The organism is Halococcus sediminicola (genome assembly GCF_000755245.1).
In the GTDB taxonomy this organism is placed as follows: domain Archaea; phylum Halobacteriota; class Halobacteria; order Halobacteriales; family Halococcaceae; genus Halococcus; species Halococcus sediminicola.
On record NZ_BBMP01000006.1, the window covers coordinates 1 to 55723 of the forward strand.

Annotated in this window: 67 protein-coding genes; 39 read left to right on the forward strand and 28 right to left on the reverse strand. The window is 52.5% G+C overall.

Going from position 1 to position 55723, the window contains the following annotated elements:
* Positions 1–48 precede the first annotated feature (48 nt).
* Positions 49–645 carry an AsnC family transcriptional regulator gene (locus ACP97_RS02895; RefSeq protein ID WP_049996343.1) on the reverse strand — a complete coding sequence of 199 codons (597 nt, stop codon included), beginning with the start codon at positions 643–645 and terminating at the stop codon, positions 49–51.
* A 241-nt stretch (positions 646–886) separates the two neighbouring features.
* On the opposite strand from ACP97_RS02895, the gene ACP97_RS02900 reads away from it, so the two are divergent.
* Positions 887–1225 carry a cytoplasmic protein gene (locus tag ACP97_RS02900; RefSeq protein WP_049996344.1) on the forward strand — a complete coding sequence of 113 codons (339 nt, stop codon included), beginning with the start codon at positions 887–889 and terminating at the stop codon, positions 1223–1225.
* A gap of 23 nt (positions 1226–1248) precedes the next feature.
* Here the strand turns inward: ACP97_RS02900 and ACP97_RS02905 are convergent, their stop codons facing one another.
* Genes ACP97_RS02905 through ACP97_RS02925 form a run of 5 tightly spaced genes read right to left on the reverse strand, consistent with a single transcriptional unit; the run spans position 1249 to position 4840 of the window.
* The gene (locus ACP97_RS02905; RefSeq protein ID WP_237561078.1) at positions 1249–1692 is read right to left on the reverse strand and encodes a hypothetical protein; all 444 of its coding nucleotides are present in this window, start codon (positions 1690–1692) and stop codon (positions 1249–1251) included.
* A 54-nt stretch (positions 1693–1746) separates the two neighbouring features.
* Positions 1747–2979, reverse strand: a complete 1233-nt coding sequence (locus ACP97_RS02910) for an ornithine cyclodeaminase (protein WP_049996345.1) — start codon at positions 2977–2979, stop codon at positions 1747–1749.
* A 39-nt stretch (positions 2980–3018) separates the two neighbouring features.
* A complete protein-coding gene (locus tag ACP97_RS02915) occupies positions 3019–3399 on the reverse strand; it encodes a hypothetical protein (RefSeq protein WP_049996346.1) in 381 nt (126 codons plus the stop codon).
* Between the two features lie 50 nt (positions 3400–3449).
* Positions 3450–4052 carry a hypothetical protein gene (locus ACP97_RS02920; RefSeq protein WP_049996347.1) on the reverse strand — a complete coding sequence of 201 codons (603 nt, stop codon included), beginning with the start codon at positions 4050–4052 and terminating at the stop codon, positions 3450–3452.
* The gene (locus ACP97_RS02925; protein WP_049996348.1) at positions 4049–4840 is read right to left on the reverse strand and encodes a DsbA family protein; all 792 of its coding nucleotides are present in this window, start codon (positions 4838–4840) and stop codon (positions 4049–4051) included. Before ACP97_RS02925 ends, ACP97_RS02920 begins: the two co-directional genes overlap by 4 nt.
* A 143-nt stretch (positions 4841–4983) precedes the next feature.
* Here ACP97_RS02925 and ACP97_RS02930 point away from each other — a divergent pair, with 143 nt between their 5' ends.
* Positions 4984–5682 (forward strand): SOS response-associated peptidase, encoded by a 699-nt coding sequence (locus ACP97_RS02930; protein WP_049996349.1) that lies wholly within the window; start codon positions 4984–4986, stop codon positions 5680–5682.
* A gap of 464 nt (positions 5683–6146) precedes the next feature.
* Here the strand turns inward: ACP97_RS02930 and ACP97_RS02935 are convergent, their stop codons facing one another.
* Entirely contained in the window at positions 6147–6662 is a 516-nt protein-coding gene (locus ACP97_RS02935) for a gamma carbonic anhydrase family protein (protein WP_049996350.1), read from the reverse strand.
* Between the two features lie 91 nt (positions 6663–6753).
* Between ACP97_RS02935 and ACP97_RS02940 the strand changes: the two genes are divergently transcribed.
* On the forward strand, positions 6754–7470 hold the full coding sequence (locus tag ACP97_RS02940; protein ID WP_049996351.1) for a fumarylacetoacetate hydrolase family protein: 717 nt from the start codon (positions 6754–6756) through the stop codon (positions 7468–7470).
* A 5-nt stretch (positions 7471–7475) separates the two neighbouring features.
* On the opposite strand, the gene ACP97_RS02945 is transcribed toward ACP97_RS02940, so the two are convergent.
* Entirely contained in the window at positions 7476–8036 is a 561-nt protein-coding gene (locus tag ACP97_RS02945) for a metal-dependent hydrolase (RefSeq protein ID WP_049996352.1), read from the reverse strand.
* Between the two features lie 60 nt (positions 8037–8096).
* Positions 8097–8489 carry a cupin domain-containing protein gene (locus ACP97_RS02950; RefSeq protein ID WP_237561079.1) on the reverse strand — a complete coding sequence of 131 codons (393 nt, stop codon included), beginning with the start codon at positions 8487–8489 and terminating at the stop codon, positions 8097–8099.
* A 75-nt stretch (positions 8490–8564) separates the two neighbouring features.
* Here ACP97_RS02950 and ACP97_RS02955 point away from each other — a divergent pair, with 75 nt between their 5' ends.
* The 4 genes from ACP97_RS02955 (at position 8565) to ACP97_RS02970 (ending at position 11794) form a co-directional block, all read left to right on the forward strand.
* On the forward strand, positions 8565–9059 hold the full coding sequence (locus ACP97_RS02955; RefSeq protein WP_049996353.1) for a hypothetical protein: 495 nt from the start codon (positions 8565–8567) through the stop codon (positions 9057–9059).
* A gap of 2 nt (positions 9060–9061) precedes the next feature.
* Positions 9062–10084: a tyrosine-type recombinase/integrase gene (locus ACP97_RS02960; RefSeq protein WP_049996354.1), complete on the forward strand. Its 1023-nt coding sequence runs from the start codon at positions 9062–9064 to the stop codon at positions 10082–10084.
* A 148-nt stretch (positions 10085–10232) separates the two neighbouring features.
* Positions 10233–11129, forward strand: coding sequence for a DUF6610 family protein (locus tag ACP97_RS02965; protein WP_079977532.1), 897 nt, complete (start codon positions 10233–10235; stop codon positions 11127–11129).
* A gap of 50 nt (positions 11130–11179) precedes the next feature.
* A complete protein-coding gene (locus tag ACP97_RS02970; RefSeq protein WP_049996356.1) occupies positions 11180–11794 on the forward strand; it encodes a poly-gamma-glutamate hydrolase family protein in 615 nt (204 codons plus the stop codon).
* A gap of 8 nt (positions 11795–11802) precedes the next feature.
* Here ACP97_RS02970 and ACP97_RS02975 read toward each other — a convergent pair whose 3' ends face one another.
* Genes ACP97_RS02975 through ACP97_RS03000 form a run of 6 tightly spaced genes read right to left on the reverse strand, consistent with a single transcriptional unit; the run spans position 11803 to position 17460 of the window.
* Positions 11803–12405 carry a transglutaminase-like domain-containing protein gene (locus ACP97_RS02975; RefSeq protein ID WP_049996357.1) on the reverse strand — a complete coding sequence of 201 codons (603 nt, stop codon included), beginning with the start codon at positions 12403–12405 and terminating at the stop codon, positions 11803–11805.
* Positions 12406–12407: 2 nt separating this feature from the next.
* A complete protein-coding gene (locus tag ACP97_RS02980) occupies positions 12408–12929 on the reverse strand; it encodes a hypothetical protein (protein WP_049996358.1) in 522 nt (173 codons plus the stop codon).
* Entirely contained in the window at positions 12919–14532 is a 1614-nt protein-coding gene (locus tag ACP97_RS02985; protein ID WP_049996359.1) for a hypothetical protein, read from the reverse strand. Before ACP97_RS02985 ends, ACP97_RS02980 begins: the two co-directional genes overlap by 11 nt.
* Positions 14532–15806, reverse strand: a complete 1275-nt coding sequence (locus tag ACP97_RS02990) for a hypothetical protein (protein ID WP_049996360.1) — start codon at positions 15804–15806, stop codon at positions 14532–14534. Before ACP97_RS02990 ends, ACP97_RS02985 begins: the two co-directional genes overlap by 1 nt.
* A gap of 2 nt (positions 15807–15808) precedes the next feature.
* Positions 15809–16294 (reverse strand): hypothetical protein, encoded by a 486-nt coding sequence (locus tag ACP97_RS02995; protein WP_154019923.1) that lies wholly within the window; start codon positions 16292–16294, stop codon positions 15809–15811.
* Positions 16294–17460, reverse strand: coding sequence for a hypothetical protein (locus ACP97_RS03000; RefSeq protein ID WP_049996362.1), 1167 nt, complete (start codon positions 17458–17460; stop codon positions 16294–16296). The genes ACP97_RS02995 and ACP97_RS03000 overlap by 1 nt, the downstream gene beginning before the upstream one ends.
* A gap of 150 nt (positions 17461–17610) precedes the next feature.
* Here ACP97_RS03000 and ACP97_RS03005 point away from each other — a divergent pair, with 150 nt between their 5' ends.
* Positions 17611–18099: a hypothetical protein gene (locus ACP97_RS03005; protein ID WP_049996363.1), complete on the forward strand. Its 489-nt coding sequence runs from the start codon at positions 17611–17613 to the stop codon at positions 18097–18099.
* Between the two features lie 22 nt (positions 18100–18121).
* On the opposite strand, the gene ACP97_RS03010 is transcribed toward ACP97_RS03005, so the two are convergent.
* From ACP97_RS03010 to ACP97_RS19680, 3 genes are all read right to left on the reverse strand, one after another.
* Entirely contained in the window at positions 18122–18667 is a 546-nt protein-coding gene (locus ACP97_RS03010; RefSeq protein ID WP_049996364.1) for a hypothetical protein, read from the reverse strand.
* 520 nt (positions 18668–19187) lie between these two features.
* Positions 19188–19445: a hypothetical protein gene (locus ACP97_RS03015; protein WP_049996365.1), complete on the reverse strand. Its 258-nt coding sequence runs from the start codon at positions 19443–19445 to the stop codon at positions 19188–19190.
* Positions 19446–19494: 49 nt separating this feature from the next.
* Positions 19495–19755 carry a hypothetical protein gene (locus ACP97_RS19680; protein ID WP_154019924.1) on the reverse strand — a complete coding sequence of 87 codons (261 nt, stop codon included), beginning with the start codon at positions 19753–19755 and terminating at the stop codon, positions 19495–19497.
* 87 nt (positions 19756–19842) lie between these two features.
* Here ACP97_RS19680 and ACP97_RS19685 point away from each other — a divergent pair, with 87 nt between their 5' ends.
* The 8 genes from ACP97_RS19685 (at position 19843) to ACP97_RS03045 (ending at position 26391) form a co-directional block, all read left to right on the forward strand.
* A complete protein-coding gene (locus tag ACP97_RS19685) occupies positions 19843–20229 on the forward strand; it encodes a hypothetical protein (protein ID WP_154019925.1) in 387 nt (128 codons plus the stop codon).
* A gap of 35 nt (positions 20230–20264) precedes the next feature.
* A complete protein-coding gene (locus ACP97_RS19690; protein WP_154019926.1) occupies positions 20265–20483 on the forward strand; it encodes a hypothetical protein in 219 nt (72 codons plus the stop codon).
* 41 nt (positions 20484–20524) lie between these two features.
* Positions 20525–21103, forward strand: coding sequence for a hypothetical protein (locus ACP97_RS03020; protein WP_202593544.1), 579 nt, complete (start codon positions 20525–20527; stop codon positions 21101–21103).
* 128 nt (positions 21104–21231) lie between these two features.
* Positions 21232–21993, forward strand: a complete 762-nt coding sequence (locus tag ACP97_RS03025; RefSeq protein WP_049996366.1) for a DNA-methyltransferase — start codon at positions 21232–21234, stop codon at positions 21991–21993.
* Between the two features lie 55 nt (positions 21994–22048).
* Positions 22049–22423, forward strand: a complete 375-nt coding sequence (locus tag ACP97_RS03030) for a hypothetical protein (RefSeq protein ID WP_049996367.1) — start codon at positions 22049–22051, stop codon at positions 22421–22423.
* 84 nt (positions 22424–22507) lie between these two features.
* Positions 22508–23179, forward strand: coding sequence for a class I SAM-dependent methyltransferase (locus tag ACP97_RS03035; RefSeq protein WP_049996368.1), 672 nt, complete (start codon positions 22508–22510; stop codon positions 23177–23179).
* Positions 23180–23299: 120 nt separating this feature from the next.
* Positions 23300–25015: an SIR2 family protein gene (locus tag ACP97_RS03040; RefSeq protein WP_154019927.1), complete on the forward strand. Its 1716-nt coding sequence runs from the start codon at positions 23300–23302 to the stop codon at positions 25013–25015.
* A 158-nt stretch (positions 25016–25173) separates the two neighbouring features.
* Positions 25174–26391 carry a hypothetical protein gene (locus ACP97_RS03045; protein WP_049996370.1) on the forward strand — a complete coding sequence of 406 codons (1218 nt, stop codon included), beginning with the start codon at positions 25174–25176 and terminating at the stop codon, positions 26389–26391.
* A 303-nt stretch (positions 26392–26694) separates the two neighbouring features.
* Here ACP97_RS03045 and ACP97_RS03050 read toward each other — a convergent pair whose 3' ends face one another.
* Positions 26695–26922: a hypothetical protein gene (locus ACP97_RS03050; RefSeq protein WP_049996371.1), complete on the reverse strand. Its 228-nt coding sequence runs from the start codon at positions 26920–26922 to the stop codon at positions 26695–26697.
* Positions 26923–26955: 33 nt separating this feature from the next.
* Here ACP97_RS03050 and ACP97_RS03055 point away from each other — a divergent pair, with 33 nt between their 5' ends.
* The 4 genes from ACP97_RS03055 to ACP97_RS03075 all read left to right on the forward strand — a co-directional run bounded on the left by ACP97_RS03055 (position 26956) and on the right by ACP97_RS03075 (position 31119).
* Positions 26956–27633 carry a hypothetical protein gene (locus tag ACP97_RS03055; protein ID WP_049996372.1) on the forward strand — a complete coding sequence of 226 codons (678 nt, stop codon included), beginning with the start codon at positions 26956–26958 and terminating at the stop codon, positions 27631–27633.
* A gap of 13 nt (positions 27634–27646) precedes the next feature.
* On the forward strand, positions 27647–27892 hold the full coding sequence (locus ACP97_RS03060) for a hypothetical protein (RefSeq protein ID WP_049996373.1): 246 nt from the start codon (positions 27647–27649) through the stop codon (positions 27890–27892).
* A gap of 67 nt (positions 27893–27959) precedes the next feature.
* Positions 27960–29396 carry a hypothetical protein gene (locus tag ACP97_RS03065; RefSeq protein ID WP_049996374.1) on the forward strand — a complete coding sequence of 479 codons (1437 nt, stop codon included), beginning with the start codon at positions 27960–27962 and terminating at the stop codon, positions 29394–29396.
* 673 nt (positions 29397–30069) lie between these two features.
* Positions 30070–31119 carry an endonuclease/exonuclease/phosphatase family protein gene (locus ACP97_RS03075; protein WP_049996376.1) on the forward strand — a complete coding sequence of 350 codons (1050 nt, stop codon included), beginning with the start codon at positions 30070–30072 and terminating at the stop codon, positions 31117–31119.
* 126 nt (positions 31120–31245) lie between these two features.
* On the opposite strand, the gene ACP97_RS03080 is transcribed toward ACP97_RS03075, so the two are convergent.
* The 6 genes from ACP97_RS03080 to ACP97_RS03105 form a co-directional block, all read right to left on the reverse strand.
* Positions 31246–31569, reverse strand: a complete 324-nt coding sequence (locus ACP97_RS03080) for a hypothetical protein (RefSeq protein ID WP_049996377.1) — start codon at positions 31567–31569, stop codon at positions 31246–31248.
* A 616-nt stretch (positions 31570–32185) separates the two neighbouring features.
* On the reverse strand, positions 32186–35692 hold the full coding sequence (locus ACP97_RS03085; RefSeq protein ID WP_049996378.1) for a toprim domain-containing protein: 3507 nt from the start codon (positions 35690–35692) through the stop codon (positions 32186–32188).
* Complete coding sequence (locus ACP97_RS03090) at positions 35685–36056, reverse strand: hypothetical protein (protein ID WP_049996379.1); 372 nt, start codon at positions 36054–36056, stop codon at positions 35685–35687. Before ACP97_RS03090 ends, ACP97_RS03085 begins: the two co-directional genes overlap by 8 nt.
* Positions 36057–36453: 397 nt before the next feature.
* Complete coding sequence (locus ACP97_RS03095; protein ID WP_049996380.1) at positions 36454–36693, reverse strand: hypothetical protein; 240 nt, start codon at positions 36691–36693, stop codon at positions 36454–36456.
* A 101-nt stretch (positions 36694–36794) separates the two neighbouring features.
* Positions 36795–38141, reverse strand: a complete 1347-nt coding sequence (locus ACP97_RS03100; RefSeq protein WP_049996381.1) for an ATP-binding protein — start codon at positions 38139–38141, stop codon at positions 36795–36797.
* Positions 38142–38245: 104 nt separating this feature from the next.
* Entirely contained in the window at positions 38246–38608 is a 363-nt protein-coding gene (locus ACP97_RS03105; RefSeq protein ID WP_049996382.1) for a helix-turn-helix domain-containing protein, read from the reverse strand.
* A 9-nt stretch (positions 38609–38617) separates the two neighbouring features.
* Here ACP97_RS03105 and ACP97_RS03110 point away from each other — a divergent pair, with 9 nt between their 5' ends.
* Positions 38618–42211, forward strand: coding sequence for an Eco57I restriction-modification methylase domain-containing protein (locus tag ACP97_RS03110; protein ID WP_079977536.1), 3594 nt, complete (start codon positions 38618–38620; stop codon positions 42209–42211).
* A 231-nt stretch (positions 42212–42442) separates the two neighbouring features.
* Here ACP97_RS03110 and ACP97_RS03115 read toward each other — a convergent pair whose 3' ends face one another.
* Positions 42443–43732, reverse strand: a complete 1290-nt coding sequence (locus tag ACP97_RS03115) for an RNA-guided endonuclease InsQ/TnpB family protein (RefSeq protein WP_049996384.1) — start codon at positions 43730–43732, stop codon at positions 42443–42445.
* 279 nt (positions 43733–44011) lie between these two features.
* On the opposite strand from ACP97_RS03115, the gene ACP97_RS03120 reads away from it, so the two are divergent.
* The 8 genes from ACP97_RS03120 to ACP97_RS03150 all read left to right on the forward strand — a co-directional run bounded on the left by ACP97_RS03120 (position 44012) and on the right by ACP97_RS03150 (position 47777).
* Entirely contained in the window at positions 44012–44230 is a 219-nt protein-coding gene (locus ACP97_RS03120; RefSeq protein WP_049996589.1) for a histone, read from the forward strand.
* Between the two features lie 990 nt (positions 44231–45220).
* Positions 45221–45376 carry a hypothetical protein gene (locus ACP97_RS19695; RefSeq protein ID WP_154019928.1) on the forward strand — a complete coding sequence of 52 codons (156 nt, stop codon included), beginning with the start codon at positions 45221–45223 and terminating at the stop codon, positions 45374–45376.
* A 6-nt stretch (positions 45377–45382) separates the two neighbouring features.
* The gene (locus tag ACP97_RS03125; RefSeq protein ID WP_049996385.1) at positions 45383–45811 is read left to right on the forward strand and encodes a hypothetical protein; all 429 of its coding nucleotides are present in this window, start codon (positions 45383–45385) and stop codon (positions 45809–45811) included.
* Entirely contained in the window at positions 45808–46020 is a 213-nt protein-coding gene (locus tag ACP97_RS03130; protein ID WP_049996386.1) for a hypothetical protein, read from the forward strand. The genes ACP97_RS03125 and ACP97_RS03130 overlap by 4 nt, the downstream gene beginning before the upstream one ends.
* A gap of 6 nt (positions 46021–46026) precedes the next feature.
* Positions 46027–46374, forward strand: coding sequence for a hypothetical protein (locus tag ACP97_RS19700; RefSeq protein ID WP_154019929.1), 348 nt, complete (start codon positions 46027–46029; stop codon positions 46372–46374).
* Between the two features lie 73 nt (positions 46375–46447).
* A complete protein-coding gene (locus ACP97_RS03135; protein ID WP_154019930.1) occupies positions 46448–46636 on the forward strand; it encodes a hypothetical protein in 189 nt (62 codons plus the stop codon).
* The gene (locus tag ACP97_RS03140) at positions 46633–47001 is read left to right on the forward strand and encodes a hypothetical protein (RefSeq protein WP_154019931.1); all 369 of its coding nucleotides are present in this window, start codon (positions 46633–46635) and stop codon (positions 46999–47001) included. The genes ACP97_RS03135 and ACP97_RS03140 overlap by 4 nt, the downstream gene beginning before the upstream one ends.
* A gap of 344 nt (positions 47002–47345) precedes the next feature.
* Positions 47346–47777 carry a hypothetical protein gene (locus ACP97_RS03150; RefSeq protein ID WP_049996390.1) on the forward strand — a complete coding sequence of 144 codons (432 nt, stop codon included), beginning with the start codon at positions 47346–47348 and terminating at the stop codon, positions 47775–47777.
* 841 nt (positions 47778–48618) lie between these two features.
* On the opposite strand, the gene ACP97_RS03155 is transcribed toward ACP97_RS03150, so the two are convergent.
* Positions 48619–49188: a hypothetical protein gene (locus tag ACP97_RS03155; protein ID WP_049996391.1), complete on the reverse strand. Its 570-nt coding sequence runs from the start codon at positions 49186–49188 to the stop codon at positions 48619–48621.
* Between the two features lie 117 nt (positions 49189–49305).
* Between ACP97_RS03155 and ACP97_RS03160 the strand changes: the two genes are divergently transcribed.
* Genes ACP97_RS03160 through ACP97_RS03170 form a run of 3 tightly spaced genes read left to right on the forward strand, consistent with a single transcriptional unit; the run spans position 49306 to position 51195 of the window.
* The gene (locus ACP97_RS03160; RefSeq protein ID WP_049996392.1) at positions 49306–49635 is read left to right on the forward strand and encodes a hypothetical protein; all 330 of its coding nucleotides are present in this window, start codon (positions 49306–49308) and stop codon (positions 49633–49635) included.
* 54 nt (positions 49636–49689) lie between these two features.
* Positions 49690–50748, forward strand: a complete 1059-nt coding sequence (locus ACP97_RS03165; RefSeq protein ID WP_049996393.1) for a hypothetical protein — start codon at positions 49690–49692, stop codon at positions 50746–50748.
* A 9-nt stretch (positions 50749–50757) separates the two neighbouring features.
* Positions 50758–51195 carry a hypothetical protein gene (locus ACP97_RS03170; protein WP_049996394.1) on the forward strand — a complete coding sequence of 146 codons (438 nt, stop codon included), beginning with the start codon at positions 50758–50760 and terminating at the stop codon, positions 51193–51195.
* Positions 51196–51328: 133 nt separating this feature from the next.
* Here the strand turns inward: ACP97_RS03170 and ACP97_RS03175 are convergent, their stop codons facing one another.
* Positions 51329–51709, reverse strand: coding sequence for a hypothetical protein (locus ACP97_RS03175; RefSeq protein ID WP_049996395.1), 381 nt, complete (start codon positions 51707–51709; stop codon positions 51329–51331).
* 63 nt (positions 51710–51772) lie between these two features.
* Here ACP97_RS03175 and ACP97_RS19705 point away from each other — a divergent pair, with 63 nt between their 5' ends.
* From ACP97_RS19705 to ACP97_RS03195, 7 genes are all read left to right on the forward strand, one after another.
* Positions 51773–51910: a hypothetical protein gene (locus ACP97_RS19705; RefSeq protein ID WP_154019932.1), complete on the forward strand. Its 138-nt coding sequence runs from the start codon at positions 51773–51775 to the stop codon at positions 51908–51910.
* A gap of 91 nt (positions 51911–52001) precedes the next feature.
* Positions 52002–52286 carry a hypothetical protein gene (locus ACP97_RS03180; protein WP_154019933.1) on the forward strand — a complete coding sequence of 95 codons (285 nt, stop codon included), beginning with the start codon at positions 52002–52004 and terminating at the stop codon, positions 52284–52286.
* A complete protein-coding gene (locus tag ACP97_RS03185; protein ID WP_049996397.1) occupies positions 52283–52555 on the forward strand; it encodes a hypothetical protein in 273 nt (90 codons plus the stop codon). Before ACP97_RS03180 ends, ACP97_RS03185 begins: the two co-directional genes overlap by 4 nt.
* Positions 52555–52785 (forward strand): hypothetical protein, encoded by a 231-nt coding sequence (locus tag ACP97_RS19710; protein ID WP_154019934.1) that lies wholly within the window; start codon positions 52555–52557, stop codon positions 52783–52785. The genes ACP97_RS03185 and ACP97_RS19710 overlap by 1 nt, the downstream gene beginning before the upstream one ends.
* A gap of 17 nt (positions 52786–52802) precedes the next feature.
* Positions 52803–54530: a helicase HerA domain-containing protein gene (locus tag ACP97_RS03190; protein ID WP_049996398.1), complete on the forward strand. Its 1728-nt coding sequence runs from the start codon at positions 52803–52805 to the stop codon at positions 54528–54530.
* 231 nt (positions 54531–54761) lie between these two features.
* Complete coding sequence (locus ACP97_RS19715; protein ID WP_154019935.1) at positions 54762–55112, forward strand: hypothetical protein; 351 nt, start codon at positions 54762–54764, stop codon at positions 55110–55112.
* Complete coding sequence (locus ACP97_RS03195; protein WP_049996399.1) at positions 55113–55439, forward strand: DNA replication complex subunit Gins51; 327 nt, start codon at positions 55113–55115, stop codon at positions 55437–55439. It abuts the gene before it with no gap.
* The last annotated feature ends 284 nt before the right edge of the window (positions 55440–55723 follow it).

Below are 55723 nucleotides of genomic sequence, written 5' to 3' on the forward strand. Positions count from 1 at the left end.
GGGTGGTTAGGCGGTTCGGTTGCACGAACCGCTCGTCCCCTACGGGGGCTATTCACTCGCGGCCTGCTGGAGGGCGTCGTACTGGTCTTTGATTTCCGAGGCACACGACGAACAGCAGACCTCGTAGGTACGGTCGCCGAGAGCGACGGATTCGTCGCTGCCCTCGACGGACTTCCCACAGACGACGCACTCGATGGCGAGGGTTTCCTCGTCGAGTCGCGGCTCCCACGTGCGGTCGCTGACCAGCCGCACGCGGTACTCCCTGACCCGTTCGTCGCCGAGCGTCTCCGAGAGCAGTTCCTCGACGTCGCGCTCGTTGGCGTGGGCGACGAACACGACTGCCGCATCGACCGTCCGGATGACGTGTTCGACGGCCGGCGCGTCGGTGAGATCCTCCACAACCGTTGCCTCGCTGCCCGGTTGGACCGCGAGGTCGACCAGCACCGTGGGACCCTCGACCAGCCGCGACCGGTCGACGTCGAGGGTGAACCGCTCGATGACGCCCACCTCGGTGAGGCGCTCGACGCGCTCGGAGACCGTCGGCGGTGATCGGCCGACTTCCTCCGCGATGTCGCGATACGAACGCCGTGCGTCGTCCATCAGCAGTTCCAGGATCCGATAGTCCACGTCGTCGATACCGGTCATAGTAGACGAAGGCGACAGCCCGTCAAACCCCTTTCCCCGTCGGTCGAAAGGCCACTCGAACCGTTCGTGATGTCATTCACACACCGATTTTCGATTTTCGAGCGCGCTGGGCCGGTCTTTTGATCTCGTTTCGTGGTTCCCCCCGGCGGTTCGTGTTTCGATAGCCGAGATCTGGGCGACTGCTGGTCGAAGGTCGTTACCCGGAACGGCAAAAAACGAGCCACCCATCGATATGAGTGCAATGGCAGTCCAACAGATCGGTCTGAGCGACGAGATGGAAGCGTGCGTGGATAGCTGTACCGAGGCCGCCCAGGTCTGTGAGTGGTGTGCCGACGAGTGTGCGGACCACGGCGAGGATATGGCCGAGTGCATTCGGCTCTGTCGGGACGTCGCCGACCTCGCGTCGCTGTGTGCACGCCTGTGTGTCCGTGATTCGGCGTTCAACTCGCAGATCGCCGAGGCTTGCGCCGACGCCTGCGAGGCGTGCGCCGAGGAGTGCGAACAGCACGACCACGACCACTGTCAGGCCTGCGCCGAAATCCTGCCTCAGTGTGCCGAGAGCTGCCGGGCGATGGCCTGAATCGGTCGAACGAGCCCTCTTTTTCAGAGCACAGCGGTTCCGTCGAGAACTCGCTGCATGGCTCGCTCGGCGAGCAGCGTCGTCGATCCGCTGCCGCAGGTACAGCCGCTGAGGAGCGTCACCGTTCCGGCGGCCGCCACGCCGAACGCCACGGCAACCGGGAGACTCCACCACCGGCCGGTCAGGCCGACGGCGACGCCCGCGAGACCGAGTACGACACTACCGACCGTGAGATACAGCCGCTCCATCCCGACGCCGAGATAGCCGATCACGAACAGTCGATCCGCGCCGGCCACAGCCAGCGCGATCGAGCCGAGCGCCGGTTCCAGCGCGACGACCGGCCCGTGCGTGCCGAGCCACACGAACAGCCCGCCGGCCGCGAGCGCACCGGCAGTCACCGCCAGCACGGCCACGCCGAACGCCGTTCCCGAGACCCGTCCGCCGAAGTGCGACCGGGCGGATGCCATACCGATCGAAACGGCTCGTCGGCCTTCTATCCGTCGGCCGCTGGCCGCCGGTAGTCACGCCTCGCACAGCTGTTCGGCGAGCATCGGCACGAACGTCCCGATGTCGGTGACCATGCCGACCGCCTGTGCGCTCCCGCGGTCGAGCAGTTGGGTCACGGTGGCGGGGTTGATGTCGACACAGACGACCCGCGTCGAGGAGGGCAGGCAGTTGCCGACCGCGACCGAGTGGAGGAGGGTGGAGAACATCAGCACCATGTCCGCCTCGTGGGCCTGCTCGCGGATGGCGTCCTGCGCCTCGACAGAGTCGGTGATGGTGTCGGGGAGGGGCCCGTCGTCGCGGATCGACCCCGCGAGCACGAACGGGCGGTCGTTGGACACGCACTCGTACATCACACCCGATTCCACGAGTCCCGCCTCGACCGATTCCTCGATGCCGCCGGCGCGGATGATCTCGCTGATGGTGTAGATGTGGTGTTTGTGGCCCTTGCGTGGGTGGTCGAGCGTCTCGGTGTTCATCCCGAGGGATGTGCCATACAGATCGCGTTCGAGGTCGTGGACCGCGAAGCCGTTGCCCGCCGACAGCATGTCGATGTACCCCTCTCGGACCAGTTCGGCGAGCGATTCGCGCGCGCCGGAGTGGACGAGCGCCGGGCCACAGACGGCGAGGACCGACCCGCCCTCGCGTTTGGTCTCGGCGATGGCGTCGGCGATCTTCGTGATGGTCGACTCGGATGGTCGCTCGGAGGAGACGCCGCCCTGCATGAAGCCGAACGCTCCCTCACGATTTCTGGGGCGTTCGGGCGGACGAACCCGAATCCCGGTCTCGCCGGTCACGACCAGTTCACCCTCCTCGATGGCGTTGAGTACCTTCGTGTACGCCCGTGGCTCGTCGTCTTCGCCTTCTTCAACCACCACGGCACAGTCCATCTCGATGCGCTCGACGGGCACCCACTCGCCGTCGTAGCGGATGTCGGTAGGGTGGTTCGTCGTCGAGTAGAACTCCGGTGGAACGACCTGGTCGTCGGGTGCGGGTTCGAGCGTCGCGTCCACAGGGTGGGAAGGGGTCGCGCCGTTCTGGTGGAGTTCGTGAACGATGGATCGGAGTTCGCCCTCGGTGTCGGCCAGGACGGTGAGGCGGGCGTACGATTCCTCGACCTCGCTCCGGCCGATCCGGAACTCCTCGACCTCGAAGGACCCCCCCAGATCCATGATGGCACCGAAACAGGCCTGCATCATCCCCGAGTCGATGATGTGCCCCGAGAGTTCGACCTCGCGCGAGACGGTCATACTCGGGGATGTCGTGGGGTGAATAAGTCCGTTGTGGGTTCAGGCGTCGGTGGAGGATTCGACGACCCAATCGTGGCCGCTTCGTTCGGCGAGACGGCGATAGAGCGCGCGCAAGCCCTTCGGAGTGGTCTCTGGCAAGACGTGGAACTCGATGTTCCCATTTCGAACAGACACCCGGAAGACGTCGCCGGTCTCGGTGTCGTGGACGAGATACAGCGCCATCGGCAGGTCGAACCAGTCGCCGTAGGTGTAGCTCTCGCCGTCGAGCACACTTCTGAGAAGTTCGTCCAGCGCGGGGTCACCGAGGTCGCTCGTGGGCGACAGCGAAAAGACGGTGGTTCCCTCGTATTCGAGGCCCGCATGGCGCGAGTAGCGCCGTTCCGGATGGTGAGGAATGGCGAACGAGGGCTCGTCCGTCATGGCTATGCCGAATACGGCGCTCCGATGTTTATACCTACGGGCGCTCTCGATCAGTCGAACTCGACCGGACAGCCGTTGATCTCGCCGCCGCGCATGCCGCGTGCGAGCCAGAACACCGACAGGACGAGCGCGACGAGCGCGAGCGCCGCGAATTCGAGTCCCTCGAACGGAAGGACGGTGAGCGAGGCCGTCACCCCAAAGAGCGAGAGCACGCCCGCGAGCACCGCCGAGCCACAGGCCGCACAGCCAGCGCCGACGGTACCCAGAAGGACGCCCGCGGCGCTCGTGGTTCCCTGTGCGGCCGACAGCGCGTGCTCGCGGAGGTGATAGACGACCATCGCGGCGTTGATTCCGATGAGCAGCGCAGTCACGACGAGCAGCACCCCCTGAAGCGCGCCGTAGTTCGTCCCGAGGAAGGGGTACTGTTCGGCGAGAATCACGAACCGACTACCGAGCGGGAGCGCATCCGAGAGGAGAAAGCCGGCGAGCGGGAGGTTCTGTGAGAGCACGAACAGGGTGAGACCGACGAGCGAGGCGACGAGCGCGAGGATCGTGTACAGCGGAATGGTGACGACCAGCCTCACCGTGCGGGCCATCAGTCGCCAGTCGCGGGCGCGCGTCGGCAGGCGAATCGAGCGCGAGCGGGTGCTCATTTTCCTCCCAGCGCCTGTGCGAACACCTGATAGCTCTGTGCGCCGCGGATCTCGGTCAGGAACTGTCCCTCGCGGAAGAGATAGAACGTCGGTGTGCTCACGACGCCAGCGGCGTCGCCGGCGTCGGCGTCGCGCTGGAAGGCCGTATCGAACTTCTTCGCCTCGGCGTCCGCGACGACCGCGGCGGCGTCCACTTCTGTCTCGGCTGCGAGGAACTGTCGGGTGCGGTCGAGGACGTTCTCGTCCGTGAACTCGTCCTGGGTGGCGAAGTAGTGGTGTTCGAGCGCCCAGAACGGTTGCTCGCCGCGGGTGAAGGTCGCTTCGAGCGCCTGCATCGCGGGCTTGCCCCATTCGAAGGCGTGTGGGAAGTTCCGATAGACGAAACTCGCCTTGCCGGGGTCGATGAGCTTCGATTCGAGTTCCGGGAACGTGTTCTCGTTGAAGCGTCGGCAGTTGTGACAGGAGGGGTCCTCGAAGGCGATGATCGTCGCGCCGGCCGTTCCGGGTTGCGGGCCGCGAAACGGCTGGCCGGCGAGGGCCGTGGCTGCGGGATGGTCGAGGTTCGAAACAGCCGTCCCCGTGGCCGCCCGTGACTCGCTCGATTCGTTTCGAGTGGTCGAATCGGCATCGGTCGTCGAACCTTGTCGGTTCGATCCGCCCGCATCACCCGTTTCGCTGGCCGCTCCATCCGAGTTGCCGGCCGAACCCGAGCTTCCGCTTCCGAGACAGCCGGCGAACGCACCGGCCGCCACGGCGCTTGCGAGAAAGGCCCGTCGTCGTAGTTTCATGTGCCTACCCAAGGTCTCAGCGGGCATAGCCATCGCCCGAACATGCACGGTCCGCGCACGAGCGTCGGCCGTCCTGGGACGTGAATGGGATGGTGGATTGGAACGGCCGACGGCGTTATTCCGATCGCACCCTTCTTCGGGCCATGTGTGGACGATACACCCTCTTCACGCCGCCGGCCGAGATCGAGGAGCGCTTCGGCGCGACCTTCGAGCAATCGCCGAAGCCGCGATACAACGCCGCACCCCGACAGTCCCTTCCCGTCATCACGAACGACGCACCCGAGACCATCGACGCGTTCGAATGGGGTCTGATTCCCGGCTGGGCCGACAGCGCGAGCGGGAATCGTCCCATCAACGCCCGTGCCGAGACCGTCGCCGAGAAGCGCAGTTTCCGCGACGCCTACGAGAACCGGCGCTGTCTCGTGCTCGCCGACGGGTTCTACGAGTGGACCAGTACGAACGACGGAAAGCAGCCCTATCGCGTGACGCTCGACAGTCGGGAGCCGTTCGCGCTGGCCGGCCTGTGGGAGCGCTGGCAGCCACCCGAAAAACAAACCGGACTGACGGAGTTCGGCGATGGCGAACCCGACCGCGAGGCGGAGGTCGTCGAGACGTTCACCATCATCACGACCGAGCCGAATCGGGTGGTGGGTGAACTCCACGACAGGATGGCGGTCGTTCTCTCCGCCGAGGACGAACGGCGCTGGCTCGCGGATGGCGGTGCGGACCTGCTCCAGCCGTACCCCGACAACGAGATGACGGCCTACCCGGTCTCGACGGCGGTGAACAACCCCTCGAACGACTCGCCGGAACTCGTCGAGGAGGTCGATGCGGCTGTTTGAGGTCGATTTGCAGGCGATTTGGAGAGCGGCTCAAGCGACGACCAGCCACGACTGCGGTAGCGGTGCGGTCCTCGGTGTCTCAGCGAACAGAGTCGTTCGAAACGGCGAAGCCGTTTCGTGATGACGAAAGACGCTTTGCGTCTTTCGAACCATGAGCCGAGGCTCAGGAGAGCGACGCTCTCCTGGTGGATGAAGGGCGAGCGCGACCACCGGAGCACGCTTCGCGCGCTCCGAGCACCCGTTCACCTGTGGTTCACGGGAACGCCGGGAGCGCGAGGGCTTCGACGGTGCTGTGCAATCGCGGGATGGTGCTGGGTGGTTTGCGGAGAGCGGCAGCATCCGCGCGAACGGATTGAGCGCGGTTCGCCGTGAACGAGCGCCGCAGGCGCGAGTGAGCGGGAGTTTTTAGCGTAGCTTTTTGCAAGCGGGGGGTCGCCGCAGGCGACCCTCCGCAGTAAAAGGTCCTATTTGAAGAGGTCCTCGTGGCGCTCGGCGAGATCGGTGTAGGCTCCCGAGGAGTGGGCCTCAAAGATCGCCTCGGGGTCGAGCGTCGTCTCGGAAAGCGGCGTGACGGTTGCGGGGACGCCGCGGACGAACGATTCCGGTGGAATGTCGTAGCCTTCCGGGACGGTCGTACCGCTCGCGACGACGCTGCCGGCCCCCACAGTGACGTCGGAGTTGACCGTCGCGTTGAAGCCCACGAGCGCGCCGTCGCCGACGGTGGCGTCGTTGAGTACCGCGCCGTGACCGATCATCACCCGCTCGCCGACCTCCGAGGCGTGGAGGACGGCGTTGTCGCCGACGTGCGAGTGGGCACCGATCGAGACTGGGGCGACATCTCCACGAAGCACGACGCCCGGCCAGACGCTGGCGTGCGCCTCGACGGTGACGCTTCCGACGAGCGTCGCGCCGTGACTCACCGAGGCGTCGGCATCGACGTCCGGTGTCGTTCCCTCGAAGGCGTACTGGTTGCCCGCCATACAGGATGCACGCAGTCCTCGGATATACATCTATGGGGGCTGCTGACGGGACAACGCAAGCGATATGCCCGCCCCGCCGGGCGAGTGAGCCATGCAACTGGCGCGCATTCGTACGCCCGACGGCATCGTCACCGGCGAACACAGAGATGGCATCGTCCATACCGACCACGGGACACATCGACTCGCCGACGGCGATATCGAACTGCTCGCACCGTGTGCGCCGTCGGCGTGCTACTGTGTGGGCCGCAACTTCGCGGCGACGCTCGAACAGATGGACTACGAGCGCCCCGAGCGCCCGGATTTCTTTATCAAGCCACCCGTCTCGGTGCTGCCGCCCGGCCGCGAGATCAGGTATCCGAGTTTCACCGAGGAGTTCACCTACGCGGGCGAACTCGCGGCCGTCATCGACGACTCCTGTACCGACCTCGCACCCGAGGAAGTGTCCGATGCCGTACGCGGCTACACGATACTGAACGACCTCGACGCGCTCGATCAGGACGGTCGCACGGCCAGAAAGGCCTTCGACGGCTCCGCACCGCTCGGTCCGTGGCTAGAGACCGACCTCGACCCCCGCGGCATCGACATGAAAACCGAAATCAACGGCGAGGTCCGTCAGGAAGCGAACACCGACCGGATGCTGTTCGGTCCGCACGACGTGATCTCGTTTCTCTCCGAACGGTTCACGTTCCAGCCCGGCGACGTGATTTCGTTTGGGAGTCCGGCCAACCCAGGACTCATCGAGCCGGGCGACGACATCGAGATCACCTACGAAGGTGTCGGCACGCTCAGGAACTCCGTGGTCGACTGAGTGGGTCAGTCCGGCTTGCCGATGCGATAGCGCGTCTCGATCGGATAGCGCTCGTGGCGATAGAGGAGGACGTGAACCGCGAGCGCCACGGTCAGCAGGCCGAAGTTCCAGAGCGGCGAGTCGTAGTAGATGACGTCGATGATGATCGGTTGGTCGTAGAGCGGCCAGAGCGGCGACAGCGGCGCGGCGATGTCGGGCGCGGAGAGGAGGTCGGCGAAGATATGACTGAGGCCGCCGGTGAGGAAGCCAGCGGTGGCGAAGACGAACACCGTCTCTGCGGTGATGGTCTCGCTGTGTATCCAACGATTGGCGTTGAACCGCTCGGTGAGCACGCGGGCGGCAATGGCTCCGGCGAGAACGCTCACGACCGCGACGAACAGGATCGTGTGGGTGATGCCGTGGTGCTCTACCGGGAGGATGGTCTTGAGCACGAGGTCGGTATCGGGTAACATCGCCGTCACAAGCGAGAAGCCGGCGAAGGCGAGCGCGCCGCGGCGGCCCCAGAGCATCCACGCGGGCGCGGCGAACAACAATGCCATCGCCAGATGCCCGCTCACGTCGACCATTTCGAAATCGGTCGACGCGCTCGGGCATACGTCTTTGGCTTTCAGAGGTCGGGCGAGCGCTCAGAGACGCTCGACGTCGGCGGTGCGCTCGCTGTCGACGTTGCCGGTGTTTTCCGTCCCGGCGGGTTCGAACAGTAGCACTTCGGTCTCGCCGTCGGCGACGGGTCTGTGCTCGACGCCGCGCGGAACGACGACGAACTCGCCCGGGTCGAGGGCGACGGTTTCCTCGTCGAGTTCGATGTCGAGGTGCCCGTTGAGCACCAAAAACAGCTCGTCGGCGTCGTCGTGACGGTGCCGGACGAACTCTCCCTCCAGTTTGGCGAGTTTGACGTGCTGACCGTTCAACTCACCGACGAGCTTCGGCGACCACTGCTCGTCGAACTGGGCGAACGCTTCGGCAAGACTGACTTTCCCGTGGTTCATCGTGGAAGCGTGTTTGGCCTCGGTACTCATACAAGGCCGGGTCAGTACTAGATATAAAAACGCTGATAGCTATACAATAGTTATGAGCGTAGGAGGTACAGGCAAATGACCGATAGCGGCAGGTACGCCACACTGCCAGAGGATACAGCGGTAGTCAAACTATACCCACCAGAGAAAACCGCGCAGGAATGGATGGATGAGGCCGATTACAACGGCTCAAGTCGCTCACGCTACCTTCAGAATCTGATACTGGAGGCACGCGCATACCGCTCTGAAGGACTACTCAAAGACGAAGGCGACCAACAACGAATACAGGAACTCGAAGAAAAAGTCGAACAGCTGGAACGACGACTAGAAGAGAAACAATCTGAGTCAGCCGGTGCGATCAGCTTCGATCCAGCAACGCTGAAACAGGACGTTCTCACCGACAACTACCAGAGCCTCGAAGACATCCTACGCAAGATCGTTGAGAGCGGCGTACTGGACGAACTACTGCGCCAACCCGTCGAGAACCAACTGTACTTCCTTGCCGCACAGGACGAAGTACAGTACGAGCGTGGCTGGGGCTGGAAGCTCGCCGAACAGGGAGGTGAGCAGTAACGATGCCGGAGACGAAATACGAGGTGTTGCTGGATGCCGATAGATGGGAGGACAGGGTGTTCAAGAACAAGCACGACTGCATCAACGACTGGCTTCGAAACAAGGACTCAACCAACAAATCAGCCTCACGCCGCACCCTGAACTCATACAGTCGGACATCGGTCAAGTTCTTCCACGAGTTCTCTCCCGACGTGCATCCAGCGGATGTGACCGTAGGTGATGTCGAGGAGTACGTCTTGGATCTGAATGACCGGGACTCAGCTCAGAATACGAAACGCCGGTACGTTGAGTCATTATCAGCGTTCTATACGTGGGCGATGAAGCGGCCTCGGTTCGAAGAGATCACCGGGAACCCGGCAGCCGTCGTTTTGGAAGAGCTGCCGAAAAAGAAGATGCCACGTCCGAACACTGCGACATGGGAGAACGGGAAGCGTATCATCCAGAAAATCCCTGATCCACGTGACAAGGCCGCTGCTGTATTGATGGCGAAGACAGGTGCGCGTGTGCAGGAAGTTCTCGACTTGACTGAGGAGGACCTGCTGCTGGAAGGTGGATACATCCGGTTCAGAGATCGGAAAGGCGGGACGACCACCGTGAATCCGGTTGATGATGAGACCGTGCAGGCGCTTCGACGGGTGATGGCTGTGAGCAGTGATGACTCGGAGTACCTGTTTACCTCACTCCGCGGTGGACGTGTCGATAGAGAGCGTATCCGTCGGCAGGTACGGCGGGCAGCCGTGCGCGCAGATGTGATGGACGACATAGACGAGCGGCGCTGGCATCACAAGTTCACACCGCACTACTACCGGACGATCTTCACGAGTCTGATGCGGAACAACGGGATGCCGGATCACTTCACCCGGTATCTGCGTGGTGACGGCGACAAGGAGACGATGGACCTGTACACGAAGATTCCGCAGGAACAGGTGCGGGACGAGTACCTTCAGCACATCAAAACCCTGGACCTGTACGGAAATGCAGGAGGTGAGAATCAGGTATTGGCGAGCATGAAATCAACGAAATGACAGATAGAAGCGGTGAATTGCTGGGAGCTACTGTTCTTTTGCGTCCGGAAGAAGTCGAGGAGCTGCGTTCTAAAGGTGAAATTACCATTGAGATCCACGGATAGATTTAAAATTTGATGTTTTATCTGATTTTCAAGGTGGCTCCTGAATCGGTCTCAAAGATACACAGCAACTCTCCTACGTCGGCTACACTGGCCGACACCCCTATACAACGGACGCATTCAGCCACGGATTTCTACCGGGATACAGGGAAGATGGCGGATATCAGCTTGATGGCCTACCCAATGTAGATCTGCCTGTCGGTTTTCTCGATAATGACTTCCATGACCCGGACATGGACAGGTATCTCGATGCTTTCACTCGGATCGAACCGTCTGTAGCAGCCGTTGGAGACGCCTACACAGAAGAGCAGGCAAAAGATATGGACGAAGCAGTAGGCCAACTCCGAGACGACTATCCGCATAACACGTTCGTGGTCGTGCCAAAGTGTGAGGAAGCGTTTGAGATTCTTGATAACGATATTGTGCTCGGCTATGCGAATGGTTACAGCGACATCCAGGCCGAAGACCTAGGATTAGAGAAGTACAGAGGACGCGAAGTCCATATTCTCGGAAGCAGCCCCACGCAGCAGTACAAGGCTATTCAGCAGCTTACGCAACCGAACCTACGGGATGATCCACCAGCGAACATCAAGGGTGTCGATTGGAATGGAGCGCACAAGGGAGCGTACTTCGGCGAATACTGGTCAAGAAACGGATGGCAGCCAGCAGATCACCTCAGCATCAGGGAGACAGTCGAGGAATCGCTGAAAGAGGTCAAAGCATACTGGCAGGACAAAGGACTGTGGCCGGAAACAGAGCCCAAAGATATCTACGGCGGACCATACACCGAGCCTGATGACCCAGTGTTTGCAGCTTCAGGCCGAGACATCGACTCCAAAGAAAAACTTGAGACATCCCATATCGGAGAATACGACGGCAATACGTATGCATTCGAGTCGGCAACAGCAAAGCGATTCGTTGAGCACCGCGAAGGACTATTTTGAAAGCGGAGAAAGCTCATTACGGAGTAGTCATTACATAGACTAGACCGTCGATGCACGGGGACGTCAAACAAAAAACCTACTCGAAGGGTCAAGCTCGCGCAGAAGAGATAGTCGGATACCATCCTACCAGCAGTGGACACGCTGAAAAGATATTGATCCTGGCACCACACGCCGGTTCAATCGAACACAACACAGGAAAGCAGGCAGAACACCTACATGACGAGGTTGCCTTCCGCGGCGTTACAACATGGATATTCAGAGCTGACCCGGACAACCCAGATGCAGGAAACGAGTTCGGCGTACCGACAAAGGAAATCACAGGCGAGATGCCGCAGTTCGATCTTCTGGAGAAATACGTCGAACATCGGAGCTTCTACCACGGTATCAGTTTCCACGGATGGTCTGAAGACTATATCCTGATAGGTGGACAGTATAGCAAGGAATGGAAAACTCCCATCGCGGAGGATCTACGCGCTGTTCTACCTGGAAACATCAATGTAGAAATAGCAACCGAACCCGGGTACCACACAGCAATGAGTGATGAAAACATTCTGAACCGGCTAACCGATAACTCACTCCAGATAACACAGCCCTACAACGCCAGAGAGCGTTACTGGAAAGATATAATCGGGGTTATTGGGATGCACTACACCGAGGATGAATGATATGGCAGTCAGACTAATTCGTGTTTCTCTTTGAGTTCGTAGAAATCCCAGGAACCTTCGGATGGCTCGATCACGTAGCCCAGCCTCTCCAGGTGGGATAGATCGCCTATGTATTTGGTTCCGCTATCAGCGATCAACCACGTGTATTCCCCTTCTGGATGCTGCTCGAAACCAACAGTATCTTTGAATGAGCCGGTGCATGATGACTCCTTGTAGAAATTCCAGACGGTCTCACAGACATCTTGTGGATGGTACGGAATCTTTATCTCAAGAACTCGGTGCTTGTTACCCTGATCACTTTCCAGCACAACAGTACGGATACGGAACCCGCCGATAGTGCTAAGCAGAGATGCGGTTAGAAGCGATTTCTCTTGGCAGTTCCCAGCTTTTACGCGCCACGTTTCCAGTGGAGACCGCATTTCTCTGGACGGAGAGCTTTTGAACCGTGGCTCGTAGTCCACCTTTTTGTTCACTTCGTAGTGGATTGCAGCTGCATGTTCAACTGGACTGTATGGGTTGACTCCGTACTGGCTCGTGATCTTAGACGCGAGTTCGGTGAGATCGCTGTTGAGGTATCCTTGCCAGCGTTGTGTGGATTGCGTTACAGACATTTTCAGATCACCTTGTACGCCTCTGTGTCCTGCCCGCCACGGACTACAGCCTCCTTCTCTATCTTTCCATTATGTTCCAGAGTGCCTAGAATCTTACGTGTCTTCTGGGTTCCGAAGGGTCCCTCTCTGTGACATTTGCTGTATGTCGGGGTCTGATCTTGCTCACGGATGTAGTTGCTAATGAATTCGAGCAGTGTTTCCTCTTCCTCGTTCAGATCCGTTTCGGAGCCGGTCTCATCATCGCCTGCATCATCCTCTGTTTCTGCTGTGGTTTCGGAGTGTTCACTGTTCTGCCTGTCAGAGATCCGATTGAGATCGGGTAATTCGGTGCTGTACTTCGCATCAAGCTCCTCGATCTGTTTGGGGTCGGGCTTTACTGCGAGTGTTAGCGGTTCTCGGACATCCACGTATGTCTTCGGAAAATCACGGCTGGCGAAGATCGCCTGCCCGGTCCCCAATCCTGTGATTTCATCTCTATCGAGAAAGCTGAATTTGTCGGCGTAGCTGGTGTACTCACCCTGCATGAACACGGTCGACGTGTTCTCTCGGATGTGCTTCTGGCTGTGGCTGAAATCGGTCGGTGACTGTGAGACGAGGACGACGTGTCCCGTGTTTCCGTGATTCACGGATGATATCCTGGATGGCTTCGGCAGCCGCCCCACTGTCGAAGTTGTGCGCCTCTTCAAGAAAGATGAACAGCGGTCTCTCAAGGTCGTCCATCTCGTAGAGCGCGGAGAATACCCGGTCAACGAACTCTTGTTTCTCGGAGTCTGGCAGGTCTTTCAGCGTGACGACGTTGAGTCCGGTGAACAGATCGTTGACGTCGCCGGGCGCTTCCAGCAGTTTGTCGTTGCCTACCCAGTACTGTTCGGCAGTGATTCCCTGTCCATCGTCATGGTCGGGATTTGCGAAGGAGACTCCGATGCTCTCCGTGTCACTTGGGGTGATCGAGAGCACGTCATACCCGAGGGAGGCAACGTTCTCAAGCAGCACTCGTTTGAGGAATGACTTCCCTGAACCCGACTTCCCCGCGATGTACAGGTGCGCCATGCCGTTCGCTGGGTCAGCAGGATCGAACCCGACTGCTTGCTGTGTGCCGACGACATTGCCAACATATGGGCCGTCGTTCGGTGCATTCGCTCCGGAGGCGACTTTTCCGACCTCAAGCTGCTGAAGCACCGAATTAACTGCCTGTGCCGGTGTTGCGTTCGAGTATTCGAAGACTCCGGCTTCAGTTTCGAGATCGTAGGCAGCGTAGGATTCGTACTGCTGTATGGACTGTTCGCTGAGTTCGGACAATGCGGCTTTGTAATCCGGATGCTTTTCCTGGAGCGCTTCCAGATTATCCGGATTCAACAAACTCGTGTGTTCGAGCCGATTGAACACTCTCGGCTCTTCCATCTCCTCAAACGCCAACTGGAAATCATCATTCCGATCAAAGATCTGGCCAACACTGTGATAGAACTTCGTCTTAATCCGATCCTGCTGCGCCTCCAAGACATGCTCAACCTCGTCAGGACTAACGATGGAAGCCTCCGTAGAAACCGTGAACAGGTAGGCGAGCGCAGCACCGTAATTTTCCCATTCCTCCAACTCAGTGCGCTTCCGATACAGATGCTCCGTCAACGACTCTATCTCCTGATTCACCGCATCCAACTCGGTCGACAGCTGTTCATCACGGCCGGCCAACTGCTCCTGTAAATGCCCCGAGTTAGCCGTCACAGACTGTTCGATCTGCCTCAACTTCTTCCGAGTGGACTCCAACTGCTCAACCAACTGCTCACGCCGAGCAACCAGTTCAGACGCCTCCTCACCCAACAACTCAGCGTCATCAGTAATCCCGGTAATCGACCCATTCACCGACCGCGTGTAATCCGCCGAAATACGGAAGCTCGAAAACGACTCCTGCAGATACGTATTCAACTCAGCCAGCTTCGTATGCCAGCTCTCCCGGCCATCCGGGTCCTGCTTTAGCAGCCTGTAGGTCTTCGACATCCGTACCAGGAACCGGTCATCTCCTGACTCCGGCTCCAAAGTCGTGACTTCAACCGTTGCCTGCAACTCATCATCCCAGAAAAACACTGTCTCCGGCTTCACAGCCGTCACACCCACAGGCCGTAGCGACATCAGTTCTTCACCTCGATTATCGGAATGTCCTGCATCTCATCCGACATCTGGGCCAAATCATTCCACGACGGCCCCGAGCTACTTCCACCACCAGAAGGTCCACCACCGTTACCACCTGGAGGCTTCTTCGACTTCACACCGTTCTTCGCCTTCCACTCACGGAGCTTCTGCCGCCGCTTCTTTACCCACGCCTCAACTTCTTGCTTCTCCTTCTTGACTTGAACCTTCTGCTGTTCAATATCGCGCTTCGCGTACTTGTCATCACGCTCCGTCTCGTGTTTACGCTCATCCAGATCCTGCTCCCGGTGATCCATCTCAACATCGTGCTCAAACTCGTCACGATCTAGCTGATGCTCCTTCCGGAACTTCTCCTTCTCGAACCTGTGCTCCTTCTCGAACTTGTCCTCCTTGTGCGTCTGCTCACGGTCAAACTTCTTCTCAGTGAACTCCTGCTCACGTTGCTTCAACGCCTGCTCCGCAACCTCGATTTCCTTTTGCTTCTGTGTCTCCCACTCATCCAGCGCCTGCTCACGTCGCTCAATCTCTTCATCCAACGCCAGCCGTTTGTGCTTGCGTTGCTCCTCAAGGAACGTCTGCGCTTTATCCAGCTCGTGCTTATCTCGCTCCAGTTCCCGCTGTCGCTGCCGATCCATGTGCTTTGATTTCGCCTCGAACGCAGCGATCTCCTGCTTCTTTCGCTCGATTTCCTGCTCAAGACGCAATCCCTGAACAGTCTCCATCATCTCACGCTCGCTCTCACGCAGGTCTTTCTTCTCTTTGAGCAGCATTTCGCGCCACTGTAGATTCCACTCAGCCTCTTTCTCACGTTCGACATCCCGTCGATGCTTGTCGCACAGCACTTCGCCCATTATCCCGTACCCATCCTTGTGGTGTCGGCACAGCTTTTGATCGCAACTAAAACAATCATCACCACAGTTCGGACACGTCGGAGCCTCACAGACCACGCAGTTCCCGGTCAACGTGATCGAATCCTCTTCCTGCGTCGGGATGTAGGAACAGCTGGGGCACTCCGGACGCTTCTGCACATTCAGAACAATCTGCCGGTCATCCAAGATAACCTCTTCTCTGACCTCGCCGACCGGTTCATGTCTGTGAGCGATTACCGGCTTCACAATAGTTGCCTCAGTAAACCGCATACCGTCCTCGGAAACATCCTCGAATCCGACATCGACATTCTGCTGGCTAAGATCAACGTCGACACCTAATTCATCAAGTTTTCCCTCGATCTCTTCCGGCGGAATGTGTTCTGTCATTGTTAGGTTTCCTCCAAATCTGTGTCGACCGATTCAACTATCTCCGAGATAGCATTCATTTCGGGCGGTGAGGTCCCGTCGGTCTCGGTGCGGCTGTCCGCATCGTCATGGGTAAACTCGTTTTTCTCCATCTTTTGCTGGTATTGGGACTCGTTAACACCGATATCTACATCATCCCCGATCTCCGGCTCCGGTTCCGGTTCCACTGGCTCAGGCTCATCTGGCTCGATATTCTTCGCAACATCATCCAACGAACTACTCGTGGTCGTCTGAGGCTTCGGCTCCGGCTTCGGGCTCTCGTTAAGCCCTAACTCCTCTCGTAGCGCCTGCTTCTCCGCTTTCCGACGAATATTGCTCATCTCCTGCTCGTGTCTGGATGGACTCATGACTTCAAGCACCCACAGCACAGCCGACACTCCACCCAGTACCAGAAACGCGAAGGTCCACCCGACGACATCCGCCGAGGTCATTTGCAGAACTGTATCCATCATCTGCCACCACCTCCACTACCGCTGCCACCGGAGCCAAGACCGTTACCAGCACCACCAGAATACCCAACACCGTTGCTCGCACCGCCGCTGCTACCTCCACTGCTTCCGGAGCTACCAGAGCCAGAGGAGATCGACGTCGATCCCGTACCAGTATCAACCGTTCCGCTCGCAGCACCCGACAGGTCACCACCGTTCACCGCGGACGTATACCCGCTGTCACCACCGTCACCATCTCCGTTACCGCTGTTGTTGCCGTCGGGGCCGGATGCCTGATTGATCGCATCCGTCAACTGATCACCCATCTCGTTGTGGCCGAGACGAGCACCCCACTCCGGACCCAACTCAGACAGCAGGCCGTCGATATCACCGCTGCCATGACCCATACTGAAGTCAGGAAGCTTCGAGACACCAGCACCGCCCATGATCTCAATCCTGCGTGCGGCCTCCTTCCGACTCGACGCATCCACCAAGCCCGGATTCTTCAGGACGTAGGAGCGAATACGCTGATCCTTCGCAGCCAGTTCCGCCACAACCTCCGGCGGTGCATCCTTCAGCTGCTTTTTGACCTGCGCCGGCAACTCATCGTTCTCCAGTTCCTGGTCCATGATGTTCGAGGGATCGGTCTTGTCATCCCGGTACGGACCACTGTTCCGAGAAGACCGGTTCTCCCCCGGTTTCTTCTGATCCGAGCCCGGCGGCCTGTTAGCCGGTGGACGCACACCCTGACGCTTCCGCGGGTCAGGATACGGTTCGTGCTTGTGGCCACCTGTCGGGTCTTTCTCTGCCGGTCTACGTGAACTACTGCGGCCCGGACCTTTCTTCGGAGAACGCTTGCGTGGGCGTGAACCACCACCCATCTGCGGGCGCTCCGACACACCGCGCATAGCCTGCTTCAGCTTCTCGGAGATCTTCCGCTGATACTTCGACGGCACATCACTCTCCGCAACAACCTGCGCCTTCCGCCTCGACTTGTCACCCGCGATTTTCAGATACTTCCCGCCCTTCAGCTTGATGTACTCAATCGGCTTCTGCCACAGAACCTTCTTCAGCCAGCTCACCAACTTCTCCGCGATCTTCCCTGCGGTTTTCTTAGCGGCTTGCTTGCCCGCGTGCTTCGCAAAGTCCCCCGGTGTCTCGCCGCCTCCAGTTCCATCCGAGTTCATACCCACACCTACGTACCGAGGGGTAGATAAACATGTAGAAAATCTAATGTTTGAATCAATGCTAACCCCTACATCCGTTCAAAGATTGGAATCAAGACCGGCAGGGGAATCTTTTTGCCCTATGTGCAACTATACCAAACCAGAGAGACGATGGGCAGTCCCTGGGCCATCATACAGAGCGCCAACATCCACGGAAGCGGCAAAAGCAGAAAAATCAGAGTCCCTTCCGAACTCAAAGACCGAGTGTTCTACACACACAGAGTGAAATCAAAAGGTGAATGCGTCGAGTGGCACCTAGACGAATACGCGAACGTGGCTGTAGTAGCGCCAGTCGAACTGGAAAACGACCGGTATATATCATTCGGCGAAACCACGCTTCACGATCACTCGAACTCCATTACACCACCAAAGAAACTGTTAGATAGCATCTGCGAGGTGCTACCTGATTTCCGTGGAGCTGACCAACTGTTCCCAAGCGGCGGGACCGCACTCTACATCGCACCGCATCAGATGATCTACGAAGTCCCGTATGCTTCCTATGTCTTATCTTCTCGGCGACTGTTCCAGATGATCGACGAAGATTCGACACAAGAATTCTCGTTAAGCCAGTTGATGCAGTCCCTGCCAGAGAAAGCTTGAACACTCCTGCGAAGACGCCAACTCAAAAGTTCTCAATTAGCTGCTCTCGAAAACCATCCAGTATACTCGTTCCCGCGCGTATAGTCTGGAGCATCTTTTCTTCATCATATTGGACCGGCACGCCGATCTCCATCACCGTTCCCATCTCCGTATTGATCTTATCTCTTCCGCTGAGATAGGTGTCAGTCTGAACCCCGTAATCAGAACCGTCTACACTATCCAGCAATTCCTCCATATCACAACCATCTGACTCAGATACCAGTTTTAGAAGCGGCGGATTAACTTCTAAATGCCCGGCCACCAGCCAGTCTTTCGAATACCGGTCCAGGTTGTACTGCATCCAGAAGCTGCCATAGTCCTTGTAGTAGAAAATAAGCTCACCTTCTTCCTCCATCTCTGGCAGTGAGAATAATTCTTGTATCCCAACGTTGTGATGTGGCTCGAAACAGCCGAGATCCTCGAATATGCTGAAGAAATCTACCAGTCTTTTGTTGTATAGATCGAGATCGATGATATCGATGTACGGCTGTTCTCCATATGCGTCTGACTCTGGATCTTGATCGGTCATGCTTGTGGGTGCAACACACACCGCCAGCCGTATCTATTCACGGAAATTCAAAGATTTGAACGCCGCCAATCCTACCAGAGGAACTACACAGGCAATTCTGAGATGGATGACTGATAGCACGTAACATGTGGCCGGCTGAGAATCTCAGTGCGAAACAAAAGTGTTCGATTTGGCAGAACATCCGGTAACACACCTCCAAAACACCCTCAGAACACCTGAATCGTCGGCAAACCCAGAACACCGTTAGAACAGCTGTAGTCGGCACAAAACAGCTTTGAAGGATCGAACACCTTGCCGAAAACACCGCACAACCCCTGGTATAGAAAGAGGTGGGGATTCAGCAAAACAGCTGCCGAAAAATCGATGTCCAACCGCTCTACGGATCGCGGAGAACATCTTGACCTGAACTATTGAGAGCTTCGTCGGAGAACTATCAAGAACTCGTTCCACCAAATACGTGAGAATAAATCAAGCACAGGATTTCTTGTTGATTGATCTACGACTTGTAGCGCTCAGGTTCTTAGAGACTGGCTTCAGCTAAGTGCCGAATCAAGACAACGCGCTCCGGCTGACTGAGTTCATCGTAGGCGCTCTGGATTCGCTTTTGTGTCGGATAGCTGATCGTGGTTTCGTCCTTGATCGTGCGCGTGGACGCACCGCGCATTTTCTGGTTGAAGAACGCGGCCAGTTTTTCGAGTTGATCGTGGTCACCGTAGAACGAGAATTTTTTCAAGACATCATCTAGAAATACCTGTTCTCCGGATTCACCTTCAGACATAAGTCCACACTGTATAGCAATATTTAAAAATATGATGGAGAGTGTGAATCTAAGCGTATCGGAGATACAGAATTGACGCGACAAAGATCGCAATCGCACCGTTTCCAGCACCTTCCTTCACGTCTCCGAGAAAGGTTTGAAAACTAAATCCGCCATCAAATCCATTGATGATACCGAGTACAATAGTGATAGACATCAGGAATAAGGCGGTTTTGACCACTCGCTTTATCGAACCTGTATAGCTTCGTGTGCGTCCATACCCGCGACCACGCGGATAAGGATAGTAATTTGATAGTGTTCTGTAGGCCATTTTCTTCTCTTCTCACCTCACACCTCAACAATGTTGACTTAACTATATAAAAGTTAATTGGCAATATCAAGGTAGAGGATTGAAACAATGGCAACACTACCAAACGAACTTCAAAAAGGAGATTTCCTATACACAAATTGGGGATACAACCAAACAAACCGCGAATTTGCCAAAATCATAGAAGTAAGCGACACACGGAAAACAGCCGTATGCAGTCGTGTCAAATCCAGAACGCTCGAAGGCGGCAACAGACGAGATGAGAAAGTCATGCCCGTAGACGAAGAAATCGGCGAAACATTCCGACTACACGTTAGAGAAAGCAGCATCGGAGACGAACCCCGAGAAAAATACTACCTAACCGGAACCTACCCAACAGTCGTCAGAGACGGAGAAAACGTCTCAACCCGGAAAGGAAACCTCTATTTCTGGAACAAAACCAGCGTAGCAAAAACACGACCAGGAATGGGCCACTGAGCCTCTATTCCTACTAAATCAAGGAGGAACGAACAATGACAGAATACACCATTCTAAGCTACTCAGAAAGCGCCGGAGCCAACATGACTACCGAAGGAAGAGCAGAAGGCGACACACCGAAAGACGCGGTAATGAACTATCTAAATAATCAAACTGACCGAACCGTTCAGGTGACAGAAGGTCAGGGAATGAGCGGCTATACAGCCGTACCAAAAAATCACTGGAACACATTCACAACACAAGGTGCTGAATAATCGAAAAGGCGATTCTATCTCTTTACGACCACAGCGGAAACATGGTCAAACCTTGGGCAGAAGCAGGTTACGAATGCATCTGCGTAGATGTACAACACAACGGAGTAACCGAACAGGAATACGGTGACGGCAAAATAATCTACGTCGAAGCCGACGTCAACGACTATCTCCCACCACTCAGAGATTATGCGATGGTGTTTGCATTCCCACCCTGCACCAACCTCGCCGTCTCAGGAGCACGCTGGTTCAAAGACAAAGGACTCGACGGACTAAGCCAGGCAATCCAGAACGTAGAGACAGCACGAAGAATAGCAGAATGGGCCGACGCACCTTGGCTGATCGAAAACCCTGTCTCAACCCTCTCAACCTACTGGAGAAAGCCAGACCACACATTCCACCCCTACGAATACGACGGCTACACCGGAGACGACGACCGGTACAGCAAGAAAACCTGCCTCTGGACCTCAGACGACTTCGTGATGCCAGAAACCGACGCAGCCGAAGAATACGACGACAGAATTCATAAGATGGCTCCTAGTGAGGACCGAAGCCGCAAACGATCCCAGACACCGATGGGATTCGCAAAATCAGTTCACAAGTCGATGGAAGACAGGGTATAATCCCTGTTCCATTTTGACGAGGTGCTGAATCAATCGAACGGCTAGAAGAATTACCAGTCAATACAATCCTGCAAGGCGATGTAGAAGACAAACTTTCTGAACTACCAGCAAACTCAGTAGATCTAGTGATGACCAGTCCGCCCTACTACCAGATGAAGGACTACGGGCACGATGCCCAGATAGGTTTAGAAGAAGACCTAGAAGAATACCTCAACGATCTGTGCGACGTATTTGATGAGCTAAAGCGAGTTCTCAAAGAGAACGGTGTGTTCTTCCTGAATATAGACGATACCTACTACCGCAAAAGCCTGCAGATGATCCCTGAAAAACTGGCTCTCGAACTGAAGGAGAGAGGATGGACTCTGCGCAACAAGATTATCTGGCATAAGAATGCTTGTATGCCAGAGTCAGTCAAAGATCGATTTTCTCACAAGTGGGAGTACCTGTTTATGTTCACACCGAACAGACAGTATGAGTTCGATCTTGATACAGTCAGAGAGGCATACAGCGAAGCCACGAAGAAACGATTGAGCCAGAATAACGGCAATCCTAACTTCAATCCTGAAGACGACAGAGGGCACGCCAACGGAGAGAAGAACCAAGTAGAGGTTAACCAGTTCACGCACGAGAAAGGGAAGAACCCTGGTGACGTGTGGACAATACCGACCGCCAAGTACTGTAAAGCACACTTCGCTGTGTATCCAAAACGGCTCTGCGAGAAGCCAATCAAAGCTGGATGCCCAGAAGACGGCGTAGTTCTAGATCCATTCGCAGGAGCAGGAACTACATGCGTAGTGGCGCAAAATCTAGGCCGCGAGTATATTGGGATCGAGCTGAATCCGGAGTTCGCAGATCTAGCCAGAGAACGGCTCAGTTGTGGTGAAGTATAGGATGTCTTTATGTAGATCAGCCCACAGAAAAATCAGTGAAGGTGAAAAACCAGTAGTGGCAACAATCTACTACCTAAACTGGGACGAGGAATGGAGACAAGAAGAGAACGAGGAAAACCCGGAACTCGGCCCCGCCCGAAAACTCTTCCACAAACTCAACGTCGAATCCGTACTCGAAGAACACGAGAAACCCAGCAACAGCTACACCAAAGACGAATTCAACCAACTCTACCGAGAGATCGCCGACATCGACGTAGACGACCCTGAAGACGCATGGGCGCAATGGAACGCCGGCAGCGGCCACGAAACACCGGAATTCTACGACGCCGAAGAACGCTCCATGTCCGTCGGCGACGTGATCATGATAAATGATGTCTATTACCAAGCCAAAGCCATCGGCTGGGACGAAATCGAAGTAACAGAGCCGTGAAAGCGGACTACAAGAAGAAACGACGTTCCTGAACTGTCCCAGATGTAGATGTTTCTTTACGACCGGCTACGAAGGAACCTGATCATGGCGACCAACACTCGAATCCCGCTACTGGAGCGCAGCCAGCAAGTATACGACTGGTGGGGTAAGAACCGTTTTCTCTACCGGATTATCTCCAAGGTTAACGAGGTTCCACGACAGCGGGCAAGCGCACGCCTTGGACTTACTGGCGGTGAGACTATACTTGAGGTAGGCTGCGGCCCCGGTGTGAACTTCCCGCTGCTTCGTGATGCAGTGGGTACTGACGGCAAAGTCGTCGGCATCGATATTAGTTCAGGCATGGTCCAGCGGGCTACACAGAGACAGCAAAAACAGGGATGGTCTAACGTTCAGCCCATCTGCGGTGATGCCACCCGAATGCCTGTGAAAGAAGACTCGTATGATGCAGCGTTCGCATCACTGGCCCTGAGTGTGATCCCGGATGTACGAGATGTGATCGAGACTGTGTATGATGTGTTGAAACCCGGCGGTCGGTTTGTAGTGTATGACTCGGCTGGCCGGTATCAGGAAGGGTTTCCCCGGTTACTGAATCCGCTTCACAGACGGTTTGTCCGCTATATGTTCAATCACCAGCTTGACCAGGATGTTGTCGAAGAACTGCGGACAGTGTTTGAGATCGTTGATGTTGTGGAGACGTTCAAATCTGGCTCTGAATATGTTGCTGTCGCCACTAAGTCTCCTACACTCCCTGAGTGAGCCGCGAGGCATACAAAATACTCCAATCTTTCAGCATCTCTGCCCAAAAAGCGGGTAACGCTTACCATGCAGGTCCTCATGGGGCTGATATGAACGCCGAAATTCGGACGGTGACCACACTTGGTTGATAACGAGATGGCTCTCACTTTCTCGGTCCGAAATAATCCCGGTGTCTATGCTCTTCTATTGGGTTCTGGTATATCTACTGAGGCAGGGGTTCCTACAGGCTGGGGTGTCGTTAAAGATCTAATTCGGAAGCTGGCCGAGATAGAGGGTGAGGAGATTGAAACCGATCCAGAGGAATGGTATCAAGACACCTACAATCAAGAACCCGAATACGATGATTTGATTGAGCAGGTTGCACCTTCTAAGCCAGATCGCCAGTCTCTATTAGAGAAGTACTTCGAACCTACTTCCGAAGAGCGAGAACAGGACATTAAGACTCCATCAGAAGCCCACAGGAGTATTGCATGGTTAATGGATGAAGGGTACATCAGCATAGTTGTCACCACAAACTTTGATCAGTTATTGGAACAAGCTCTATCTGAACGCGGGATTACGCCAGTAGTTATCAGTAGCGAATCGGATGCTAAAGGAGCAGCTCCTTTATCTCATCAAGAAGCAGTTATCCTGAAGGTCAATGGCGACTACAAAGAGACGAATATCAAGAACATACCTGAAGAGTTAGAGAACTACTCTGCACCAATCGAAGAAAAGCTGAATAAGATGTTTGATGAATATGGGCTTATCGTCTGTGGTTGGTCTGGAGATTGGGATATCGCATTACGAGAAGCGATGCTTAGGTGTGAAAGAAGGCGGTATGCAACATACTGGGCCTACCATGGCAGTTTAGAAGATAGCGCGGATGAACTCATAGCTCACCGAGATGGAACTCCCATTCAGATTACTGGTGCCGGTGACTTCTTTTCGGAGTTAAAAGAGAACGTAGAGGCGCTTGAAGGCTCAGAGTCGGGAGCCCCGTTGACTCGAGAAGTGGCCAGAGAAAGGGTCAAGCGATACATGACCCGTGAAGAACGGAAAATCGACTTGGCAGATCTGCTTCATGACGAAACTGAAGAGGTCAGAAGTCGGGTTTTCAACGAGGATAAGTTCCCTCTCGATATTGATGTGAATGATGATAACTATGACGAGAGACTGTCGATGTATGAAAGCGGTGTCAGAACGTTAGTAGTGGCGACATCTACCTGCGCATACTGGGGTCCAGAGGTTACCAATTCCGCTTTGCAACCATTGGCTGAGCAGGTGAGACGATTAGGTTCCACAGGTAGTCCCGATGGAACATACAACCATGTCTGGGATTACCTGAGGATGTACCCTGCTATGCTTGTACTCTACGGAACAGGGATATCAAGCCTCAAATCCGGGAACTGGGAACTTATGCATGAGCTCCTAATTGAGACTGAAATCGATGCACACGACTTCATCGAGCAATCTGCCGGTGGGCTGCTAAATCCGTGGACGGTTGGAAGCGGTATCAATAGAGGGCGGGGAGGCAACCGGTTTCTCAGGAAGCGTATGGAGAAATATTTCCGTGAACCTCTTCGGGAGTTCTTACCCGATGGCAAGGAATATACCAACTTATTTCATGAATACGAGGCTTTCGCAGACCTGATTCTACTGGATAGGCTTGGGGACGACTCACTCGATAATGTACAATTGAAAGGAACGCTATACTATGACGCCACCTTGGAGCAGCTCCGTGATGAACTTGATTCACAGAGCGAAAACTGGGGGCCAATCGATGCCGGGTTTTTTGATGGCTCCGTTGATCGAGCAAACTTCTTACTGGATGAACTGAAAGACATGGGATGGTAACGGATGTTCAAACTCCTTTAACCGAGTAGAGCACGACTCTATGTAGATTATCAACTGTCTTTCTGCGCAGAGATGTGAGAAATTCAGTGTCTAATCCGCCTTTGATGAAGACGGAGGCCAGAGGTACTTTCTTTGCCAGCGGCTTCTAACGATTAGTAATGCCGGAGGATGAGGACGAGGGTGATTCCGAAGAATTTGATCTTAAGGAATGGAAGCGGAAAAACGAGGAGCGACGGAAAGAACGCCTAAAACACGCTTCCTACGGGTGGGCGGAAACAGTACGAGAAGCAGGTGAACTATACCGAGATCTCGAACAAATCGAAGCAGTCTCTGAGGAACTTGATCTATCCGAGGACACCGCTCAGGAAGCACTTGCCGTCTACGACCTGATATTCGATCAACCTACAGACAACATCTCAGCAAGGACCGCAATCGGTGGACGCGCCTACTTCTCTCTGGAAAGAAGCATAGAAGATGCCCTTGGAGATGAAGATGGAGAAAAATTGGAAGAGGTGGTGCGTGAGTTCGTCGGAGCAGTCTACCTACAACACGACCCTGAGAGCCATACAGTAGACAGCCCACCGAAAAAGAATACACCTCCCTCAAATGTAGACTTCAGCAAACTCAGGGAGGCTCTTTCTGACAATCTCACCTCCGAAATACAGAGAATGGCGATAGGGTCGGGTATATCTTCGATTCCGGACAGCGTTTTAGAAAGCCAGACGAGCCGAATGGCGGATATGCTAAATCCAGTTATAAGAGATCATAACAGTCTTGCCAGAGACATGGCCGAGTCGATCAACGCCCAGCACAGAGATATAATGCAGTCCGCTATTGCTGCTGGTCTCCCATCGATCTTAGACCATATCCAGCACCAGCAAAATCTGATGAACGCCTCGATAGCTAACTCAATCGGGGACATCCAGTTTCCTGAATCGGTTGTTGCCGATCTTGCATCTATTCAGACATCGGTGAACACTACGGCAACAGCCGAATCAACCCCTGCTACATCAGATACTGAAGACTCTATAAATACGGAGACTCCTACAACCACGGTCGAGACCGACTCTCCAGAGGTTATCACTACACCCACTCCGGAAACCGGGCCTGAAGGAGTTACGCTGGACGCCACGCTTCCGGATTCGGATGCCTTCACGACGGAATTGGTCTTCGAGATCCCGGCTATGATAGTCGAATCGATTCTGAGTACCGGGCAGGCACGTACCTGGTTCACAAATCTCTCCTACGATTATCAAATTAGTGTTATCAGGATTCTCTTGGCAGCCATAGCGTTTCAATTGACCGCGAACTTAGGTATGGCTGCGCTTGCTGCTCTTCTTGCTCCCGCTGTTCGAAAGGCGATTATTGAAGAATAGAGGTCAGGTGTGACGTCACCGCCTCCCTGTATATTCACCACTCCGCCACAGTCACACTTATAAAAGTTGTAGTGTAGACATTTTCTCGACAGCTACCAGTCTCTCAGGAGTCCTGGTTAATCAAAGACTCCTGTACCACTACTTCTCTAAACACCAGCTTCTCACCACAGCTAACACGCCACAACAGTCGTTCTACACCACATACCCTGTATAAAAACATCTGGGTCGCTCACCACTACACAAACAACGATAGGTGAACACACAATTTCAGACGTACAACGAGAATTCCAGAACTTAGACGAACTACAGAAAATCGCAGACGACCAAACACAGCCAGAACGCCACGACATACTCGCCAAACACCACGACAAAGACGAATTCAACCAAGTACACTTCAGAGACAGCCTCTACGTAGACAACCACTTCGTCGGCGACGTATCCAACAACCGCGACTGGTACAACATCATCGGCTACGACGAAATCCTCGGCGCACTCACAGACAAAATCGAACGCGAAGACCTCAACCCACACGGCGACTTCTCACGCCGAGAAAACCACAGCAAAATGAACACCCGGATCTACCTCAACAACCCCGAAACCACCATCGAACCACGAGACGGCGACAAAACACAGCTCGGCATCAACCTCTCCGCAGGCCACACCGGATTCACCGGCATCAGCTACGACCTCGGCGGCCTCAGAGAAATCTGCAGCAACGGCATGAAAGGCTGGGTATCCGACCTCGAACTCTACCAAGACCACACCGAAGAATTCCGGCCAGAACTCGCACACCACGCCGTCGACGCACTCATCGAAGGCGCAGACAAATACGAACAACGCCTCAAAGACGCCCAAAACCACGAACTCATGAACCTCGACGAAGCACTCATCCTCCTCCAAGAAACCGGGATCGGCGAATACTTCGAAAACCCGACAGCCGACCTGCTCAACGCCGCACACACTGAAATCGAAGACCGTGACAACCCAACCATCTACGAAACCTTCCAAACCGGTACACGCGCACTCGAACACTACAGCGACGCACCACAACACGCCAAAGAACAGGGCTACGACCAACTCAGCCAGTTGCTCGACCAAGACGGTGAAATGCCCGACATACAGGAATACGCAGCCGACGTAGTGAACGACCGGATGAACCAGTACGCAATGGACGAAGAAACCGAACCATACTGGGAGGACGAACGAGACGCACTCCACGAACTCGCCGAACTACGAGCATAGAGGCGGTCAAACGATGGAGAAATGCTACTGGAACGGAAAACAAGGCGTCCTCTACCATACCGATCTATCCAACGGCGAACTCGATGTGGTGGACCCGTTTTTCGACTCAGTAGAGGCAGCAGAAAGCTACCTCGAACGGGAAGCCAGCGGACGGCAGAGCCTCTACGAGGACATGGTTCTCTACGACTCAGATGGGAACAAGATCGAGGAAGCGGTGGAGGTGCTGACCGACCAAGCCGGATTCAGCGACTATCTCTAACCCTTCTCTCCCCTTTTCTTGATCCTGCGGGATCAACCCTATAAATGTCATTCCTGCACTCTATTACATGGATTCCAGTATACCAGACAACGGATTCACCCTCACAATCAAAAGCCGAGACACAGCAAACCAGATCACTGTCCAGAACGGCGAAGACCTGCAAACCGCACGCCAACTACTCAACTACCACGCACGGAAAACACTCGATCAAACACTCTCCAGCGACAACACAGAGCCCACAGAGATCGACATCCATCCACACCTAGAACTCGACTCAGCAACCACAGAACAGCTCAAAACCACCATCCAACAACTACAGACACAGGTCGAAAACACAATCCCAGCAGACGAAATCAACAGCTTCCAAGACGCCTTCTCCCAAGAACTCGAAAAACTCCGCAACAGAATCAGCCAACTCGAAACCAACGAACCCGACAACGAGAAGAAATGGGGCTTAGACAAGGTAGACACACCAGAATCCGACGAAGAACCCGAAAAAGGCGAGCAGAACCACCATACCCCGCTCGAACAATTCCGAGAAAACCACACCACCAGCGAACGCTACGACAAAATCTACGAAACTATCAAAGAACATGGACCCATCACACGCTCAGAGATCGGTCAAGAACTATTCGGCAAAGAAATCGCCAGCGACGACCGTGAATACGGAGAAATATCCAGCTACTGGCCGAATACACGAGTCGAAGTAGCCGACACAGACGGACGGAAAAAATACTATCAAGCCAAAACCAGCGAAGAAGACGACAGCACAAACGAACCGGAACACACCTCAAAATGCAAAGAATGCGGCGAACAATTCCACGGCGACATAGACGAAGTAGATGAGAAGCTCGACCAGCACTACGAAGACGAACACCAGGAAGACGACGAGGAATGCGACTGCCCGACAAACGAACATGGCGGGAAGACACACAACGAATCCTGTCCGAAAGTACAGGCATTAGCCGAAAACAACGGAAACGAGAACGAAGCAGAAGAGGAAGAAGACGAACTCGACTACCCAGAACTCGAAACCACCGACTACACGAAAACCGAGTTCAACGATCTCACAGTCAACCAGCGCAGCGAAGTCATCATACGAACACTTCTCCAACACCAACCCTGCACACTCAACACCGTCTGCAACCAGATCTTCACATCCGGTACCGAACCACCGGAGGACAAGATCCGACACTTCTTAGAGAACTACTGGAAGGAAATCATAGTACACGAGGTCGGCGAAGACGGTGAATACAGCGTCGTTTCCGGTGTCAACCACGACCCAGACACAGCATCGCTCAGCGCACTCGCAAACGTCTGGCGGACAGGGCAGTATTGGAGCTGCCTCGACTGCGACGAAACCTACGAAGCCCGCAGCGACGCCAAAACCCACCGACAGAACCACGGACACCTCAACTGGGGATTCACAACCGGCGGCCAACTCGTAGAACAATACAGGGAAAACAACAGAAAACAGCAGAAAGCAGGCGGTCAAAGTGCTTAGAGCACAGACATGCCTCCTAATCGCTATCTGCACATTCCTTCTCGGAGCCGGTATAGGCACCGTCTACACAGGGGGTAACTACACAAACCAATCCGCGCAGACGAACAACATCACCAACCGCTCCAACAGCCTCCAAATTGATTCAGCAGCTCAAATCAGGCTCGACACATCCACGCAGTACGAACACACATGGGAGTTCTCACAGGACAGGAGCAGCTACTACTGCCACCTACAAGACGCCAACCTAACCGACAACAGCGGAACCTTCCAATGCCACAGCAAAGAAGCAGCAGAAAAATTCCTCAACAATACCGAGTAGAGAGCCAGAGAACCCGGAAAACCACCTATTCTACATCTCCTATCTTCTTCCCATTTTCAAAACCCGGCACACAGCGCTTCTACACCAACAAAACCAGCACCGGTCACAGACTCTCGGACAATCCCACCCAGTTAGGCTAGACCAAGTACCGACCAACATACCGGCTCCGAGACACGGACGATTAGAGAGACACACCGCAGGTCAACCATCGCCGAACTTTCGAATCAGACCAACTCACCGAACATCCGGAAACTCTGAGACGGCGAGTAAACCAACCACTCTGAAGAAGTGCAGCCACCGAGTGCCAAGCTTTCACATACACTCTACTCGACATCCGAAAAAGAGCACACAAAGATGAGCGAAGATATCACTGTCATGACCTGGAACCTCAACGGCGAAGGCGGCACCTCCAAAAACACAAGCAAAGCACAGATCAACTTCCTTGACAACCACCACGAAGACACCGACATATTCCTATTCCAAGCCGTCGACTACGCACAAGACCACAGCGAAGAACCCAGCCACTTCCAGAGACTCGAACATTACTTCCACCAACGCGGGTACAAAATAGCCCACAACCGCGACTGGAACCGGCAGCTCCACAACACCAATATCCAGCCATTCCAGAACATCGGGCCTCCACTCAAACGCTGCAAAATCACCGCCAGCAAATGGGACATCGGCAGAAACCCATTGGATCTGAGAGAAATGAAAGACCGAAATCCAGACAAACTCAACTACTTCTACGCCAACTTCCCTACCTGCATCCTCATAGCCGACATCGACCATCCATCTACCGACATCACCGGCAACGAAGGCCTCCAAGCATGGAACGCAGGCGTCATCTATGGACGCGGCTGGAAAGAGGAGAAGGCCAATGTTCTCGAAACCATCTACGCACAGGTCTACCTACAGAACGACCAGACCAACAAGAAGGTACTCCTCGGCGGCGACTTCAACGCACCCAAAGAAGAGCATAGAGACTCCGAAGGGCGAATCCAGATTGACCCACATAAAGCCAACGGCAGAGAATATACCGATGAGCCATTCTACGGCGATCCCTACCGCTACAAACCCGAAGAAGAAACAGAGTCAACAGAACTCACCTATACACAGCGATACCGGAACGCAGAACGCTACATATTCGACCCGAAACTCACCAAATGGGACATGAGAGACGTCTACTGGCACGCCGACAACAGCCTCGAACAGAGTAGTGCCAACGATTACACCCACGAGTTCCACCAAAACGGCGTAGACCACAAACGGTTAGACCACATCCTCGCAGACGACCATTTCGACATCAAGAGCTGCGAAATACAGAACGGACTCAACGGAACTGCAAACGGACTCGGACCAAGCGACCACGCACCAGTCAAAACCACACTGGAAATCAAGAATTGAAGAAAGAGAGGGGGATAAGGGGGAAAACAATGGTAGGACGCGGCCGCGATTTACACGACCTGCGCCGCAAAAATGTGGAGAGATCGTCCCACCAAACCAGTTAGATCCAGTGAGACACGATAGTTCTCAGCCCTGATCCGGAGTCTCAACACGGACCTGATCAAAATCATCAGCAGCCTTCTCCATCAAACGAGCCGCCTTCCGCAGATCCTGCGGCCGCAGCGAATCAGTGTACTTCCAGGTATCACCATCATCAGGCGTGTACGCACGCTGAATCTGGCAATTATGGAACGTATTATCATCCACCTTACGCTTGAACACGGTCAAGGTCAACGGATTCGCCTTGTACCGAGCAGCAACCTCCGAATCAGAACCAGACTGGGACTGGCCGCCCTGAGGCGTTTGATTTTGAGCGTTGGCAGAGCCATCGAATACAGTATCTTCTGTCATCGTTAGAGAGCAGCGTCCAGCAGTCAGCCGGACAGCTGCAAGTCTACCACGGAAACACAGACCGGTTCTACAGAGAGGGAAGGATCTGAGCCTGTGGAATCCGTGGAAAGATGGAACACCGACTGGTGCTCCACTCATACCAAAAATACAGGTAGGAATATTTATAAAACAGACGGTGGCGGTCAAATCCGGGGTAGTCAGAAGCTCTCAATACCCCCAAATTTCGATCTCGTGACACCCTATAGACGCCTTCTACATAGGGATAAAAGCACAGAGCAGAAGCTACTTATAAAGAAATTGATTTTTTCGCCACCTACAGGTACTAAACGGGATTTTGGAGGTAGAGACTCTAACGATGGGCAATACACAATACCGGTGACGGATGTGACAGATGTGACGGCCTCTAGTTCTTATGGAGTTTGCTTTTGTGGAGGGTGTTTACTCCACCCCCTCCCAACAAGAGATGATTCCATAAGAGTAATCGTCGGTACCAAACGTCACAAATGTCACTTTTTTATATAGCCTGTTACCTTCGGGTAGCGAAAATCCCGAATATAACGGCGTTATATGCAACTATGAAGAAGTAGCTACAGAAAATGGTACTATGAGACAGTGATCAATTCGAAGCGAACATATCTGGCTTCGCTTCCCTGATACTCCCTTCCGATAACAACTCTGTGATTGCATCATCCAACATTTTTTCTTTCGACTTGCTCCACCGACTTCCGAATTTCCGTCCGAAGTATATCTTCAGATCCTTTCGCGGGATCAGATTCCCGTCGTAGTTCTCAGCGTTGTCCTCGATCATATCTCTGACACCGGTTCTGGATAGGTTATACTCGCCTTTGATCGCGTAGCCATTGTCCTCAGAGCTGTCTTCTTCAGATCGACCGTCGCTACCATCACTATCACCACGACCTGTGTCTCCAGTCGACTGTCCGCCGATCTCCAGCTCAAGGAAGTTGTTGAATCGGTCGGGGTTCCTGACGCGAACCATGAAGTCTTCTCCGCTTCGTCGGACCTCGACACCGAACTTCTGCTCCAGTTCGATCCGCTTCTTGTGGATATTATCAGCCATGTTCTGCTTGACACGGCTCCACTTGTAGTACCGACTGCTTTCAGTGACATCCTCATCAGGTAGATCGTCCCTAAGTCCGGAGTATACCGACCTCAGTTGGTCGAAAGCATGGTAATTACCGACTTTAGCTGAATCTTTTTCTTGGTAGAATCTGACAAGCGTTTTGATGAACAGACGTGTATACTTCGGCTCTTGACTGTCGAGCTTGGCTCTGCTCCTGCTCACCGCTGTCTCATTGTCCGTGGCAGCAGTCATGTTCTCCAAAGAATCGAGGTTGACTTCTTTCACGGTCTGCCACTGTGCTTCAGCCTCTTCTCTGAGATCCTCGAATGTGTAGTCGTCTTTGAGTATTCCGCCTATATTCTGGTAGACAGCCATTCGGAGGGCTTGACCACGTGCGTGCCTGTAGCTCTCTAAGTGGTTTTTCCAGAATTTCTGGACGATATCGTTGTGGATCTCGTCTCTGTGTTCCATGACGGTTTCCCGGTATTCGTCCTCGTATGGTTGTTCCAGCCAGTCTTCGAGCTCTTCTTCGATTTCGCTGTATTTCGGAGCGACCTGTTTGATCACCCACTGTGTGAAGGTCTCCAGCTTCCGTTTTCGCTGGCGTGACAGGCTTATTTTGTCGTCTTTGGTGGCTTTCTCCATGTCTTCATCGAAGACGATGACGCCGAAACGCGAGGCCATCGCCTGGATGTTCATTCCAAGGAACTGGATTAGTTCTTCAAACTGGCTTACAAGCTCGAAGCTGGTTTTCCCTGTTTCTCTGTAATCTTCGAACTCATCATCATCATCTGGGTATTGTTGTCCGTCCTTTGGGTTCGCTAAGTAGGACAATGGGCCGTAGAACCGGGTTTTGATGCTGTGCCCGGCTTTTGTTTGTTCGTGTATTCCTCGTTCCATCAGGTTGAGCAGTTGGTCGTTGAGCTGTCTGCTGCTGGCTCCGAAGTTGAATTCGTCGACGAAAACGGTGCTTGTTAGGCCGTCGAGTATTCCGTTCTGTTTGCCGTCGCTGTCCGCGTAGCCGACTAATCCGGCTGGTGTAGCATCATCGAGTTTTCGACCGACTCGATCTCCTGTGTATGATTTTCCGACTTTGGTGTTGGTCCACATCTGGGTGTGTGGTTGATAGGGTGCTACTTCGTTCGGATCGACTTTTCTCCTGCTGTGCCGGATTATCTTTGGATACATCACTGTCCGCAGCTTGGGATCGGTGTTGTATCCGCTGATAAGGTATTCTTCGATGAGTGAGAGGATCTGGTCGTTGGAGAGATCCATCACCAAGTCTTTGCTCGGGCCGTCGATTTCTTCGGCTAATTCCAAGTAGTCGGTTCCTTCGATGCTTCTCAGCCACTCGCTGTATGATTTGCTGAAGTCGTCGGACTTCCGTTTCAGCTCTCTGTATTGTTCTTTGAAGTATTTGCTTTCTCGGTAGCAGGGTTTCGAGAGGTCTGCAACTTTTATCGGTAGGAAGTTTTCTCCGAGGCTGATTTGCTGGTATGGATCGGTTATGAGCTTGTAGGTGTTTTCGTCCTCGCCTTCGCCGAACTGGATTTCGTAGACTTTGAATTTTGTGTCGGTGTCGACGCTGCCGTGTCCGTTTACCTTGGTCTCTGCTGCGGTTATCTCCAGACGGTTGACGTAGGTGTCGGGAGTTGGGTTGATGTTGAGCGTCTTTCCGTTGCGTAGACGAAGGTTTTCCGTAATATCTGCTTCTGCATCGTCGGTATCTTCGGAGTTTGGCGTTGTTTCTGTCTTTTTCTGTGCCTCCCTCTTTTTCTGCTGCTCTTGATACTCGTCCAACCATTTTTTGAACTGTTTTCTGTTATCTGCCTTGCTACCAGGCATTTCTTTGAATACAGTGGTTTTCTGCTCTTCATCCCATGCTCTGATAGCACTCCATACTTTCCGCTTCTTTTCGCTTATCGTCCTTCTATCAGCTTCTTCCACTTCGTCAAATAGGATGTCGAGGTAGAGATCCGCGTCATCCAATAGCGAATCTATTTCGTAGCCGTTCTCGGTGGTCCAGTCATCAAGATCTATTTCTCTGTCGAACCGTACAAGCTGGGCTTCAACACCGTTTTCTGCGAGTATCTGCGCTGTTTTCTTCGCTCCTTTCCAGCCTTCGCTGTCCCCATCCATTACGATGTAGACGTTCTTGAAGTCGCTTACCCGGTTGCAGACTTTCTTGATATCTCTGTCGCTGTATTGTGTAGTGACCGGACTTGAGACATTGTATCCTGCTCTGTGAGCTGAGATGGCGTCTGTGACGCCTTCGGTGATGACTACCGTGTTCTGGTTTTCGCGGTCTTGGTGCCATTCGTAGATTATGTGCCGGTTGAGGGTATCGTTCTCGATCAGTTTCTTGTATTTTGCGTTGCTGTCGGAGAGGATCTGCCTGTATTTTTCAGGGCCGCTGTAGTCGCTTGGTTTCCGTCCGATCATGTACCAGGTCTGTTCTCCTCTGGTGTAAGGGAAGACTATGCGGCGGTACATTTGGCAGATGAGGTCGCTGTCTTTTTCGTAGAAGAGTCCGGAATCGGTCAGCGCTTGCTTATCGAACCGTTGTTTCAGGGTATCTATGGTATCAATGCTCATGAACCCGATTTTTGTTTCGTCTATGAGATCGTCGTCAAAGTTCCGTGTTTCTTTGATGTGTTCGTGGAGCGGTGAATGCTCTTTTTTGAGGGCTTGATGGCTCCATTCGGTTGCTTTGTTGAGGACTTCTCTGCTCGCTTTCCGTCTGTCAAGCGTTTCCTGATCTATGTCTTCCCAGTCTTTCTCAGGGAAATGTTCTCTCAGCCATTCTACGGCACGTTCAACGGAGTTGTACTGTTTGATGTGCATTACGAGGCTGAGTGCGCCGCCTCCGCTTTTGTTGGCGGAGCTGTAGCAGACGAAGTCGTTGCTGTATACGCAGAGGTCGGGAGTATTGCCGTCGTGGACCTCGCAGTAGTATTCTGTGTAGTTTCCCTTTCGTTTCCCTTTCCGTAATCCGAGTTCGGTTACGACTTCTCGGATGTCGACGGTCGGCAGCTCACTCAATTGTTATCACTTCCTGTTCATTGAATGCGATCTTGTAAGCTCCCTGTCGGTCTTGATAACAGATGCCGAGGCCGAGTTTCCAGAGTGTTCGGATGAGCTGCGGTAGGTTGATGTAATCTTCTTCGAAATCTCTGACTTGTTGCTTTTCTTTGAGTAGAAGCGGTGTTGTGACAGCTACGTGTCTGTCGCCGTATTTTTCGAGATCCTTGACCCTGTGTGAGTCGTCATCGTAGTTATATTTGAGAATCTGGATGAGATTGTCGTGGATCTGTTTCAACGATGAAAGGCCGTTCCCATTTTTTCGGTATTCGTTCCCGAGCTTACATTCGATGTAGAATGGGTTGCTGAGCTCGCGCCACTTCATCTCGATCTGTTCGTCTTGATGAAGGATGATGTCCGGTCTCCTTTTTCTACCTCGTTTTGTATCGTGCTGTGTCTGTACAGTTGTGCTGTCTCCACTGGTGTTGATTATTCTTCTTCCGTGGAGATTGGTAGAAAGCTCTTTTGAGAATTGAAGTTCATTCTCGAATGCGTAACTGAGTTTGAGATCGCCGATTTTGCATCACTGTACGATTTTACCTGTCTGGAGTTGGTTTTGAGCTGGCTGCACTGTTTTACCACCTACCGAGTTGCCCAATAACGCTCGATCCAATCTTTCAAGACATCTTCTACGTCAACGGCGACATCTGGGCGAGCTTTGCTTTCTTCAATAGCAACTGCACGTAGATCGGCGACCGTCTCATCAGAGACATTTAGATCTCTCACGGAGTTTCACCTATTAGTTCGGCTAATGCATCTTCGTCAATGTTCTCGATGTTTGGTTGGTGGTCGCGGTTGACTGCGATAAGATGAAGGATGTCGTCTGCCTTGACAACCCCCATTTTGATTGGGTCGCCTGGCTCCATGTTCAGGAGTTTGGGCCAGTCGCCTTTGATGCTGATACGGCTGGTACCGTTGTTTTCGAGTATTTCCGCGTCTTTCTTTTGTAGAATTTCAACCATTGTGATCGACTATATAATCTGCTATATAATTTAATTAATAAACCCTGCCATGTTCAGGCGACAGTTCACAGCCACCAGCAGGTGGCAACAAGATAGGACGCCTAATCCGATACGACGCTTTTCTTCAGCTCGCTCCATTCGCCACCCATCTCTGCTGGGATGTTGACCTCTTCTCCCTCGCTGGGCTTGACCAGAGGTATGTCAACAGGTGCGAGTCCGGTAGCACGGTTGTAGACAAGTGCCGTCCCCGTCTCTAACTGGTTCCGACACCATTCCTTTTGCTCTGTGTCCAGCCCGATGCTGCGTGACATGCTTTCGAATTGTTGTTCGTCAGTGGATGGGAGCAGGATCTTCGTGGCGGTGTTGGCCTTCAGAGATTCCATCAGCTTGGTGGCCTCCTGGTCAGCGGCGAGTATGCCGTTCCCTCGCTTTCGGGTCCGCTTCAGGATGACGTTAATTCTTGGCTGCCCCTTCTTGTTGTCTTCTTTCTCTTCGGGGAACATGTCGTATGCTTCGTCGATAATGGTAACGTGCCGTAGCTGGCTTGTCACTGGTTGCTGATGCCGGTACAGGTGGAGCTTGTAGAGCAGTGTTTCCATTACGAGTCGTTGTGCGTCATCCAACAGCCCGTCGAACTGGAAGACGACGTTACGGTTCACCAGCTCTCGGATGGGTATTCCGCGTCGGCAATCGAATAGCGGGCCGGTGGCCTCGTTGATCGTCTCTAAGCGGTCGCGTACTCGTGAGCGGTATCCGCGTTCAACGTGATCGCGCGGGCTGTACTCGCGTATTTGCTGTTCCAGTATTTCGAGGTCCGGTACTTTCTGTGGATCTGGATTCATGCGTTGAGCGCTATAACAGTCGGAGAGAACGCGGTAGACGAGGTTTCGTGAGGAGATGAGTGCCTGGCTTTCGCCGAAGAGGTCCGCGAACTCTTGAATCCAACGGCTGGGTCGAATGCCCTCTGGCGGGTATAGCGGATTGATTTTGAGGTGTCGCCAAGGTATGACCAGCACGTCTTCGAAACGGTCGTCAGCGAGTAGCGAGTGGTATTCAGGATCAACGTCGAACACCCAGAACGGGATGCCTTGTTGATTCAGCTGCTGTAGAATCAGGTAGTTGAGATTCGTTTTTCCTGCTCCAGTCTCCCCTACCGTCAGAGAGTGCTTCGTCAATTGATCGAGCGGTATACGATACGGTTCTCCGTTCTCTGTTTGTCCGAGTTCGATGCTGTTGTCCGCACCTTGAATGTTGATCGGTTGAAACGGATGCTGTAGATATTCGAGCTTCTGGCGTTGGAGTTTCGTGAGTTGTTCTTGGAGTTTCTCTGCTTCTACGGAGCCGTCTTCGAGTTCCTGGAGTCGGTCGTGTAGCTGTATTTGGTCGCGTAAGTTCTGTTCGAGTAGTCGGCCCTGCTTGAGACTGCGGAGATTAAAATAATCGCTCAACGGTAGAATGGGATTCCGAGGCTGAGCTTTGTATTAGGGTTCGATAGTACGCTGCTAGCGGTGCAGCGCTACTGTTGGGCTAAAAAGGGGGAAACTAATATTCTTTATATGACGGAGGATTCGGCTTCTACGAGTGGGTCATCGTACTGTACTGGTTCTCGGTTCTGTGTTTTGGCGAGGAGCTGTTCTGCGGCGTCGGCGAGTTCTTGCCCGTCTTCCGTTAGTTCGTAGATCTTCTTTCTTCCATCAGTATCGGACTCGACTACGTCGTGCTCTTCGAACCGTTTCAGCAGCTTCAGCGTATGGCTATACGTCGAGTTGATCTTATACGCGATGGCTTGGCCGTAGTTGTCCTTACTGGGTTCGCGTAGCGTCCTTAGGATTTTAGCTGGTTTTTCATTGAGCAGTAGATCCATTATTGCGTCATCTGCTGCTTGTTGGTCTGGTCTGGAATCATATTCGGACATATTGGTTGTATGACCCTTAACTCTTTTAAAAGGTCACCACTGACCGGTGACAAACCACTGGTAGTTGGGCGCATCATTGCACTCGGGACCATCAAAGGAACTATGCCGCCGCTGTTGGTGGATGTGGCTATGTCCGGATTGAGTTCGCTGGATCTCTCTGATGCCGAGCAAGACTTCATCCAGAACACTCTGAATGAGTACGCTGCGATCTACCGCGAAATCGACTTCGAGGATAGAGCGGAATCAGATGTTGTACCGCGGCTCATCAACCACCTATTCATCGACGTACTCGGTCACAGCGAGAGCGACTACGAGCAGGAAAACGACTGGAACGACATCATCATTAGAGATGACGATGGGAATGCGGTGATCGTGGTTGAGGCAAAGCGCCGCTCCGTCGACGTAGAAAACGGGATTGACCAAGGATTCGAGTATGCTGGTGACAGAGGCTATGTGGAGTATTTCGTCTCAACTAATATTGATGAGTTCCTTTTGTACAAGACCTGTAGCGAAGATCATCCTGATGCGAAGAGTCACGATGGTTACACCGCTCGGAAGATAGCGGAGGTCAACTTCGAAGGAATGGTTAACGCTGATAGTGGGCGTGCCCTTCTCAGCGCGGTCGATATCGAGGGGTACCAGGATCTATTGGAGTTGAATAAGTTGAGGCGTGAGGAGGTCGCTAAGCTCAGTAAGTTCAACGAGTTTGATATTCCGTCTACTCAGATCCAGAGTGTGGGTTCGGATGAGGGATTCAACAATCTGCTGGATGCTCTTCAGAAGTGTATCAACGAGTATTTCATGGTCTATACGTTGAAGCGGTTCGACGAATATCAGCGCCTGTATTCTGAGGTTAAGAAAGAAAGAGATCAACTACAGTCGGAGCTTGTGACGGTACGGGATAGTGGTGGTGAGGATACGGAGGAGGAGGCGGAGATCCGTCGGCAGCTTTCCGAGGTTGAGGAAAGGTTGGAGCCGTACCGGCGGTTTCACGATGATTACGAGGTCTGGAAGCAGCTGTCGAATCGGGTGGGCGAGAACGAAGATGAGAATAAGCGTGTCTTCTGCCGTGAGTCGGTCTATACACAGATCAATAAGATTCTGTTTATCCGGATAGCTGAGGATAAGGGGTTGTTGAATCAGATGGTGAGTGACGGCGGTGTGAGGGAGTTCTTCGATTTCTGGGAGAATTACGCCAAGTATACTGGTTCGGCGAAGGATTATCGGGACTTGTTCGATGCGGCGTGTGATGAGATGATGGAGCTGTATGAGCACCTGTATTCTGGCAGTATCTTTGATTGGGAGCTACGGGATGGTTCCGCGCTCAATGAGATCTTCCAGAAGACGTTCTGGCATCTGAATCATTACGATTTCTCAGGTGTTGACCGGGATGTTCTCGGTCATCTGTATGAACGGCATTTGCCGAAGGAGGAGCGTCAGCGACTGGGTGAGTTCTATACGCCGACAGAAGTGGTCAACTTCATTCTGGACCGCTTAGAGTACACTCCGGATCAGCCGATTGAGCATAAAGATATTCTTGATCCGGCGACTGGTTCAGGGACGTTTCTGGTTCAGGCTGCTAATCGGTTGGTTGAGCGGCTTGATCGGAAGGGTGTGCCGCCGAAGCGTGCTTTAGAGATCGTTCAGGACCGGCTTCATGGCCTTGATTTGAATCCGTTCGCTGTCAATATCGCGCAGATCAACCTTGTCTTCCAGATTATCGATCTGTACCGAGAGGTGAAGGAGCAAGATCCGGATTACACGATTCAGAATTTCAAGATCTATCAGACGGATTCGTTGAAGCGAGGTGTTGATTCGAAGCTGTCCGGGTTTTACTCGGATACGATTGCGAGGAAGTACCAGGAGGATAAGGAGAAGGCGGATGCGATCAAAAACGGTGAATATGATATTGTCGTCGGAAACCCTCCGTACGTCTATTACAATGACATTCCGAAGGGTCAGCGCGACTCTTATAACGATGCTTTCCCGAATGCAGCTCACCGTCAGTATGACATCTTGATCTTGTTCATCGATAGTGTTCGAGACTGGTTGAAACCCGGTGGTAAGGTCAGTTATATTACTTCTAACAAATTCACAGGTGCTCAGTATGGTGAGAAGCTTCGGAAGACCATGCCTCGCTATGTATTTGTTGACGAATTCGTTGATTTCGCGGATGCTGGAGTGTTCGAGGACGCGGTTAATTATCCATGTGTGTTTGTGATGCAGAGGAAAACTGACGAGGAAGAGAGGAATACAGAGGAATATAGTTTCCCGTTTGTGGAAGTCAAGGAGGGAATGGATGATGTTTCTGACCTTCTTTCACACATCAAGTCAAATATCGGGGAGGAGCATGAAGATGAGTTTGTTAATGCTTTCCCTGTCTCTTCAAATAGTCTGGATGAACAATCTTGGAAATTCATCCCAGATGACGATAGTAGGATACTAGAACAGATCAATAGCGACGTTTCGCATAATCGTACGTTTGATGACGTTTGTAAGCGTATTGAAACCGGGTTGCAACCAGGATACAATCCTGCCTATCTTGTGACTGATGAAGAAGTCAAGGAAAAGGATCTGGAGGAAGAGATTATCTATCCAGTGCTTGAGGGAGAAGAGATTAGACGCTGGAGAGACCCTATTCATTCTAAGAAGGTTATATACGCTCACAACGATTTGGACATAGATAGATTTCCGAACATCAAGGAGCATCTTAGTGAGTACAGAGAGGATTTAGAGAAACGAACTACAATTGATTCCTGGTGGGAACTTCGGCGTGCCCGTCCGGGAGCTATAACGGATGAGCGGAAAATCATCACTCCGGATATCGCCTACTACAGCAATTTTACATTTGTCAGTGGTAGGACTCATCTTCTGAACACGATTTATTATGCCGTGCCTGATGAAATGGATGATTACTCGTTCTTAGTTGGCATTGGGAACAGCATTGTAATGCAGTTCTATATGCGAATGGAAGCACCGACATACCGCGGTTCTTATCTCCGATATTATGGCAATGTGTGGGGTTCGCTTCCACTTCCAAGAGACTCCGAGCTAGAGGAATCAATATCATCGAAAACAGAGGAGATTGTCAACTTTATTGAGGATTTGAAAGATAGCGATCAGATACTCCAGAATCCAGCTCATATCTATGAGGAGTTCAGTGTAGATTCCTTTCAATTGCCTGAACATCCTGCTGTTGAGTCTTATGATTTGAAGAATGTAGAGGTTGAGGACGCGGTTGTTGATGGAAATCGCGTTACTTTTCAGAATCTTTCCTCGGAAATCAGGTTCTTTGATGAGAATGAGGATTATCAAGCCCTTCTAATGGAGATTCTAGAGATGAAAAATCTGGAATTGGCTGACGAGATCAAGAAAATACGTCTACCTTCGGATAAGTCGATGGTTCCAGAATTGCTTGATAGACTTCGTACGGTGCGAGACGAGTTGGAGGAGGCTGGTGAGGAGATGCAGGAGCTTCAGGATGAATTGGACGAGTTGGTGCTGGACCTGTACGGGTTTGAGGATGAGGAGAGGGAGTTGATTCGTGAGCGTACGGATACGCCGAGTAATCCGTTGGATACTCGGATGGTGATTACGGAGTAGTGATTTGTGTGGTGGAGTTGCTGACCCGCTTGGAGAATGAGATGTAGAGCAGATTTCGACATCGATGTAGTCGAACCATAGTAATATACATTGTCATTTTCGGGAGTTAACCATACTTTGAGCAATAACACTGAATTTTTGACGGCTACTGGCCGCAGAATGGTGAACTACCCGCTACCTTGTCTCTTCGAGATGAGGAAGGGGCTTCAACGAAGTAGTGAATTAGGCAGGTCATGCCCACGTGCTAACCTGACAGAAGTCAGGTTTCCTTATTCGTTCAGGCGTGTTCACAACGCTCTCTACACCATCCACAGAACTATCGAATAGCTCTGTATTTGGCTTACCTTTGTGTTTCCTTGCTATGTTCGCAGCTGCATTCACATCCGCGTTCAACTCTGTCCCGTCCGATGCAACGAACAAACCACGATTCCTTCGAGTACCAACGTACTCTTCGTGGTGCTCTACTGGTTCGTTGTCGAGGAAGCTGCACTTACTGGTATGCGATTCATTCTGTAGCTTGAACTCGATACCTTTCTCCTCTAACTTGTGTTTCAGCTTCTGCTTGAACTTGTCATGCGGAATAGAACTGAAGCTTTGATTGGTTCTGTCACCGAGATCGCTATCCTTTTTCCATCCTTTTGCATCTCCAACGATCACTTTCTCAATCCTGTGTTCAACACAGTAGTCGACCAAGCCACGAACAGCTTTGTTGAAGTAGTCATGGATTTTGTTCTCTCGTTTTCTGCGGATTCGCTGCATACGGTTGGTTTCGCGTTCGATTCCTTGCTTATCTTTGATGCTCTGTAGCTTTGCTCTACGTTTGTTGTACCATCTGTTCGTTGATTTCAAAGCACGCCCATCCAGTATGAATGAGCGTCCAGAATGGTCAACACATGTTGCCAAGTTATCGACACCAAGATCAATCGAGAGGAATGTCTCTTCTTCTGTCTCAACCTCTTCTGCATCTTCTTCGTAGATGATTCGGTATTCGAAGTATTCGGCATTGGATTTCGGCAGTATCTGTAATTGCTTGATCTCTGACTGCCGCACCTCTTCATAGGTGAACGGTATCCGGATCTCTTTTCGGCTGAAGCCGTATTCTTCTCTGAACTGCTTCGGTACACCTACCCGGATATAGTCCTCTTTGAGCTGAAAAGATTGATTTGGAAATGTAATGGGATGAAAACCGTCTTTCTCCAAATAATTTGGCGGAGAGCAGTTAGCTTGATATTTTCCTTCTTTCTTCTTTTCTATAAGCTTGAAGAACGACTGAAATCCTTTGTCGGCTTGCTTCATCGTCTGTTGTGCTGCCTGTGACGGCAGTAATTCGTAGTTTTCGTTGCTCTTGATCTGGTTGTAGGTGTTGTAGTAGTTCAGGTACTCGCCGTTGTCAAAGTAGTGCTGTCGAACCTCGTAGAGATGTCTGTTGTAGAGATTCTTAGAGAGTCTAGACATCTTCCGCAGAATCTGATATTCTTCTCTATCCAGACTTCGAAGATTTTGACGCAGCGATTTTTTCATAATCTAATATATGCAATTATATTTTTATATCTAGGGGTGATTCATTCCCTATCTTATTCACTTCGACAACGAAGGAATGAACTTCTCACCACAAATTTGATAAGATAAATGGCTGATGTCTTCTCCGGCCTAAAGACCGGGCCTCTTTGCGCGATATTGGTGAAATGCCGATGTTGTACAGGAATTCATCGAATCCAGTTTTGCTTCTTAGAGCTGGGATGGATCTCAACTATTCTCTCCAATACCAATATAAATGTCATTTTCGCATTGTTTCTCATAATGACTAATGACACTGAATTCTCTACGGCTCGCGGCCGCAAACTGCTAAAATCAGAGACGAACAAGCGGGTGACTGAGGAAGCCGCTGACAAGAACGCTAAGTTGATGCAGGAGTATGGCACTGAGATCGCGGAACGGGCTATTGAGATTGCGGAGCATGCTGGTCGGAAGACGGTTCGCGGCGGCGATGTAAAGGAAGCTGTCCGGCAGCTACGCTAAGTCTGTTGGCGATACTGCATCAGTCGGAGCTCGTCATTGTAACTGTCCCACGCAGGAGCTTTGATTGTACCTCGTTCTTCGGCTGGTGCGGCGTCAAATTGGCCCTGGACACTGGCCTAAAACTGTCCGTTTCGCCGGATATGGTGATGGGATATGCGAAAGTCGGCCCATCTATGAGCCTACGTCCGGTGACGTGAGGTCTTCAAGGGTGATCTCTACGCCCGTCCTCGGCTATGACGTGAAACTGGCCGGTTTGCGCTGTTGGTCCAGCGGTCAACGATACTGGGTGCTAACCGAGCATGTGGCAATACAGGTGTAACTCCTGAGCCCGCAAGTCCAGAAATGGAGCAGTAGGTGGCTATAGCTGCAAAGACCCGGTGACCCGCGTTCGAATCGCGGACGGCGCATTAGCTGGATATGGTTTCCTGTTCAGGAAATCGATCAGGTGGGCTTTGTACCGGCCTTCTGACGTGGCCTACGTCCGGCGACATGCCCTATCAGGCATCTATATCTCTGTGAGTTTTGGAGGCTGGTAGCTCACTCCAAGAAAAAACCGGCCTTTTGCGGCCTTAGTTTAGCACTCGTGTAGGTCAGGAGTAGCCAGCTAATTACTGGTGAAGGCTGATAGAGAAGGCGATACTAACGTGGTGTTGCTGTGAGCGTATAACGCCCTAAGAGTAACCTCGGTTCGAATCCGAGAGGCCGCTGTTTCCAGCCAGTTAATGGTTCAGCAGCTGCGGTGGGGAAACCCGTAAACTCCGCGGAGATCCCGTTAGCGTCGTTCCCTCTGTCTGGCTGGTTTGCCCTGTTAGCTCAATGGGAGAGCGCACGCGGAAAGTCCGCGACATGACGTCAATCTGGAGCCGGAGGACACGTGTAATTGCGTGATAAACGGTCTGCAAGGATCAATGCGGTGCAGTCGTGTGATGCGTGGAGCGGTTTGTAGCCGTACTATGCTGGGTTCGAGTCCCAGACAGGGCTCTCGATACGATGAAGAATGGACACGAGTTTGACGTCGGCGTAGTCGCGTTCTGCAGCGAAACCGACAAAGAAGAGGCTGAATCTAAAATCAAGGAGGCACTGGAGGATCTGAGCGATCCGGATGTAGAAGTCATGACTGCCGAGATCGTTGAGCACCGAGGCTGATGCTGGATGAGCCATCAGTGTCCAAGCTGCGAAGAGTACGCACTGCTGCACGATGAGGATGAGAAGTACCGTTGCCATGAGTGCGGTGAGATAGTCCAGACCCCAGCAGCCCAGAAGTCGAAGTACGTCTCTATTCTTCAGGTTCCGTCCCGAGACCACGAGATCACTGTGGTGTTAGGCTATCAGGTTGAGGCGCGTCAGAAGTTCCGTGATGACCGGTTTGAGGGTAAGCCTGGTGACTTCGAGGACTATCCCGTGCATGTCCGCGAGACTGTGATTGAGTTGCCGGAAGTGATGGATGGCGATGAGCTGCGTGAGTGGGCTTGGGTTGACGGCGAAGAACGTGAGAAGCTTGCTGAGCCGGTCCGTGAGGTCGCAGAGAAGTACGGTGTTGAGCCTGGGTTGAAGAATAACTCGGAGGCCGATACCCAGTGAGGCGTTGTGAGGAGTGTGGCGGCTTCATTGAGAGTGGGAAGGAGGCTGTCCGGATCACGTATGGGAAGAAGCGGAACGCGCTGTTCGGGGATTTCGATGGGTCTCTAACTGCGTGGTTCCATTTGCAGTGCTTGGTGGATATTGAGCGTATTGAGGTTGGTGAGGATGATCCGGGGAAGCGTTTCAAGCGGATCTTGGAGGAGGCCTGATACTCAGTGAAGGAGAATCTGGTTTTAGCTGGTTTACTCATTGCTGTTGTTGCGGTCTCTGGCTGCACTTCAACCACCTATACGATTGATGAAAGTGATCTGGAAAATAGTATACGTGAGATCAATGGCACGGATTTTGATAAGACCTGTTTTAAGCAGGGTTACAATACAGCTTATCGTCTTAGATGCACGGATTCTGCGTACTTCCAAGAGAGGGAGTACACCTGGATTCGCTGTAGTGAAGGTGAGATGGTTCAGTGGCCGGAAGCTGTCGATCAAATTTGCTCAGTATCTGAGTATGACGGTGATCTTCCCATGAAGCAGAAGGGTGGTGATTCGGATCGATCTGGATGAGCTGATAGTCAAATCCCTGGCTACACTGGTTGGATTGGCAGTTTTAGGAACTCTATCGCTGCTGTCTGTGGTTATGACTGATATCGTAGTTACCCCGGAGATAGTCAACGTACTGTTTGTGTATGGGTTTCTCGCGGCATTGGCAGGTGTGTTTGTGTACTCCTGCTATCGGGTTGGCATGGTTGTGCTCTATATTGTGCTTGTAGCAGCCAAAGATAATGAAGAGAATGAAGCAGCAGGAGGTGATTCCGTATCGAATTGAGGACTGATCGGGTTCTGGGCGATATCTTGATCGTTTCTCTGGTGTTGGTGGTGCTGTCGATCCCGTTCCTGTACGGGTTCCACACTGCCGATATCGAGATGTATCCGATGTACAACGACACAGACGGCGATGACGAGTATGATACGATTGTCGGGCTGTCTCCTGCTGATTGTTTTGAGCAGTATGACCGGTTTGAGAACCCTGAGCTGCTTTGTCCGAAGCAGGAGAGGTTTCAGCGGATTGATCACGGCGTATTTATGGCAGCTATTGGCGGCGGTATCGCTGTAGCTGTGTTTGGGTTCGGAATGGTGCTGGCCGGTTTGTTCACCCGCTATCTAATACCAGAGGAGGCGGATGAGCAGTGAATCATGGTTTCAGGTTTGTCCTGGTTCTGCTGCTAATATTCGCTGTTGCTGGTGAGCCGTGGCTGTATCCGACAGAGGTCACGCACTGGGAGCAGCGGGAGACACCACTGAGGTTTCATGACTCGCTCCAAGAGGACGATAGGTTGCTCTGCACCGATGATGTGCTTCATATGAAGACGCCGAGGTATGTTGAGACGGAGTATTCAGGAATCACTCGATACGGTTATAATCACCATCTCATTTCTGCGAACGGTTCCGGTACGTGTTTCGTTAAAATCCGTAGTACGAGGACTCAGCTCCGGTGGTACAACCACATGGTGTTGAGTTGGTAGAGGCGTCTTCTGATGTTTGACGACGGGGAGACGAATCTGGATGATGTCATCAGCCATGCGCTTGATCAGGGTTACACAGTTGAGATCGAGAAGGCGGAGGATCACGGCTATCGCGTTGTTGTGGACGGCGTAGCGATAACGAGGAGTGAGCGATCAAGCCGTGACACTGGATTGCCGCACGAGATCTTCTCTGAGCGTATACGTGAGTCCGTTCCTGACGAGGTTCGGGATCTGATTACGCGGTTGAAGCGGCAGTTTGTGGCGGAGTACAGTGAGGAGATCGTGGAGTCGGAGAGCAGTCCGTGGTTTGTCCGTGAGCTGAGCCGCCAAGGATTGTTGAGCTACGAGCTCCGTGACTGGGTTGATTTCGATGATCCGAAGGCTGTGAAGGCTGCACTGGTGAAAGCTGATTTAGATGACCAGATGGAGGCGGGTTTTGGTTGACTCGTATTCCTGAGTCCGGTACGTATGAGTTGGTGAAGGAGAGGCAGGAGTCTCGGTTTTGGGAGCTGCCGGAGGGTGCGATTGTCTTGAAGGCGTCTCTCGGGTATAGCGGGAGTTCTGCGCTCGTGTATCTGAAGCCGGTCGGGGGTGAGGATCAGTGATTTCTGGTGTTGAGGTGTTGATCGTGTTGTGGTTGCTTCAGGCGGTTGCCTTGGGGGCTCTAACGTACAGCCATCATCGGCATGTGTCGGATGAGCGCCGGCATCGCAGTACTGAACCCTAATTTTCGGTGCAGCGAAGACCTATTAGGGTAGAAAGGAATTAACAGCACCAATGCTGGCTCATATTCTGCAGGCGGGCTCTAATCCGAGCGAAGGCGTTGTATTAGGTATACTTCAAGCTATTCTTACTAGCATCCCTTTTTGGATCGGAGCTGCTGAATTACTCCCAAGAGATAGAAATTTACCCTGGTATTTTTACATGGTTTTCTACTCGTCTTACCTGCTTCTTATATTCGCTTTCGCGTTCACCGTACAGGAGCTGTGGAACATCACCTCTATAGGGTCCTCGCTGCAACTCAGTTTCCTAATTCTCAATATTATCCTATGTGTCGTAGGCCTCGTCATTGGTTTAATACTAGCAAAAGGGCTGAAACGAGGACGCATGCAAGAGTTCGCTCCTTGGGGCCTACTTTCAGTAACTTCATTCACTCTTGCAATCACTACTCATATCACCTTCTCTGGAAGCTTTCCATCTTGGGCATACAGTATCGGTAGTGGAGTCGTGTCAGTTCTATTTTTTGTACTTCCTATAATTGGAGCTCTGGTGCGGAAAAACTGAGCTAATCATCGTCTGAATCAATAACTTGTTCTCTGATCGTCCTCTCGCCGGTGATTCTTTCAGCCCGTTCTACTGTCCCTTCGAGATCGTCAATTTGCTGTCTGACAACTTCTTCATCTACCTCCTCGTCCACTAACCAATCATACAGATATCCTGAAATTATTGTTGCTGCTGTTATTAGTCCAAATCCGGCGAGGAGCATCAGTCCAGTGGGACTGTTCTTCGATATCCGTTTTATTGTCAGCGGCTCTTGATGACTTCGTCTTATGGTATAGTAGTTTCTTTTCAGCATTATCTCGCGTAGAAACCCTGTTTTAGCCATTGTCGAGATTATTGAGTCTATGTCCTCTCCGGTCACTTCTTCATTAAGTAGGCCATTTTCAAACTCTTGTACTTCTTCAATTAAAATTTCTTGATCGACCCCAACTATGAAGCCATTCTGAGCACTCTGAAGCGCGTGATAGACGATTTGTAGGTTTTGTGAATAACGATTGAACAGATCGAAAGAATCAGATTCGTCCTTAATCTGGATTTCTACTACTACATTTTCTGATGGATCGTCAATCGACATGATCTACAAGTCTCTTTCCACGAATGATAGCATTTTGGGTCGGTTATAAGACTGAGAAACAGAGGCACTGCAGAACATCGGTTACGGGTTTAAAGCTGGTTTCCCGGCTGGTTTTCCATGGTACGTGTCTGTGAGCACAAGTTCGAGTACGAGGACCCAAACCACGAGGGCTACAGCATGACGGAGGTTGACTTGTTCCCGGCTGTCGGCGGCAGAGGTGAGGCGTACAGTCTACGCCGTAACCTGGAGTTCGATGAGGTATACGAGATCTTCGATTACCTGCATGAGGAGCCGTACAGCAACGAGGCAGTTGCGTGGTGGGGGAACATGGATGGTATCATCGAGAAGGCGAACGAGCTGGAGGAGGCGGCGACAGGTAGCGGCAGTTTCGAGTACAGCCATTCTCCGGGATTGTATGAGGGCTGTCCGGACGGATGGGAGTACTGAAGTATCGGGTAACTGTAGAAAATTTTTTGCTGTTATAGTTTGTGAGTTGTTAACATGGCGAAGCGCGAGACGCCATCCGAAGGTATTGGCGCGGAAATACCGGAGCCGCCGGAACGTGATGAACCGCTGAATGAGGCTGATTTTGAGGAGGCGGAGCGTCCGGAGAAGGCCGGTGATGTACTGGATTTCGGTGACGGTGATGTTTTGATGGCTAAGGATTTTGTGCCGCGGTTCTTCCGTTCTGATCCGCTGTATATGCAGCTGGAGGCGATTAACGCCTTGTTCGAGCAGAAAGAGTTTGAGGGTGTGCTGTACTACGATACTTTTGATGGTCCGTCTTTGATTGATGCGGATACCGAGTTTCCTGAGGATTGGTGTGCAGCTCTGTGGTTCGAGGATGGTATGGAGGATGTAGATGAGAGCTCGGAGTTGGTGGGTGAGGACTGGGAGTTGGATGAGCTGCATACTTTGCCGCACGTGGATCTGTTTGCTTTGGGTTTTACTGAGGAGGGGATGCGTGAGGCCGGTGAGCTGTTGATGGAGTTTGAGAATTTCACGTTGAAGATTTTGGTGCCGCATCGTGAGTCTACTGTTGCGGATCGTCCGGAGGAGAAGCAGCTGAGTTCGCAGGACAACATGGATGAGGTGTTGGAGCGTTTCCCTGAGAAACAGGAGCAGCTGGATTTTGAGGTTGAGTTCTGGACGGATTTGTTGTCGAGCGGCCAGTTTAACAAGGAGCTACGTGCTTTGAATACTATTCTGCGTTGGGAGGATCGAAAGATGGAGGCGCATGTACGCGGTGATTTTGTGAGATCAGATATGTTGGAGGGTGTAGAGCCTGATTTTGTGGTTCTGGATTTTGATGTTAAGGGTGAAGATCCGCAGGAAGTGTTTGACCGGAGGCCGTTTTCACGGTTTGAGATTGGTAGTGGGGTCTTGTATCAGATCCCGGAGTTCCATCGGGTGGAGCTAGATGCCGGTGATTCTTCGGAGCGGTCGGAGCCGTTGGAAGAGGTTGAGATAGATGTTGGGTTAAGTCATTTGGACCTGTTTTATCCGGTTGTTGACCAGTTTTTGGAGCGTGAGGAACGAGGTTTGGGAACGAGGGAGTGATCCATGGGGATGAGTTATTTTGACGATCTGGACCCGGACGATACGGATTTCGCTGATTTTGATAGAACCAAGTACTGTTTGAACTCTGAAGATGTGCCATATCCTGCGAGTGTCGACGGGTTCTTCGAAGATATGGATCGGATGGTTAAGGTTCAGTTGGCGGAAGAGTCGATTATAGACTTCCATTTTGATGGCCATGTTGACGAAGACGAGCAACTGGTGTTTTATGCAGATGTAGGGGCTATCGAGGTGGCGCAGGAGATCGGGGAGTACAGTGCTGGAAATGCGCGGTCGGGGTACTACTGGCTTGACGATGGTACTGCTCTAAAGTTTGATAAGCAGTACAGCGAGTCGTTACCTGCCAGTTTTGAGGATTGTGATGAGTTGAAGAACATTGATCTGGAGATCCCGCCTTTCGAGGCGGTGAAAGAAGATATTCTTCCTTGAAGATCGGTGGTGTGACAATGTATCATGATTCTCTGTGGTACCCTGCCCGAATTGAAGGAGTCCTTGCTTGATGGGAAAGGAGATACCGACATTCCTGCTTGAGAATTATCCAGATCAGAGTGCTGAGTCCTGATCAGATGGGTTCTATGTCTTTGAACCCGATCATGTTTATCGTGTATTCCCCGTCTCCGGGTACTCCTTTGAAGTATTCTCGGGCTTCTATGGGTGCGTAGCTGTTGTCGCCGACCATTGGTCGTTCGGTTTTGATTACGTATTCTCCGTGTGTGTCGTCGTGGTCTGGTACTTTTAGGAATATCTCTTTTTTCGTCACGATGCCGTCTACGTCGTGTCCTTTCTGATGATCGAGCCGACGCTTGGTTACCAATCTCACCGTGGTTTGGAGCGGGGATTGGTGTGCTACACCGTTCACATCAACAGCGTTTTCGGAAAAGTGTATCTTAACTTGATCGCCCATTTCGAGATCATCGAGCTTGTCGAAGGTATCATCGGCCATGTTTGCTTGTAGCGGGGTTGAGAGGCGATTAGCTTTATAAATTGTTGTGAGATATTGTAAGTTATGAGTGACGATAGTTGGACAACAATAGGCGTACCTCAATCAGTGAAGGAGCGGGTTGATGAGTTGAAGCCGAAGGGGTTGCCGCCGTATTATTTCCTTGAAAATCTGATGGATGAGTATGAGGCGGGTAGTCAGTGAGTCAGGCGCACGCAGAGGCGTATGGCGAATCCTTTGAGGAGTTCGTTGAACGTCAGCTCGACGGTGATAGTCTGTGAAAAGGATGGTATTGATGCTTCTTGCTGCGGTTGTCGCGGTCTCTGGATGTACTGGAGGCAGTAGCGTCGATGCCCCGGCGGAGAAGCGGGTTGTGGAGGTCAATGGTTCGACACAGTGCTGGAGTTATATTGAGTCGACCGGCTTTCTGTTCACTGATGATGTGAACAAGACGGTGTGTTTCACGCCTGAGCAGGTGGTTATTGTGGATTATTCGTCCGGGCCGACCACTCTGGGTCAGGGTAGTTTCCAGGTTCTCGGCACTACTTCGGTTCGTCAAAACAGCGGTGATAGCCAATGAGCGAGAAGATTGAGGGCGAGATGAAGGACCAGTTGATTGCTCATCTACAGCAGCATACAATCGAGAGAGATCGCGTTGCGCAGCTCTATGCGAACCTTGCGGTTGAGAATACGATGCATCCCGGCTCTGGAGCGACTATTGTCTGCCACAAGTGTGGAGGCCAATATCTGCCAGATAGACACGAACTCGTTGAGGCGTTCGGCTATATTTACCACGAACGCTGTGTTCCAACTGAGAATAACAACAACGAGACTGAGGATGATAGCTGATGGGAGCTTACGATATACCTGAAGACGTTGAGATAGATACCGATACAACTGTAAGCGGAGAGATAGAGGACGGTATCGGCTATGTCTGCACAATCTGCAACACATTCCTCTATGCTCCGAGCGAGAGAAAAATCCAAGAGCAATTTATTCGACACTGGCGACAAGATCACAGAGGCGGATTAGACTACAAATCTGCTTATGTTGAAAATGGCGAGGTAAAGAAGCTGTAGAGGCGGAAACTGATATTATGACAGATGATGAGAAGACGATTCAAATAACAGAAGACGATTTACAAATTCCATTAGTCAAAATCTTGACTGGCAGAGGGTTCATCACAGGAAAATCTGGCAGCGGAAAGAGTAACACTGCAGGGAAGATCTGTGAAGAAATCCTTGACGAAGGCTACCCATTGCTGGTGATCGACACCGAAGGCGAGTACTACGGCCTCAAAGAGGAATACGAAGTACTGCACGTCGGAGCCGACGACGAATGTGATCTGCAGGTCGGACCTGAACACGCAGAGAAGATAGCCTACCTCGCACTTGATCAGAAGGTTCCGATCATCCTCGATGTGTCTGGCTACGTCAAAAGTGGTGAAGTCGACCAGCTGGTTCACGATACGGTGAAAGCTCTGTTTGACAAGGAAAAGAAGCTGAAGATGCCTTTCCCTGTCTTGGTGGAGGAGGCTCACGAGTGGATTCCACAGCAAGGAAGCCGTGGCGACGATGGTGAAGTTACAGAGATGCTGATCCGAGTAGGGAAGAGAGGTCGAAAACGAGGGCTCGGACTATGTGCTCTGTCCCAGAGACCGCAGAGCGTTGATAAGGACTACATTACGCAATGTGACTACCGTATCTGGCACAAATTAGACTGGGAGACGGAGCTGAATGTCGTGAAAAGAGTTCTCGGCTCGGAATACACTACAGGAGTCAGCAACCTGGTACCAGGACAGGCGTTTATCGAAGCCGATTTCATTGAATTCGACCACGAAAATGAGAAGGCAAAGAAGGTCAATTTCCTGCGGAAGAAGACGTTCGATGCCGGTGCTACACCTGACCTCGAAGATTTCGAGCGACCAGAACTAAAATCGGTATCTTCGGATCTTGTCGATGAGCTCCAAGAGATTAGCGAGCAGAAACAACGTGAACAGGATAGGATTGCCCATCTCGAACAGCAACTCGAAGACAAGGAAGAAGAGATCACCGATCTGGAAGAGGACCTTGACCGGGCTCAGGACATGAGCGATATGGCCCAGCAATTCACTCAAGCAATGGCATCCGGTGGCAGTCCAGAGGTGCAGGAGAAAGTTGATGAGATCCGTGAGGAGAAGAACGAACGTATCCGAGAACTTGAATCCGAGAGAGACGACTTAGAGAGCGAGTTGTCGAATGTCCGTGAGAGCCGCCAGGAACTCCAGCAGCGTGTTGAGAACTTGGAGGAATATGAGCAGGCGGTTCAGCACATGGATGAGCTAAGAGAAGGTGTGAGACGGATGTCTGAGGCTCTTGGTCTGGATGCTGCAGGTAGCGATGATCAGCTCAAGAAGAAGCTCCAAGGTAAGAACGACCGTATCAGTGAATTAGAGTCTAAGATATCTCAGCTTGAGAAGCAAGGCTACAGTCTTGATGAAGAGTTTGAGGGTAAGATGGATTTCCTGAAACATGAAGCAGTCCGTGACGAGATCTCGAAGGCTTCTGGGAAGATGCAGACTAATGAGGAGCATACTTGGGATGTTCTCTCTGTATTGGTTGATCAGGATAAGGTAGAGCTCGACGATATTACGCCGTTTACTGATGTTTCTCGAAGCAGTGTGTCGAAGATTCTGTCGAAGCTACAGAACCACAGTATCGTGAAGAAGAACAGAGAGAGCAGAGACACCTATTTCTCACTGAATACGGATGGCATGAAGGATATTGTTCAAACCCGGAAGAAGCGTTCAGAGATGAACGAACTCAAAAACCAGGTAAAGTCGTAGAGGTGCTGAAATAGTGACGGAGAAGGCGATGCATATCTGCAGCAGCAGTCATACTCCTGACGCGGAGGAAAAGTCGTGTGTGGACTGCGGTCGGACAATTTACTCTACGAATTCTGGTTTCGATACTGGGAATGGTGAGTGGAGTGCTGATCTGAGTGAGGCGGCTGATGAACGGATCTTTGTCTGTCCTAAGTGCGGGATGAGAAGAGCGCAGAGTAGAGGTGTTGCAGGGTGACCGATTCAACTACTAATTCGGTAGATAATGGTAGTAATTCCGTAGGTCTGGAGCCAGCGGCCTATATTGCGAGATTCAATCATAAAACGGACTCTGCCCACACTCAGAAACCTCACTGGGTTTCTGATAGTAGAGTAGAACCGTGTTTTGCGGCCAGCGGTATCGAGGGCTGGTTCGAAGATCTGCTTTTGGCGGTTGAGAAAGCAGTCAATGAGGCTGAGGTTGAGGATCATGCGTGGGCGTTCAAGGTGGCGATGGTTGAGTTGAGACGCAGGGATTTCGAGGATCTTCAAAATCCGGTGGAAGCCGCAGAAGAGGTTGTTCAAAGCTTGGAGGTCGATGACTGAATGACTGAATATGTGAGAGTCCGTTTTTGCGGCAGCTACCCTGGGATTGTAGGAACAGACTCAGTGAAATATGGTCCTTTCGAGGATGGCGATACAGCTGAAATGCCTGAGGACAGTGCCGAGGTTTTGATAGCCAGAGGCAACGCAGAAAAAGTCGAGGAAACAAGTGATGACAATTTCGACTTTAGAAGTGCGACAGGGATCGCGCCGGACGTGGAAGTTGTGGAATGGGTAGAAGACACTGACCCAAAGCAGCCGAAGAAAATCCGGTTGTATCACAACGGTACTGATTACGGGGTTTTCGTAAAGGAGAGTGATGAGCGCTGACGCATCTCAGGAGAAGTAATCACCCGGAACCAGATATGATAGCAGGATTCACACTGGGATTCGCTCCAGCACACTATTTCATAAGTACGGAAGTAGCTGTTGCGCTCGGTATTGCAGGACTGTTCGCAGCCCTAAGTCTACACGGTTACATTTATACAGGCGAGAACGAGAAAGCTGATGACGAATCTACATAGTGATGGAATCGGTTTGACACCCTTCTCTTCCGGTGGTTTTAATGCTGTTTTGTCCTCGTACTGAATCACAGGATGGCGCATCATTCTATC

Coding starts and splice junctions, on each gene's coding strand:
- ACP97_RS02895 (WP_049996343.1), bottom strand. CDS start 645: ATGACCGGTATCGACGACGTGGACTATCGGATCCTGGAACTGCTGATG.
- ACP97_RS02900 (WP_049996344.1), top strand. CDS start 887: ATGGCAGTCCAACAGATCGGTCTGAGCGACGAGATGGAAGCGTGCGTG.
- ACP97_RS02905 (WP_237561078.1), bottom strand. CDS start 1,692: ATGGCATCCGCCCGGTCGCACTTCGGCGGACGGGTCTCGGGAACGGCG.
- ACP97_RS02910 (WP_049996345.1), bottom strand. CDS start 2,979: ATGACCGTCTCGCGCGAGGTCGAACTCTCGGGGCACATCATCGACTCG.
- ACP97_RS02915 (WP_049996346.1), bottom strand. CDS start 3,399: ATGACGGACGAGCCCTCGTTCGCCATTCCTCACCATCCGGAACGGCGC.
- ACP97_RS02920 (WP_049996347.1), bottom strand. CDS start 4,052: ATGAGCACCCGCTCGCGCTCGATTCGCCTGCCGACGCGCGCCCGCGAC.
- ACP97_RS02925 (WP_049996348.1), bottom strand. CDS start 4,840: ATGAAACTACGACGACGGGCCTTTCTCGCAAGCGCCGTGGCGGCCGGT.
- ACP97_RS02930 (WP_049996349.1), top strand. CDS start 4,984: ATGTGTGGACGATACACCCTCTTCACGCCGCCGGCCGAGATCGAGGAG.
- ACP97_RS02935 (WP_049996350.1), bottom strand. CDS start 6,662: ATGGCGGGCAACCAGTACGCCTTCGAGGGAACGACACCGGACGTCGAT.
- ACP97_RS02940 (WP_049996351.1), top strand. CDS start 6,754: ATGCAACTGGCGCGCATTCGTACGCCCGACGGCATCGTCACCGGCGAA.
- ACP97_RS02945 (WP_049996352.1), bottom strand. CDS start 8,036: ATGGTCGACGTGAGCGGGCATCTGGCGATGGCATTGTTGTTCGCCGCG.
- ACP97_RS02950 (WP_237561079.1), bottom strand. CDS start 8,489: ATGAGTACCGAGGCCAAACACGCTTCCACGATGAACCACGGGAAAGTC.
- ACP97_RS02955 (WP_049996353.1), top strand. CDS start 8,565: ATGACCGATAGCGGCAGGTACGCCACACTGCCAGAGGATACAGCGGTA.
- ACP97_RS02960 (WP_049996354.1), top strand. CDS start 9,062: ATGCCGGAGACGAAATACGAGGTGTTGCTGGATGCCGATAGATGGGAG.
- ACP97_RS02970 (WP_049996356.1), top strand. CDS start 11,180: ATGCACGGGGACGTCAAACAAAAAACCTACTCGAAGGGTCAAGCTCGC.
- ACP97_RS02975 (WP_049996357.1), bottom strand. CDS start 12,405: ATGTCTGTAACGCAATCCACACAACGCTGGCAAGGATACCTCAACAGC.
- ACP97_RS02980 (WP_049996358.1), bottom strand. CDS start 12,929: ATGCAGGGTGAGTACACCAGCTACGCCGACAAATTCAGCTTTCTCGAT.
- ACP97_RS02985 (WP_049996359.1), bottom strand. CDS start 14,532: ATGTCGCTACGGCCTGTGGGTGTGACGGCTGTGAAGCCGGAGACAGTG.
- ACP97_RS02990 (WP_049996360.1), bottom strand. CDS start 15,806: ATGACAGAACACATTCCGCCGGAAGAGATCGAGGGAAAACTTGATGAA.
- ACP97_RS02995 (WP_154019923.1), bottom strand. CDS start 16,294: ATGGATACAGTTCTGCAAATGACCTCGGCGGATGTCGTCGGGTGGACC.
- ACP97_RS03000 (WP_049996362.1), bottom strand. CDS start 17,460: ATGAACTCGGATGGAACTGGAGGCGGCGAGACACCGGGGGACTTTGCG.
- ACP97_RS03005 (WP_049996363.1), top strand. CDS start 17,611: ATGGGCAGTCCCTGGGCCATCATACAGAGCGCCAACATCCACGGAAGC.
- ACP97_RS03010 (WP_049996364.1), bottom strand. CDS start 18,667: ATGACCGATCAAGATCCAGAGTCAGACGCATATGGAGAACAGCCGTAC.
- ACP97_RS03015 (WP_049996365.1), bottom strand. CDS start 19,445: ATGTCTGAAGGTGAATCCGGAGAACAGGTATTTCTAGATGATGTCTTG.
- ACP97_RS19680 (WP_154019924.1), bottom strand. CDS start 19,755: ATGGCCTACAGAACACTATCAAATTACTATCCTTATCCGCGTGGTCGC.
- ACP97_RS19685 (WP_154019925.1), top strand. CDS start 19,843: ATGGCAACACTACCAAACGAACTTCAAAAAGGAGATTTCCTATACACA.
- ACP97_RS19690 (WP_154019926.1), top strand. CDS start 20,265: ATGACAGAATACACCATTCTAAGCTACTCAGAAAGCGCCGGAGCCAAC.
- ACP97_RS03020 (WP_202593544.1), top strand. CDS start 20,525: ATGGTCAAACCTTGGGCAGAAGCAGGTTACGAATGCATCTGCGTAGAT.
- ACP97_RS03025 (WP_049996366.1), top strand. CDS start 21,232: ATGACCAGTCCGCCCTACTACCAGATGAAGGACTACGGGCACGATGCC.
- ACP97_RS03035 (WP_049996368.1), top strand. CDS start 22,508: ATGGCGACCAACACTCGAATCCCGCTACTGGAGCGCAGCCAGCAAGTA.
- ACP97_RS03045 (WP_049996370.1), top strand. CDS start 25,174: ATGCCGGAGGATGAGGACGAGGGTGATTCCGAAGAATTTGATCTTAAG.
- ACP97_RS03055 (WP_049996372.1), top strand. CDS start 26,956: ATGAACACCCGGATCTACCTCAACAACCCCGAAACCACCATCGAACCA.
- ACP97_RS03060 (WP_049996373.1), top strand. CDS start 27,647: ATGGAGAAATGCTACTGGAACGGAAAACAAGGCGTCCTCTACCATACC.
- ACP97_RS03065 (WP_049996374.1), top strand. CDS start 27,960: ATGGATTCCAGTATACCAGACAACGGATTCACCCTCACAATCAAAAGC.
- ACP97_RS03075 (WP_049996376.1), top strand. CDS start 30,070: ATGAGCGAAGATATCACTGTCATGACCTGGAACCTCAACGGCGAAGGC.
- ACP97_RS03080 (WP_049996377.1), bottom strand. CDS start 31,569: ATGACAGAAGATACTGTATTCGATGGCTCTGCCAACGCTCAAAATCAA.
- ACP97_RS03090 (WP_049996379.1), bottom strand. CDS start 36,056: ATGAAGTGGCGCGAGCTCAGCAACCCATTCTACATCGAATGTAAGCTC.
- ACP97_RS03095 (WP_049996380.1), bottom strand. CDS start 36,693: ATGGTTGAAATTCTACAAAAGAAAGACGCGGAAATACTCGAAAACAAC.
- ACP97_RS03105 (WP_049996382.1), bottom strand. CDS start 38,608: ATGTCCGAATATGATTCCAGACCAGACCAACAAGCAGCAGATGACGCA.
- ACP97_RS03110 (WP_079977536.1), top strand. CDS start 38,618: ATGACCCTTAACTCTTTTAAAAGGTCACCACTGACCGGTGACAAACCA.
- ACP97_RS03115 (WP_049996384.1), bottom strand. CDS start 43,732: ATGAAAAAATCGCTGCGTCAAAATCTTCGAAGTCTGGATAGAGAAGAA.
- ACP97_RS03120 (WP_049996589.1), top strand. CDS start 44,012: ATGACTAATGACACTGAATTCTCTACGGCTCGCGGCCGCAAACTGCTA.
- ACP97_RS19695 (WP_154019928.1), top strand. CDS start 45,221: ATGAAGAATGGACACGAGTTTGACGTCGGCGTAGTCGCGTTCTGCAGC.
- ACP97_RS03125 (WP_049996385.1), top strand. CDS start 45,383: ATGAGCCATCAGTGTCCAAGCTGCGAAGAGTACGCACTGCTGCACGAT.
- ACP97_RS03135 (WP_154019930.1), top strand. CDS start 46,448: ATGACTGATATCGTAGTTACCCCGGAGATAGTCAACGTACTGTTTGTG.
- ACP97_RS03150 (WP_049996390.1), top strand. CDS start 47,346: ATGTTTGACGACGGGGAGACGAATCTGGATGATGTCATCAGCCATGCG.
- ACP97_RS03155 (WP_049996391.1), bottom strand. CDS start 49,188: ATGTCGATTGACGATCCATCAGAAAATGTAGTAGTAGAAATCCAGATT.
- ACP97_RS03160 (WP_049996392.1), top strand. CDS start 49,306: ATGGTACGTGTCTGTGAGCACAAGTTCGAGTACGAGGACCCAAACCAC.
- ACP97_RS03165 (WP_049996393.1), top strand. CDS start 49,690: ATGGCGAAGCGCGAGACGCCATCCGAAGGTATTGGCGCGGAAATACCG.
- ACP97_RS03170 (WP_049996394.1), top strand. CDS start 50,758: ATGAGTTATTTTGACGATCTGGACCCGGACGATACGGATTTCGCTGAT.
- ACP97_RS03175 (WP_049996395.1), bottom strand. CDS start 51,709: ATGGCCGATGATACCTTCGACAAGCTCGATGATCTCGAAATGGGCGAT.
- ACP97_RS19705 (WP_154019932.1), top strand. CDS start 51,773: ATGAGTGACGATAGTTGGACAACAATAGGCGTACCTCAATCAGTGAAG.
- ACP97_RS03180 (WP_154019933.1), top strand. CDS start 52,002: ATGCTTCTTGCTGCGGTTGTCGCGGTCTCTGGATGTACTGGAGGCAGT.
- ACP97_RS03185 (WP_049996397.1), top strand. CDS start 52,283: ATGAGCGAGAAGATTGAGGGCGAGATGAAGGACCAGTTGATTGCTCAT.
- ACP97_RS19710 (WP_154019934.1), top strand. CDS start 52,555: ATGGGAGCTTACGATATACCTGAAGACGTTGAGATAGATACCGATACA.
- ACP97_RS03190 (WP_049996398.1), top strand. CDS start 52,803: ATGACAGATGATGAGAAGACGATTCAAATAACAGAAGACGATTTACAA.
- ACP97_RS03195 (WP_049996399.1), top strand. CDS start 55,113: ATGACTGAATATGTGAGAGTCCGTTTTTGCGGCAGCTACCCTGGGATT.